The 57,094-nt window shown below is 62.6% G+C and carries 50 protein-coding genes and 1 tRNA gene (2 of these 51 only partly in view); 22 read left to right on the plus strand and 29 right to left on the minus strand.

Annotation, left to right across the window (positions count from 1 at the left end; all coding sequences use genetic code 11):
• Nucleotides 1-618, minus strand: the start of a protein-coding gene (gene bglX, locus I8746_RS17830; protein ID WP_221100901.1) for a beta-glucosidase BglX. The gene continues 1,674 nt to the left of window position 1, outside the view; 618 of the gene's 2,292 nt are visible here — the first part of the coding sequence; the start codon lies at nt 616-618; its stop codon lies beyond the left edge, outside the window.
• 186 nt (nt 619-804) lie between these two features.
• Here bglX and I8746_RS17835 point away from each other — a divergent pair, with 186 nt between their 5' ends.
• Both I8746_RS17835 and I8746_RS17840 read left to right on the plus strand, forming a co-directional pair.
• The gene (locus tag I8746_RS17835; protein ID WP_003251995.1) at nt 805-1,422 is read left to right on the plus strand and encodes a TPM domain-containing protein; all 618 of its coding nucleotides are present in this window, start codon (nt 805-807) and stop codon (nt 1,420-1,422) included.
• A 165-nt stretch (nt 1,423-1,587) separates the two neighbouring features.
• Nucleotides 1,588-2,802: an SAM-dependent methyltransferase gene (locus tag I8746_RS17840; RefSeq protein ID WP_014754346.1), complete on the plus strand. Its 1,215-nt coding sequence runs from the start codon at nt 1,588-1,590 to the stop codon at nt 2,800-2,802.
• A gap of 33 nt (nt 2,803-2,835) precedes the next feature.
• Here I8746_RS17840 and I8746_RS17845 read toward each other — a convergent pair whose 3' ends face one another.
• The 7 genes from I8746_RS17845 to I8746_RS17875 all read right to left on the minus strand — a co-directional run bounded on the left by I8746_RS17845 (nt 2,836) and on the right by I8746_RS17875 (nt 9,768).
• The gene (locus I8746_RS17845; RefSeq protein WP_012053619.1) at nt 2,836-3,846 is read right to left on the minus strand and encodes a DUF4917 family protein; all 1,011 of its coding nucleotides are present in this window, start codon (nt 3,844-3,846) and stop codon (nt 2,836-2,838) included.
• Nucleotides 3,847-4,048: 202 nt separating this feature from the next.
• Nucleotides 4,049-5,755, minus strand: coding sequence for a SulP family inorganic anion transporter (locus I8746_RS17850; protein WP_003252001.1), 1,707 nt, complete (start codon nt 5,753-5,755; stop codon nt 4,049-4,051).
• Nucleotides 5,756-5,965: 210 nt separating this feature from the next.
• Nucleotides 5,966-6,039, minus strand: a tRNA-Gly gene (locus I8746_RS17855).
• A gap of 111 nt (nt 6,040-6,150) precedes the next feature.
• A complete protein-coding gene (phaG, locus tag I8746_RS17860) occupies nt 6,151-7,038 on the minus strand; it encodes a (R)-3-hydroxydecanoyl-ACP:CoA transacylase (RefSeq protein ID WP_003252003.1) in 888 nt (295 codons plus the stop codon).
• Nucleotides 7,039-7,374: 336 nt separating this feature from the next.
• On the minus strand, nt 7,375-8,073 hold the full coding sequence (locus I8746_RS17865; RefSeq protein ID WP_221100902.1) for a pseudouridine synthase: 699 nt from the start codon (nt 8,071-8,073) through the stop codon (nt 7,375-7,377).
• Nucleotides 8,074-8,081: 8 nt separating this feature from the next.
• Entirely contained in the window at nt 8,082-8,294 is a 213-nt protein-coding gene (locus I8746_RS17870) for a cysteine-rich CWC family protein (protein WP_003252007.1), read from the minus strand.
• Complete coding sequence (locus tag I8746_RS17875) at nt 8,287-9,768, minus strand: diguanylate cyclase (protein ID WP_221100903.1); 1,482 nt, start codon at nt 9,766-9,768, stop codon at nt 8,287-8,289. The genes I8746_RS17870 and I8746_RS17875 overlap by 8 nt, the downstream gene beginning before the upstream one ends.
• A gap of 212 nt (nt 9,769-9,980) precedes the next feature.
• Here I8746_RS17875 and I8746_RS17880 point away from each other — a divergent pair, with 212 nt between their 5' ends.
• Entirely contained in the window at nt 9,981-10,430 is a 450-nt protein-coding gene (locus I8746_RS17880) for a hypothetical protein (RefSeq protein WP_014859154.1), read from the plus strand.
• Nucleotides 10,431-10,474: 44 nt separating this feature from the next.
• On the opposite strand, the gene I8746_RS17885 is transcribed toward I8746_RS17880, so the two are convergent.
• Nucleotides 10,475-11,581, minus strand: coding sequence for an enoyl-CoA hydratase/isomerase family protein (locus I8746_RS17885; protein WP_221100904.1), 1,107 nt, complete (start codon nt 11,579-11,581; stop codon nt 10,475-10,477).
• A 126-nt stretch (nt 11,582-11,707) separates the two neighbouring features.
• Between I8746_RS17885 and ung the strand changes: the two genes are divergently transcribed.
• A complete protein-coding gene (ung, locus tag I8746_RS17890; RefSeq protein ID WP_003252014.1) occupies nt 11,708-12,400 on the plus strand; it encodes a uracil-DNA glycosylase in 693 nt (230 codons plus the stop codon).
• Between the two features lie 26 nt (nt 12,401-12,426).
• On the opposite strand, the gene I8746_RS17895 is transcribed toward ung, so the two are convergent.
• From I8746_RS17895 to I8746_RS17920, 6 genes are all read right to left on the minus strand, one after another.
• Nucleotides 12,427-14,109, minus strand: a complete 1,683-nt coding sequence (locus I8746_RS17895) for a bifunctional metallophosphatase/5'-nucleotidase (protein ID WP_192907693.1) — start codon at nt 14,107-14,109, stop codon at nt 12,427-12,429.
• Between the two features lie 90 nt (nt 14,110-14,199).
• Complete coding sequence (locus tag I8746_RS17900; RefSeq protein WP_014754341.1) at nt 14,200-15,255, minus strand: AbrB family transcriptional regulator; 1,056 nt, start codon at nt 15,253-15,255, stop codon at nt 14,200-14,202.
• A complete protein-coding gene (locus I8746_RS17905; RefSeq protein WP_003252019.1) occupies nt 15,248-16,762 on the minus strand; it encodes a tripartite tricarboxylate transporter permease in 1,515 nt (504 codons plus the stop codon). Before I8746_RS17905 ends, I8746_RS17900 begins: the two co-directional genes overlap by 8 nt.
• Nucleotide 16,763: 1 nt before the next feature.
• The gene (locus tag I8746_RS17910) at nt 16,764-17,222 is read right to left on the minus strand and encodes a tripartite tricarboxylate transporter TctB family protein (RefSeq protein WP_017147937.1); all 459 of its coding nucleotides are present in this window, start codon (nt 17,220-17,222) and stop codon (nt 16,764-16,766) included.
• Between the two features lie 199 nt (nt 17,223-17,421).
• Nucleotides 17,422-18,402, minus strand: a complete 981-nt coding sequence (locus I8746_RS17915; RefSeq protein WP_003252023.1) for a tripartite tricarboxylate transporter substrate binding protein — start codon at nt 18,400-18,402, stop codon at nt 17,422-17,424.
• Between the two features lie 46 nt (nt 18,403-18,448).
• Complete coding sequence (locus I8746_RS17920; protein ID WP_003252026.1) at nt 18,449-19,738, minus strand: OprD family porin; 1,290 nt, start codon at nt 19,736-19,738, stop codon at nt 18,449-18,451.
• Nucleotides 19,739-19,938: 200 nt separating this feature from the next.
• On the opposite strand from I8746_RS17920, the gene I8746_RS17925 reads away from it, so the two are divergent.
• Entirely contained in the window at nt 19,939-20,610 is a 672-nt protein-coding gene (locus tag I8746_RS17925) for a response regulator (RefSeq protein WP_003252029.1), read from the plus strand.
• Nucleotides 20,603-21,982 carry a sensor histidine kinase gene (locus tag I8746_RS17930; RefSeq protein ID WP_012053609.1) on the plus strand — a complete coding sequence of 460 codons (1,380 nt, stop codon included), beginning with the start codon at nt 20,603-20,605 and terminating at the stop codon, nt 21,980-21,982. The genes I8746_RS17925 and I8746_RS17930 overlap by 8 nt, the downstream gene beginning before the upstream one ends.
• Nucleotides 21,983-22,047: 65 nt before the next feature.
• On the opposite strand, the gene I8746_RS17935 is transcribed toward I8746_RS17930, so the two are convergent.
• Together I8746_RS17935 and I8746_RS17940 are read right to left on the minus strand one after the other, a co-directional pair.
• Nucleotides 22,048-22,854 carry an HDOD domain-containing protein gene (locus tag I8746_RS17935; RefSeq protein WP_004575165.1) on the minus strand — a complete coding sequence of 269 codons (807 nt, stop codon included), beginning with the start codon at nt 22,852-22,854 and terminating at the stop codon, nt 22,048-22,050.
• A gap of 55 nt (nt 22,855-22,909) precedes the next feature.
• Nucleotides 22,910-23,851, minus strand: coding sequence for a folate-binding protein YgfZ (locus I8746_RS17940; protein WP_004575166.1), 942 nt, complete (start codon nt 23,849-23,851; stop codon nt 22,910-22,912).
• Nucleotides 23,852-23,984: 133 nt separating this feature from the next.
• Here I8746_RS17940 and I8746_RS17945 point away from each other — a divergent pair, with 133 nt between their 5' ends.
• Together I8746_RS17945 and I8746_RS17950 are read left to right on the plus strand one after the other, a co-directional pair.
• Nucleotides 23,985-24,239: a succinate dehydrogenase assembly factor 2 gene (locus I8746_RS17945; RefSeq protein WP_003252043.1), complete on the plus strand. Its 255-nt coding sequence runs from the start codon at nt 23,985-23,987 to the stop codon at nt 24,237-24,239.
• Nucleotides 24,223-24,681: a protein YgfX gene (locus I8746_RS17950; protein WP_221100905.1), complete on the plus strand. Its 459-nt coding sequence runs from the start codon at nt 24,223-24,225 to the stop codon at nt 24,679-24,681. Before I8746_RS17945 ends, I8746_RS17950 begins: the two co-directional genes overlap by 17 nt.
• A 118-nt stretch (nt 24,682-24,799) precedes the next feature.
• On the opposite strand, the gene nadB is transcribed toward I8746_RS17950, so the two are convergent.
• On the minus strand, nt 24,800-26,404 hold the full coding sequence (gene nadB, locus I8746_RS17955; RefSeq protein WP_221100906.1) for an L-aspartate oxidase: 1,605 nt from the start codon (nt 26,402-26,404) through the stop codon (nt 24,800-24,802).
• A 436-nt stretch (nt 26,405-26,840) separates the two neighbouring features.
• Here nadB and rpoE point away from each other — a divergent pair, with 436 nt between their 5' ends.
• From rpoE to pdxJ, 10 genes are all read left to right on the plus strand, one after another.
• Nucleotides 26,841-27,422 carry an RNA polymerase sigma factor RpoE gene (gene rpoE / locus I8746_RS17960; RefSeq protein WP_003252049.1) on the plus strand — a complete coding sequence of 194 codons (582 nt, stop codon included), beginning with the start codon at nt 26,841-26,843 and terminating at the stop codon, nt 27,420-27,422.
• 33 nt (nt 27,423-27,455) lie between these two features.
• Nucleotides 27,456-28,046: a sigma-E factor negative regulatory protein gene (locus I8746_RS17965; RefSeq protein ID WP_003252050.1), complete on the plus strand. Its 591-nt coding sequence runs from the start codon at nt 27,456-27,458 to the stop codon at nt 28,044-28,046.
• Nucleotides 28,047-28,058: 12 nt separating this feature from the next.
• Nucleotides 28,059-29,024, plus strand: coding sequence for a MucB/RseB C-terminal domain-containing protein (locus I8746_RS17970; RefSeq protein WP_121784021.1), 966 nt, complete (start codon nt 28,059-28,061; stop codon nt 29,022-29,024).
• A gap of 205 nt (nt 29,025-29,229) precedes the next feature.
• On the plus strand, nt 29,230-30,633 hold the full coding sequence (locus I8746_RS17975; protein ID WP_014859165.1) for a DegQ family serine endoprotease: 1,404 nt from the start codon (nt 29,230-29,232) through the stop codon (nt 30,631-30,633).
• A 179-nt stretch (nt 30,634-30,812) separates the two neighbouring features.
• A complete protein-coding gene (gene lepA, locus I8746_RS17980) occupies nt 30,813-32,612 on the plus strand; it encodes a translation elongation factor 4 (RefSeq protein ID WP_010952535.1) in 1,800 nt (599 codons plus the stop codon).
• A gap of 5 nt (nt 32,613-32,617) precedes the next feature.
• A complete protein-coding gene (gene lepB / locus I8746_RS17985) occupies nt 32,618-33,472 on the plus strand; it encodes a signal peptidase I (RefSeq protein WP_012053603.1) in 855 nt (284 codons plus the stop codon).
• A gap of 163 nt (nt 33,473-33,635) precedes the next feature.
• A complete protein-coding gene (rnc, locus tag I8746_RS17990; protein ID WP_003252059.1) occupies nt 33,636-34,325 on the plus strand; it encodes a ribonuclease III in 690 nt (229 codons plus the stop codon).
• Complete coding sequence (gene era / locus I8746_RS17995) at nt 34,318-35,220, plus strand: GTPase Era (RefSeq protein ID WP_003252061.1); 903 nt, start codon at nt 34,318-34,320, stop codon at nt 35,218-35,220. The genes rnc and era overlap by 8 nt, the downstream gene beginning before the upstream one ends.
• Before the next feature lie 169 nt (nt 35,221-35,389).
• Entirely contained in the window at nt 35,390-36,073 is a 684-nt protein-coding gene (gene recO, locus I8746_RS18000) for a DNA repair protein RecO (RefSeq protein WP_012053602.1), read from the plus strand.
• A gap of 61 nt (nt 36,074-36,134) precedes the next feature.
• Nucleotides 36,135-36,857 (plus strand): pyridoxine 5'-phosphate synthase, encoded by a 723-nt coding sequence (gene pdxJ, locus I8746_RS18005; protein WP_014754330.1) that lies wholly within the window; start codon nt 36,135-36,137, stop codon nt 36,855-36,857.
• Between the two features lie 125 nt (nt 36,858-36,982).
• Here the strand turns inward: pdxJ and I8746_RS18010 are convergent, their stop codons facing one another.
• Together I8746_RS18010 and I8746_RS18015 are read right to left on the minus strand one after the other, a co-directional pair.
• Nucleotides 36,983-38,365, minus strand: a complete 1,383-nt coding sequence (locus I8746_RS18010) for a heavy metal sensor histidine kinase (protein ID WP_014859169.1) — start codon at nt 38,363-38,365, stop codon at nt 36,983-36,985.
• A complete protein-coding gene (locus tag I8746_RS18015) occupies nt 38,362-39,036 on the minus strand; it encodes a heavy metal response regulator transcription factor (RefSeq protein ID WP_003252070.1) in 675 nt (224 codons plus the stop codon). The genes I8746_RS18010 and I8746_RS18015 overlap by 4 nt, the downstream gene beginning before the upstream one ends.
• A 309-nt stretch (nt 39,037-39,345) precedes the next feature.
• On the opposite strand from I8746_RS18015, the gene I8746_RS18020 reads away from it, so the two are divergent.
• Entirely contained in the window at nt 39,346-39,549 is a 204-nt protein-coding gene (locus tag I8746_RS18020) for a hypothetical protein (RefSeq protein WP_003252072.1), read from the plus strand.
• 69 nt (nt 39,550-39,618) lie between these two features.
• Here I8746_RS18020 and cmoB read toward each other — a convergent pair whose 3' ends face one another.
• The 4 genes from cmoB to lon form a co-directional block, all read right to left on the minus strand.
• Entirely contained in the window at nt 39,619-40,575 is a 957-nt protein-coding gene (cmoB, locus tag I8746_RS18025; protein ID WP_221100907.1) for a tRNA 5-methoxyuridine(34)/uridine 5-oxyacetic acid(34) synthase CmoB, read from the minus strand.
• The gene (cmoA, locus tag I8746_RS18030) at nt 40,572-41,315 is read right to left on the minus strand and encodes a carboxy-S-adenosyl-L-methionine synthase CmoA (protein ID WP_004575434.1); all 744 of its coding nucleotides are present in this window, start codon (nt 41,313-41,315) and stop codon (nt 40,572-40,574) included. The genes cmoB and cmoA overlap by 4 nt, the downstream gene beginning before the upstream one ends.
• Before the next feature lie 89 nt (nt 41,316-41,404).
• Nucleotides 41,405-41,797, minus strand: a complete 393-nt coding sequence (locus tag I8746_RS18035; RefSeq protein ID WP_047604460.1) for a protease inhibitor I42 family protein — start codon at nt 41,795-41,797, stop codon at nt 41,405-41,407.
• 151 nt (nt 41,798-41,948) lie between these two features.
• A complete protein-coding gene (gene lon / locus I8746_RS18040) occupies nt 41,949-44,366 on the minus strand; it encodes an endopeptidase La (RefSeq protein WP_221100908.1) in 2,418 nt (805 codons plus the stop codon).
• 194 nt (nt 44,367-44,560) lie between these two features.
• Between lon and I8746_RS27250 the strand changes: the two genes are divergently transcribed.
• A complete protein-coding gene (locus I8746_RS27250; protein WP_259674163.1) occupies nt 44,561-44,689 on the plus strand; it encodes a hypothetical protein in 129 nt (42 codons plus the stop codon).
• A gap of 203 nt (nt 44,690-44,892) precedes the next feature.
• Here I8746_RS27250 and I8746_RS18045 read toward each other — a convergent pair whose 3' ends face one another.
• The 3 genes from I8746_RS18045 to I8746_RS18055 all read right to left on the minus strand — a co-directional run bounded on the left by I8746_RS18045 (nt 44,893) and on the right by I8746_RS18055 (nt 51,010).
• The gene (locus tag I8746_RS18045; RefSeq protein WP_221100909.1) at nt 44,893-47,304 is read right to left on the minus strand and encodes a glucose/quinate/shikimate family membrane-bound PQQ-dependent dehydrogenase; all 2,412 of its coding nucleotides are present in this window, start codon (nt 47,302-47,304) and stop codon (nt 44,893-44,895) included.
• A 30-nt stretch (nt 47,305-47,334) separates the two neighbouring features.
• Nucleotides 47,335-48,669, minus strand: a complete 1,335-nt coding sequence (locus I8746_RS18050; RefSeq protein ID WP_221100910.1) for a carbohydrate porin — start codon at nt 48,667-48,669, stop codon at nt 47,335-47,337.
• A gap of 295 nt (nt 48,670-48,964) precedes the next feature.
• Nucleotides 48,965-51,010 carry a TonB-dependent receptor gene (locus tag I8746_RS18055; protein ID WP_221100911.1) on the minus strand — a complete coding sequence of 682 codons (2,046 nt, stop codon included), beginning with the start codon at nt 51,008-51,010 and terminating at the stop codon, nt 48,965-48,967.
• A 164-nt stretch (nt 51,011-51,174) separates the two neighbouring features.
• Here I8746_RS18055 and I8746_RS18060 point away from each other — a divergent pair, with 164 nt between their 5' ends.
• The gene (locus I8746_RS18060; RefSeq protein ID WP_003252112.1) at nt 51,175-51,396 is read left to right on the plus strand and encodes a VF530 family DNA-binding protein; all 222 of its coding nucleotides are present in this window, start codon (nt 51,175-51,177) and stop codon (nt 51,394-51,396) included.
• Between the two features lies 1 nt (nt 51,397).
• Nucleotides 51,398-52,033 (plus strand): Pr6Pr family membrane protein, encoded by a 636-nt coding sequence (locus I8746_RS18065; RefSeq protein ID WP_221100912.1) that lies wholly within the window; start codon nt 51,398-51,400, stop codon nt 52,031-52,033.
• Between the two features lie 163 nt (nt 52,034-52,196).
• Here I8746_RS18065 and I8746_RS18070 read toward each other — a convergent pair whose 3' ends face one another.
• Nucleotides 52,197-56,723 carry a hemagglutinin repeat-containing protein gene (locus I8746_RS18070; protein ID WP_221100913.1) on the minus strand — a complete coding sequence of 1,509 codons (4,527 nt, stop codon included), beginning with the start codon at nt 56,721-56,723 and terminating at the stop codon, nt 52,197-52,199.
• Nucleotides 56,724-56,750: 27 nt separating this feature from the next.
• Nucleotides 56,751-57,094: the final stretch of a ShlB/FhaC/HecB family hemolysin secretion/activation protein gene (locus I8746_RS18075; RefSeq protein WP_012053594.1), read on the minus strand. It continues 1,339 nt past the right edge of the window; the window shows 344 of its 1,683 coding nt (coding positions 1,340-1,683); its start codon lies off the right edge, out of view — the gene reads right to left on this strand; the stop codon is at nt 56,751-56,753.

Below are 57,094 nucleotides of genomic sequence, written 5' to 3' on the forward strand. Positions count from 1 at the left end.
GGCGAAATGTTTGACGATGGCCATGATGCTGTCGGGGTTGGCCGGGCTGCTGCCCTGGAACGAGCGCACCATTACCTGGCCGATTCTCGAGGTCAGGTAGGTGTCTTCGCCGAAACCTTCACTGGTGCGGCCCCAGCGCGGGTCACGGGCGATATCCACCATTGGCGCGAACGTCATGTCCAGGGCGTCGGCCGAGGCTTCGATCGCGGCGGTGCGGCCGACCTTGGCGACGGCCTCCATGTCCCAGGTAGCGGCCATGCCCAGGCCGATCGGGAAGATGGTGCGCTCGCCGTGGACGGTGTCGTAGGCGAAGAACATCGGGATCTTCAGGCGGCTGCGCATTGCCGCGTCCTGCATCGGCCGGTTTTCGGGGGCCGTGCGGGAGTTGAAGGTGCCACCGATACGGCCGGCGGCGATTTCCTCGCGGATCTTGTCGCGGGGCATTTCCGGGCCGATGCTGATCAGGCGCAACTGGCCGATTTTCTCGGCTTCGGTCATCTGGCTGATCAGATGCTCGATGAAGGCCTGCTTGTCCTGCAGGGGCGGGGCGGTGGGGGCGGCGAGGGCCGCCTGACTGGCAAGGCCCATGGCCAGGCCCAGCAAAGACAGTTTCATCATCAATTCCGTTTTGGGGCCTCTGCCGTATCCACGGTGATACGTGCGCGACCGAAGTTTTCAGGCGGCTATTGTTGTACGATTTGCAGGCAATTCTTCCAGCGGCGGATTATGCCTGAATATGTCGCCTGCGGATGAAGCCCCGAATGCCGGGATAACAACTATAAGAACGCTCAAGAGACCGACGGCATGACCCCCTTCGACGAATACCATCAGCGGCAGATTGCCGAAGCCATTGCCCGTGCCGAACGGCGTACCGATGCCGAACTGGTGACGGTGCTTGCCCGTCGTGCCGACGATTATGCGTATTGGCCGTTGTTGTGGGCCGCCGTGCTGGCACTGACCGTGCCCGGTCTGTTGCACTGGCTGCTGGCTTGGCCCAGCGTGCGTGGCGTGCTGATGGGCAACGTGCTGCTGTTCGTCGTTTTGTGCCTGCTGCTGCGCAACCCGCGCCTGGCCGATTGGCTGATCCCCCGTGCCTTGCGCCGCTGGCGTGCCGCGCGCCTGGCCCGCCAGCAGTTTCGCGAGCAGAACCTGCAGCGCACAGCAGGCGCCACGGGCGTGCTGATTTTCGTCAGCGAGGCGGAGCGGCATGTGGAGATCCTGGTCGACCGGGGTATCGAACACTGCCTGGATGCCGAAGCCCGCGCGGCCATCGGTGCCCGCTTGGCCGAGCAGGTGCGCCAGGGCCGCACCTTGCAGGGCTTTGTCGAGTGCATCGAAGCGTGTGGCGAGCTGCTTAGCCAGCACGTGCCGCCAACCCATGCCCGCAACGAGTTGCCCAACCGCTTGGTGATTCTCGACTGAAGGCGCGCCCAGCCTTGCTGGATTCCCTGTAGAAGCGGGCTTGCCCGCGAATCAGGCGACACGGTGTCTGCCACCGGCTTTGCCGGTGTTCGCGGGCAAGCCTGCTCCCACAGGGTGCCTGCGGCACGTTAGAATAGGCGTTCCGCTACCCAAGGCCCCCTTTTCATGTCCGCCAGTACTTCTGCCTCTTGCGCGCCGGATGCGCGCGCTCAGTTTCTCGACCTGCTGAACGCCGCCCTGCACGGCGAAACCCTGGTCAAGCTGGTGCTGGCGCGCCATGTCGGTGCCGACCAGACCTTGCAACGGATCATTGCCAAGCCGCTGCAGGTCAAGGGCCAGCCGTGCCTGTCGCTGGTCTACCGCCACCAGACCCGCGACATCACCCGCAACCTGCCGCTGGATCAGGCCCAGGTGCTGGTTGCCGAACTGCTGCCGGACAGCTTCCGCAATGCCCACCTGTTCGATGCTGACGGCGAAGTGCAGTTGACCTTCAGCAAGAAGGGCAAACCGATGCTCCAGCGCCACGGTGCCCAGGCACCGCGCGTGGCCGATGCGGGCAGCGGGCATGACCGCGAGAAGAAGCGTTATCTGGAGCTGTCGCGGCCGTTTCTGCGCGACCTCGGTGTGACCGACGCACAAGGCGCACTGATCCCGTCCATGTCACGCAAGTGGAAGCAGATCAACAAATTCATCGAGGTCTTCGATCACGCCCTGGCCAATGCACCGGTGTCGACGGAACAGGCGCTGCGGGTGGCCGACTTCGGTTCGGGCAAGGGCTACCTGACCTTTGCCATGCATGACTACCTGCGCAATAGTTTGGGCCGTGACGCACAGGTGACCGGCGTGGAGCTGCGCCAGGACATGGTCGACCTGTGCAACGCCGCGGCCGCACGCCTCGACCACCCGGGCCTGGAGTTCCAGTGTGGTGATGTACGCAGCGTGGTGCCTGAGGCCATCGAGGTGATGATCGCCTTGCATGCCTGTGACATCGCCACTGACTACGCCATCCACACCGGCATCCGCTGCAACGCCGCGATCATCATGTGCTCGCCGTGCTGCCACAAGCAGATCCGCCCGCAATTGCACAGCCCAGGGTTGCTGCAACCCATGCTGCAGTATGGCCTGCACCTGGGCCAGCAGGCCGAAATGCTGACCGACAGCCTGCGTGCGCTGTACCTGGAAGCCTGTGGCTATGAAACCAAGGTGTTCGAGTTCATCTCGCTGGAACACACCAACAAGAACAAGATGATTCTTGCGGTGAAACGGCGGCAGGCGGGGGATAATGGGGCGTTGCTGGAGAAGATTGCCCAGCTCAAGGCGTTCTATGGGGTGCAGGAGCATTGCCTGGAAACGTTGTTGCGCGCGGATGGGTTGCTCTGACGCCACCCACCGGTACGCCTGCCGGGCACCTTGTCAGCGCTGAGCAGAGGGCACTTCGATAGCCAATGCTGCCTGCCCCAACGGATGGGTGCTGGCATCGAAGAAATGCAGCGCCGTCCCCGGCAAATCCCCGAAACGATCTGCAAAATGCTGCTTCTGATTGATCACCGACGCCTCGCCCAGCGGCCGAATGGCAATGGATAGCTGTTGCGGACGGGCTTGGCGCACAGCGTCGAGCAGGTGCCGGTCACTGCTGTCCAGATGCTGCCCGAACAGGCATATCCCTTGGTTTTCCTGCGCCAGCTGCCCCAGGCACCAGCTCAGATAGTCCGAGTTGCGGATAGCGCGCAGTTTCTCGTCGCTGCGGTCTTCGTTGACGAACAGCGGTACTTCACCCGGGATATTCACGGCAAACCCATCGAGCAGTTCGGCGCTTTCAGCGCTGCGCTGGCGGGTGGTGCCGTCGGGCAGCTTGAGCAGGTGCAGGCCGCCATGCAGGTGCAGCACCCGGGTACCTTCGCTGCCGGTGCGTCGCACGTCGAAATAGCCTTGTTCGTCGAACAGTTCGGCGAAGCCATTCGGGGCGTGCTGCACGGCCCATGGCAGCAACAGGTCGTAGTTGCTGGTGTAGACGCTTCGATAGCCGCGCAGGGCCTGATTGAGGGTTGCCAGGGTGGCCGGTGGCATCAGCGGCCAGGGCAGATGCACCGTGCGCACGGCGTGAATCAACGCTTCCTTGATCGAGTAGTAGCGGTTCAGCGGCGCGGTGGAGTTGATGGCCAGTGCGGCATTGGTACGCACGGTGGTGTTGAGGGCGCTGAGCACCGGCTCGAACAGTTCCGTGCCCAAGGACTTGAACAGTGCCTGGTCACTGACCGCCAGGCCTTTCTTGCGGCCTGCGCGTTGCGCTTGCTCGAACAGCGAGAAGTAGCCGAACGGCTTCCATACTGCGCGGCTTGCGCCATTGCCCAGCAGCAGGGCGTCGCAGGGGTGGCGGGCGGCGAGTTCTGGCCAGGGGGTAAGGGTGGCATCAAGTGCGGGCATGCTGGATCCGTTGGGTGGTGCGGGGAACGGGGCGACTTTAGCATGTCATGCGAGGTATGCGAGGGTTGGTGTCAAGGCGAGGTTTTGTGTTGCCTGTGCTGGCCCTTTCGCGGGTGAACCCGCCCCTACAAGTCCATGTAGGAGCGGGTTTACCCGCGAAAGGGCCAGCACAGGCGTAGCACGTTGAACAGGATGAAAGCCGCTAACCCTGTTCGGTCACTTGCACACTGCGGTTTCGGTTGCGCCACACGCGGTACGCACGAATCCCCGCGCGTACCGAGCCGAATAGCAGTTTTTCTTCCATGTCCCGCGCCATCCCCGAGCGCACCAGCATGCGCAGGAAAGTGCCACGGGCGCGGGCGATGGCGAAGAGGATGCCTTGAGCCGCCAGGGTGTCACGCACTTCGCGCAGGGCGGCGATGCCGCTGACATCAATGCTGGTTACCGCTTCGGCATCGAACAGCACGGCTTTAGGCTGGTCCTGGCTTTGCACGGCTTCAAGCAGGCGCATCTTGAAGTAGTCGGCATTGAAGAACAGGATGGCGTCGTCGAAGCGGTACACCACCAGACCAGGCACGGTGCGGGCGTCTTTGAACTTGCGGATGTCCACCTGGCCTTCGGTGCCCGGCAGCCAGCCCAGTACGGCATCGGTGGGTTGGTAGATGCTGTAAAGCAGGCGCAGGATCGCCAGGGTCACGGCAAACACGATGCCGGGCAGCACGCCCAGGCCCAGTACGCCCGCCGTGGTCAGCAGGCACAGCCAGAACTCGAAGCGGCTTAGACGCCGGATATGCCCCAGCGATTTGATGTCGATCAGCCCCCAGCCAGCCATCAGCAGCACGGCGCCCAGCGCAGCCTGCGGGATCCAGGCCATGGGTGCGGTGAAGAACAGCAGGATCAGGGCGATCACCAGTGCCGCGATGATGCCCACCAGCTGGCTTTTGCCACCGACCATGTCGTTGACTGCAGTGCGCGAGTCGGCACCGCTGATGGCAAAGCCCTGGGAAACCCCGGCCGCCAGGTTGCTCACGCCCAGGGCGACGAATTCGTGGTTGGCGTTGATCGCATAGCCATGCCGGGCGGCAAAGCTGCGTGCGGTAAGCATGGCGCTGCAGAAGCTGACGGTGGCGATACCCAGGGCGTCGCGCAGCAGGCTCTTCATTTCCGCCAGGTTGCTGTGTGGCCAGGCCAGTTGCGGGATGCCTGCAGGTACCGGCCCAAGGACGGCAACGCCGAAGCGGTCGAGGCCGAACAGGCCAACCAGCAGCATGAACAGCGCCACTACCGTGAGGGCTGCGGGCAGACGCGGGTAGCGCCGTGGCAGCCAGATGAGCAGGCCCAGGGCGGCCAGGCCGATGATCAATGTGACCCAGTGAATTTCCCCCAGGCGCTGGAAGAAGTTGATCAGGCTGAGGATGAAACCGTCGCCCTCGATCTGGAAGCCCACCACCTTGGACAGCTGCCCGGCGATCAGGCTCAGGCCGATACCGTTGAGGTAGCCGATCAGGATCGGCCGCGAGAAGAAGCTGGCGATGAACCCGGCGCGCGCCAGGCCCGCGGCAATCAGCATCACGCCGACCAGCACGGTGACGATCACCGACAGTTCGACGATGCGCTGCGGGTCACCCAGGGCCAGCGGTGCCACGGCACCGGCGATCATCGCGCAGGTGGCGGCGTCGGGGCCGACCATCAGCTGGCGCGAGCTACCGATCAGCGCATAGACCATCATCGGTAGCACACAGGCGTACAGGCCATATTGCGGCGGCAGCCCGACGATCTGCGCATAGGCAATGGCAATGGGAATCTGGATCGCGGCTACCGACAGGCCCGCTTGCAGATCGGCGTGGAACCATTCACGGCGGTAGTGCAGCAGGTTGGCAAGGCCCGGTAACCAGCGGGAGAGAAACATGCGTTGTCCTTTCGAATGGTTTCACGAATCCATTGAGCCTACCCGCCACAAGCCGTTTCGCTTGCGCACGCAAAGGCCCGATGCGCATTGAAGCGGATCGGTGGGTAAATGGCCATGGGCCAGGTCAAGGCAGGGTGAAAAACGAAAAAAGGAGCCTTGGCTCCTTTTGACTGCGATGACGTTGCTGGAACGCCATGCGGGAATGCGATGTGGAGCGGGTAGAGGGAATCGAACCCTCAACTAAAGCTTGGGAAGCTTTCGTTTTGCCACTAAACTATACCCGCATCTGAGCTCGACTTTTTACCAGAACCTTCAGCGAATTAGAAGCCCAAGTTATAAAAAAGCTTGTCGGCGCCCCGTGGCCTGCGGGTATTTGCTACAAGGCGCCGAGCCGCTCAGATGGCAAATGCATGCTGCCCCTGTTGCACGGGTTGGTAACGTTGGCGGGGTTCACGCACGGTTGGCTTGAGGAACCCCAGCATGACACTGCGGGTGTTCTCGCAGGCGGTCTTGTTCTCCATGTCCAGGAAGTGGCCCGCATCGCGGATCACGCTGAACTGGCTTCTGCCCACATGCTTGCTGAACTGCCGCGCATCTTCGACCGTGGTGTACTCGTCGCGTTCGCCGTTGATGAACAACACCGGGATGTTGATATTGCGCGCGCCTTGCAGCGCACGTTCCAGGTCGTGCTCCAGCACCTGGTTGATGTGGAAGTGCATCTGTGCGTACTCGTGGCTGTCCAGGCTGCTCACATGGCGGTAGTTGAAGCGTTTGAACAGCGACGGCAAGTGCTTGCCGATGGTGTCATTGACCAGGTTGCCGACCTGATAACGGTCGCAGGCGGCCAGGTACTGGCAGCCACGGTCCAGATAGTCGCGCATCGGCTCGTTGATCACTGGCGAGAACGAACTCACCACTGCCTTCTTCACGTACCGCGGCTGGTGCGCCAGCGCCAGCAGCGTGCTTGCGCCACCCCACGAAAAAGACATCACGTGGTCTGCCTGGAAGTGCTCGATCAGCTCAAGGAGGATATGCGCCTCGGTCTCCTTGCTGATCAGCCGTTCCTGACGGTTGTGCGGCTTGGACTTGCCTGAATACGGCTGGTCGAACAGAACCACGTTGAACTGTGGGTGCAGGTTACGTACCGTCTGGGCGAACGAGGCCGTGGTGGCCAGCGAGCCGTTGATCAGGATGATCGTGTTTTCGGCCGCATCCGCGCGATAGAACTCCGTGTAAACCCGATACTGACCTTGGATATCAAGTACAGCGATTTCTGGCCTCATGTCATCGACTCCTGGCGCAAAAAGGGTATTCGCGTCACCTAGGGTGCACGTTCTTTATGACAGGTAGGCATTTGCCTGAAGATAAACCGGGGGCCCTGTGTCGATCCTTGGCACTTGCGTCGACGGTATTGTTTTTGGCGGGCAATTTGCCGTGCCCCAAGGCATCTAGGCTTTGGGTGGCCGGCAAAAAGTGTCATCGGCTGCAGGTGTGACTTGGTAGTCACATGCAGACTGACGATTTGGATTCAAGCAGTGGGTTGGGGATCGCGCAAGTGCCGTTCGGTAAGTAATGTGACTTTTGTCGCTGAGCGGTCGTGTGACGACAGGGGCTGTCTGTCACGCCTGGACAGTGGCTATCTCATTGCCCGTCAGTTCACGATACTCCCCCGGCGCCAACCCCGGATCCAGCCGGATCGCTCCCATGCTCTCCCGATGCAGCCCCACCACCTTGTTGTTGAAGTGCCCGAACATGCGTTTGACCTGGTGGTACCGCCCCTCGACGATTGCCAACCGGGCTCGGTGGGGGCCGAGGATCTCCAGCCGGGCTGGTTGGGTGGTGAGGTCTTCGAAGGCAAAATAGAAACCCTCGCGAAACTTGGCCACATAGTGCTCGCCAATCTCGTCCTCGGTGTCCACCAGATAATGCTTGGGCAGCTTGGTAGCAGGCTGGGTCAGGCGCCGTGACCACTGGCCATCGTTGGTCAGGATCATCAGGCCGGTGGTGTTGAAATCCAGGCGCCCGGCTATGTGCAGGTCATCTCGCAACGCCGTGGGCAGCAGGTCGAGAACGGTACGGTGTTGCGGATCGTGGGTGGCGCTTACGCAGCCAGTGGGCTTGTACAGCATCAGGTAGCGGGCCGGACGGCCGGCCTGCAGCAGTTGCTCGTCCAGCTCTACGCGGCTGAATTCACGCACGTCGGTCAGCGGGTCACTGGCGACCTTGCCGTCCACCCGCACGCGGCGTTGCGCCAGCATCAGGCGAACTTGCTGGCGGTTGTAGCTGGGCAGGTTGGCGAGGAAACGGTCAAGGCGCATGGCAACGATCAGTGGGCAGCGGATGGACGGAGCTGTTCTTCAACGGCGGCGCAGCGCGGGCACAGACAGGCCTTGTTACGCAGTTCATCGGGCAGGGCCTGAAGCACGGCCGGGTCGATGGTCACGCTGTAGCACCAACACGCCTGGGTGGCACGGCGTGGGTCGGCCAGGCTGCACTGGTTGAGGGCACCGCAAGCGGGGCAGTGTTGCTTGTCATTCATGGCGGGTTTCACTGCAGACGCGGTTGCGGCCAGCCTGCTTGGCACGATAAAGCGCGCGGTCGGCGCGGGTCAGCAGGGCGTGCAGGGTATCCCCCGGTTGCAGGCTGCTCAGGCCGATGCTGGTGGTCAGTCGCAGCGGCTGGTTGTCGTAACTGAAGGTCAGCTGTTCGGTGCGTCGCCGGATCTTTTCCGCCACCTCGACGGCCTGGCCGCCTTCAGCTTCGCGCAGCAGCACGATGAATTCCTCACCGCCCCAGCGGCACAGTATATCTGACTGACGCAGGCTGCCTTGCAGCACATTGGCGAATTGGCGTAGCACTTCGTCACCTGCCAGGTGGCCGTGGTTGTCGTTCAACGCCTTGAAGTGGTCCAGATCAATCAGCAAGGCCACCAGAGGGCTACTGTCGCGCCGGGCGTCTCGCAGCGCCTGGGCGGCGAGCAGGTCGAAGCTGCGCCGGTTGTGCAAGCCGGTGAGGCTGTCGAGCGTGGCCAAGGCTTCGGTGCTGGCCTGGTGGCGGCGGACCATGGCATGCACCAGTGCCAGCACCACCAGGGTGATCATCGTACAGATCGCCAGGTTCAGGTACAGCGCATGGCGAATGCGGTCGAGGACGCCGGTTTCGCGTTTGTCCACCAACAGGTACCAGTCCAGTTCGGGCAGGTGGCGAACGTTGAGAAAGTGGCTGTGGTTTTCGCTGTCATGGTACTCGTGGCTGCCTTCGCCCGGCACCCTCTGCTCGGCCAGCATGGCTTTCAGCTCAGGGTTGTCGCTGAGTGACTGGCCAACTTGCAAACCATGCGGGCCACCCTCGGAGCCGGTCAACAGCACCTTGCCTTTGGCATCGGTGAAGAGCACCGCGCGTTGGTAGCGGCGTTGGTACTGATCGATCAGCTTGACCACCGACGATACGCTCAGCCCTACGCCTGCCGCGCCGATGAAGCGCTGCTGGTAGTCGTGCACCTGGTAGTTGATGAACACGGTCAGGCTGTCCTGGTTGGCCATGTCCAGGTCGACGTTGATCTCATAAGGGGCCTTGAGTTCACGCAGACGGAAATACCAGGCATCACGCCAGGTGCCCGGTTCGACGTGCTTGAGCACGCCTTTGGCCTGGTAGTAGGTCCGCGTGCGATCGGACACGAAAAAGGACGTGAAGATGTCCTGCTTGCCCATGACCTCGCTCAGGTAGCGGGTCATGCGTTCGGTATCCTGCTCGCCGGACAGCACCCAGTCGCGCAGGAAGGTGTCCTGGGCCATCATCGAGGCGATCAGCACCGGGCGGATCAGGTCTTTCTGGATTTCCGAGTAGACAGTGTCGGAGGTCAGCGGCAATTCGGTATTGATGATGCCGTCGCGGATGGCGCTGCGCGAGGAGAAGTAGCTGAGCAGCGAGGTGGCCAGGAAGCCGCAGGCCAATAACACGAGCAGGGTAACGATCAGCGAGCGTTGCGAGAACAGAGCGGAACGTAAGGGCATGATCTTCCCGTGATGTGTGCCGAGCCGCTTATTCTAGTGAGATGGCCGACAAATGACTGCAAGTTTTTCAGGGTTATTTCAGCTGTATCAAGTTATTGCAGAAATGGCACTGCACCTGCGCGCCGCTGTCTTAGTCAATGTCGATTGACGCATCTCGTCTCGACGCTCGCCAGCGCCGCTGTTCGGGCACTCCAGCGGTCCAGGAGGCCGCCATGTCCTATCGAATCCTGTTGATCGCCCTGCTGGGGCTGATGACTTCGGCCTGCGCCCCGTACTATGAACGCGGGGGCTACTACCGTTCGGACTACTACTCCACCGACCGCTATGTGGCGCCGGGGTATTACCGCTATGACCGGTACTATGTAGCGCCTGCGCCGCGCTACTACTATCAGCCTGCTCCCCGTTACTACAATCGGTCGGCCCCTGTGCCCCATTACCGGCCCTATCCGCAGCCGAGGATGAACCAGTGGCATGGCAACCCGCGCTATGACTACGGCAATCGCCAGCGGCAAGACTACCGGCAGGACCGGGATCGCCATGACTATCGCAATGACAGCCAGCGTTACCGGCAGGGCGACCGGCACTCCAATCGGCAGGTTGACGACCGCGGGCGCTGGGACGGGCGGGGCGGGCAGGGGCGAGGAGGAAACTGGCAGCGCTAGCTGAGCGGAGGCGGGGGCTGAAAAGCAGCCCCCGCATCAGCAGACTAACCCACATCCGCCAATGGGTGCCGTCCTTCCCATGCCTTGGCAAAATGCGCCTCGACTACCGCCGCCGGCACTTGCGCCACATCAGGCCAGTGCCAGCGCGGCTGGTTGTCTTTGTCCAGCAGGCGAGCGCGCACGCCTTCACTGAATTCAGGGTGACGGCAACAGTTCAGGCTCATGCTGTATTCCATCTGGAACACTTGCGCCAACGACAGGTACCGCGCCCGGCGGATTTGCTCCCAGACCAGATGCGCCGTCAGCGGACAACCCTCATGCAGGCGTTGGCCGGCATCTGCCAGCAATGGGTCGTCATGCTGCTTGAGCCTTTCCAGCGCGCGCCAGGCTGAAGCCGCATCCGCCACGTCGAGTAACTGATCGATCACATGCCGTCGTGGCAGCCACTGGGCATCAGGCAGCTCGGCGCAGGCACGATGCTGCTCGGCCTTGAGCAAGCTGTTCAGTTGTATGGCGGTCTGCTCCTGCCAGTTGAGTTGCAGCAACTCTTCGATCAAGGCCTCTTGCTGGTGCTCGCCCAGAAAACGGTCAGCCAGGCCCAGGTCAAGGGCATCGCGGGCGTTGATCGGCGCGCCGGTCAGGCCGAAGAACAAACCCAGCTTGCCCGGCAGCCGGGCCAGGAACCAACTGGCGCCTACGTCAGGGTACAGGCCGATGCTGATTTCCGGCATGGCCAGCCGGCTGCTGGGTGTGACGATACGCACATTGGCGCCTTGCAGCAGCCCCATGCCGCCACCCAGCACATGCCCATGGCCCCAACAGAGTAACGGTTTGGGGTAGGTGTGCAGGGCAAAGTCCAGGCGGTATTCGGCGGCGAAGAAAGAGGCCGCCAGCGGTGGGACACTGCCGGGGTGGTCGCGGCAGGCTTGCACCAGCGCACGTACATCGCCGCCTGCGCAAAAGGCTTTTGCCCCGTTGCCGCGCAGCAGCACGCTGACGATACCCGGGTCGCGGGCCCAGGCATGCAGTTGTTCGCCCAGCACTTCGATCATCGGCAGGGTCAGGGCATTGAGCGCCTTGGGCGCATCCAGGGTGGCGATGCCGATGCGGGCGCCATCGACGCCGGTGAGTACCTCGCAGTGAATGGTCATGGACTACCTCTCGCAAGTCATCGCTCAAGTATGGCTTGCCTGGCCAATCATGCCGGTCGTCGGTCGGATCGTTTGACAAGCGCGAAGGGCTTACCTAGTGTCGCGCCATTGTTTATGGAAGGCCCCATGACTGACGACGATCGCATCAAACTCGAACCCAGCTGGAAGGCCGCATTGCGCGGTGAATTCGACCAGCCTTACATGCACCAGCTGCGCGAATTTCTGCGTGGCGAGTACGCTGCTGGCAAGGAAATCTACCCGCCAGGGCCGCTGATCTTCAATGCGCTCAATTCGACACCGCTGGACCAGGTGAAGGTGGTCATCCTCGGTCAGGACCCGTATCACGGGCCGGGGCAGGCCCATGGCTTGTGCTTCTCGGTGCAACCGGGCGTGGCCACGCCGCCGTCGCTGGTCAATATCTACAAGGAGCTGCAGCGCGACCTGAACATCCCGATCCCCAGCCACGGCTACCTCCAGAGCTGGGCAGAACAAGGCGTTCTGTTGCTCAACACGACCATGACAGTCGAGCGCGCCAATGCCGCGTCGCATGCCAAGAAAGGCTGGGAATTGTTTACCGACCGGATCATTCAAGTGGTCAGTGAGCAATGCCCGAACGTGGTATTCCTGCTATGGGGGGCGCACGCACAGAGCAAGCAGAAGCTGATCGACGGTACCAAGCACCTGGTACTGAAGTCGGTCCATCCTTCGCCGCTGTCGGCGTACCGCGGGTTCATCGGTTGCGGGCATTTCAGCCGTACCAACAGCTTCCTCGAACAGCGGGGACTCGGGCCCATCGACTGGGCACTGCCCCCGCTGTGAGAAACCGGGGTGGGGTACGCAATCGCTCAGGGCGTCATGCTGATGCGCGGCTCGCTGCGCTGGCCAATAGCAATACCCCGCTCATGGTTCTGGCGCACATACGCCACCAAGGCTTCCAGGTCGGAGATGCCGGTGTCCTGGCGTCGCCTTCCTTCTTTGAAAGTGGCCAAGCCACCGCCACCATCGGCCAGGAACAGGTTGCTGACGACGCGATAATGGGTCAACGGCTCAACGGGTTTGCCGTGAAGACGCACACTGCCCTCGACGACACGGCTGCCGACAGGCCGTGAACCATCCCACTCATAATGAAAACCCTTCGATACTTGCAGCGGATTGAAACTGCCCCTGTTCCATTGAAGGTTGAGCAGTTCGGTAATCTGCTTGCCTGTCAGTTCCTGAACCACCAACGGGTTATTGAACGGTTGTACGGCGAATAATTGTTCGTAGGTCAGGTCGCTATCGGCAGGCTGGATAAGATCACTGCGCAGCCCACCCAGGTTGAGAAAGGCAACTTGTGTCTGAAACGCCTGGGTCATGGCCAATTGGGCATCCGTGACCAGGTTCCCCAAGGTTGTTTCACCGGCGGCATTTTCTTTACGGTCAAGTTCTGCCGTCGAGATGCGTCCTATGGGTTCGAGCAATTTTTCCCCGGACCGCTGACGCACTTCCTCCAGCAAACTCGTCAACTTGGCATTCGGCAGGTAGTTCTGTGGGTCAGCAGGAATATTGCGGGCGGTGATGTTCGTGACGTGATGGGTGCCTGGCGTTACCTGCAACTTCAACTGAGTCAGGAAGTGGCCGTATTTGCCAGCCTGAGTGATGCTCAGGTCACCCACCTTGCATTGATAGCTGGCATGCGAGTGACCGCTGATGACAGCATCTACCGCGGGATCCAGCCGCTTCGCCACGTCGACGACCGCGCCACTCAGCTGGCTGCAATCCTGCGTGTCGAACGGCTCGACCGTATCCCCTCCCTGGTGCATGACCGCGATGATTGCATTGACGCCTTTGGCCTTGAGCTCCGGAATCACGTCATTGATGGCTTGCGCTTCATCTGTGGCTTTGAGCCCTGCGAATGCTCTGGCCGAGACCACTTTTTCCATGTTGCGTGGCACGGCACCGACGAACGCTATCTTGACCCCTTTCACCTCTTGAATGTGATAGGCCGGTAGCAAGCGCTCGCCCGTGGTGGTATCGATCAGGTTGGACGCTATGTAAGGGAAGCCACTTCCTGGATAATTGCCGCGAAACGTGCAGGCCTTTTCAGGGCGCGTTGACTCGCATCCTCCGTGGATCTGACGAAGAAACTCGGCCTTGCCTGCATCCAGTTCGTGGTTCCCGGATGCGCTGACAATCATGCCCATCGCGTTCAAGGCCTCAAGCACAGGCTCGTCAGCCCACAGCGCAGAAATGGCGGGGCTGCCCCCTATCAAGTCGCCAGCCCCGATGAACAGCAGATCGGGGTCCTGCGTTCGCAGTTCATCGAGCATGGCGCCGAGTGTGGCGATGCCGCCGTAGGTCAGGCGGGTAGCGCCTTGCGCGCCGGCGTAGTCCTGGGGGTTGGGTTCCAGGTAGCCGTGAAGATCATTGATAGCCACGACGTTGATCTGGACGGGGGCAGGTGACTCTGCGGCAAAGCTGCCTGCGCTGATGGCAAGGCATGCCCAGGCAATAGCCGAGCGATAGTTGCAAGAAAGACGGACTTTCATCATTACCTCTTGAATGCCGGGAAGTGTGGGTTTGCTGGCGATCAGGGCAGCAATCCGACTCTATTCACCCGGGCATTGGGCAAGTGGTAACTATCTATCTTCAGGGGGCTTGCAGCTTGAATACCTGTTGTCCCACAACCGGAAAAGCGGTTCTGCCAGAAACAACACCAAGATCAGGCGCATCACCTGCAGTGCCGTCACCAGCGGCACTGACAATTGCAACGTTTCGGCCGTGAGGCTCATTTCGGCGATCCCGCCAGGCATCATCCCCAGTGTCAGCGAACGCAAGTCCAGTGCAGTCATCATGCTCAGCACCCACGCGGCACTGCCGGCAATCGCCATGCACAACGCCGTGGCCATCAAGGTGCGCCCCAGGAACGACGGTGCGCGTCGGAAGAACGCGCGGTTGAAGTGGCAGGCCAGGCCGCTGCCGATGAGCCACTGGCCGATCTGGCTGGCGCCGTTGGGCAGGGCGATCTGCAGGTTGCCGGCCAGGCTGACCGTAGCCGCGACCAGCAATGGCCCGAACAGCCATGGGTTGGGCTGGCGCAAGCGCTGCCAGAGCAAGGCAACGGCAACGCCCAAGGGCGCAATCAACGCCAGCCAGCCCCAGCTCACGCTACCGGTGTGGTTCAGTGGTACCCCGTCACCCAGCAGAAACTTGAACAGCGCTGGCACGCACAGCACCACTGCCAGTACACGCAGGCTCTGCGCTGCCGCCACCTGGCTGAGCACCGCGCCATTGCGCGCCCCAAGGTTGACCATCTCTCCCGAACCGCCTGGCATGCTGGCAAAGAACGCGGTGGCGCGGTCTTCGCCGGTTCGCCGCAGCAGCCATACGCTGATCACGCTGGACAGGGTGGTGAACAACGCACCGAAGCAGATCAGCGCAAAATGACTGGCCACCTGCTCGATCACTGCAGGGGTGAAGTGCAGGCCAATACCGATGCCGATGATCCACTGCCCGCACTTGCGGCCGTTGGGGATTTCCGACAGCTGCCAACGCGTCAGGCAGCGCACCAGGATGATCGCCAGCAATGAACCGACCATCCATGGCAAAGGCCAGCCGACCTTGCTGGCGGCAAAACCGCCAGCAAGGCCGACCAGCCCGGTCGCGACGAACAATGGCAACGACCGATCAGGCATCGGCCAGGGCCCGGCGCTGCAGGCTGCGTTTGCGCCAGATGCGCAGCAGCGGCAGGGCGAGCATCAGCACTACCAGCGCCCAGACGCCCATGCTGATCGGGCTGGACCAGAGGATGCCCAGTTCACCGTTGGAGATCGACAGCGCCCGACGCAGGTTTTGCTCCATCAGCCCGCCGAGGATGAAGCCCAGCAGAATCGGCGACAGAGGGAAGTCCAGCTTGCGCAGGATGTAGCCCATGATGCCGATACCGACCATGAGGAACAGGTCGAAGGTGGTAGCATGCACGGCGTACACACCGATCGCGGTGATGATGGCGATCACCGGCACCAGCGCCCAGTTTGGCACGGCGAGGATGCGGGTGAAGATGCGGATCATCGGGATGTTGAGGATCACCAGCATGATGTTGGCGACGAACAGCGAGGCGATCAGGCCCCAGACAATATCTGGCTGCTGTTCGAACAGCAGTGGGCCAGGGGTGATGTTGTACAGGGTCAGGGCGCCGATCATCACAGCTGTGGTGCCAGAGCCCGGTACGCCCAGGGTCAGCATCGGGACCAGGGCGCCACAGCAGGACGCACCAATGGCCGTTTCCGGCGCTGCCAGGCCACGGGCATCGCCTTTGCCGAACTTGCCGCTTTCCCCGGCCATGCGTTTCTCGGTCATGTAGGCCACGGCGCTGGCCAGCGTTGCGCCGGCGCCGGGTAGAACACCCATGATGAAACCGAGCAGGCCGCAACGGATGTTGACCAGGAACACCGAGGCCGCTTCCTTGAAGTTGAACAGCATACGGCCGGTAGCCTTGACCGCCTGGTGGCCATGGTGGGTCTTTTCCAGCAGCAGGAGGATTTCGCTGATGGAGAACAGGCCCAGCACGAGCACCACGAACTGAATGCCGTCGGCCAGGTGCACGCTGTCACCGGTGAAGCGGTACACGCCGCTGTTGGCGTCGATGCCGACCGCCGACAGGAACAGGCCGATGAGAGCGGCAATGAAGGTTTTCAGTGGTTTGTCACCGGCCATGCCACCCAGCGCGACGATGGCGAACACCATCAGCACAAAATACTCCGCCGGGCCGAAGGCGATGGCCCATTTCGCCAGCAGCGGGGCGAACAGCACCATGCCGCAGGTGGCAATGAAGGCGCCGATGAACGAGCTCCAGGCCGACAGCGACAGCGCGACGCCTGCCAGTCCTTGGCGAGCCATCGGGTAGCCGTCCAGGGTTGTCATCACGGTCGAGGCTTCGCCCGGGATGTTCAGCAGGATCGAGCTGATACGCCCGCCATATTCGCAGCCCAGGTACACCGCCGCCAGCAGGATCAGCGCCGATTCCGGCGGCAGGCCGAGGGCAAAGGCGATGGGGATCAGCAGGGCCACGCCATTGATCGGGCCCAGGCCCGGCAGCAGGCCGACCACGGTGCCGATCAAGGTGCCGGAGAGGGCGGTGACCAGGTTGTAAGGGGACAGGGCAATGCCGAAGCCCTGGCCCAGGTAGCTCAAGGTATCCATGTCAGTTCTCCAGTACGCTCAGCAGGCCAAGGGGCAGTGGCACGTCCATCACACGGTCGAACAGCCAGTAGAGGAAAATGCTCATGCCGGCCACCACAATGGCGCTTTGCAGCCAGCGGCCACCGTACAGCCGAGCCATGGGCAGGCCGACCAGGATGGCGCTGAGGATGAAGCCGAGCGCTTCAAAAGTGGCGGCGAAGACGATCAGCAGGCCGACACAGGCGGTGATCTTGATCAGGGTCTCGCGGTCCAGCTCCGGTTCGTCATCCTTGCGCACGATGGGCGTTGGGCGGAACACCAGGTACAGCAGGCCCAGCCCCATCAGGCCGAGCACCAGCAGCGGGTAAGCGCGCGGGCCCACCGGTTCATAGGAGAATGCAGCCTGATAGGGCCAGGCCATCACGGCCAGGGCGGCACACACCGCCAGCAGGGCCAGGGCGAAAATGCGTTGAAGGATCATTGGGGAATCCTCGCTGGGATTGCTCAAGTGAAATGCACATCCTGTGGGCGCGGCCTTGCGTCGCGATCGGGCGCGAAGCGGCCGCTAAACCTGCCGATGCGATCAGTCCGAAGCATCGTATCGGCTTTGCCAGGGGCCGCTTCGCGGCCGATCGCGACACAAGGCCGCTCCCACAGGGGTGGTGGTGAGTCCGACAGGCTTACTGGATCAGGCCGAATTCCTTGGCCAGTGCCTTGTAGTCAGCCACTTGCTTCTTCACATAGCCGTCCAGCTCTTCGCCGGTCATGGCGAACGGGAACAGCTCGCGCTGGTCTCGCAGCTTGGCGAAGTCCTCGGAGGCCAGCATCTTGTCGAACGAGGCCTTCCACCAGGCGTAGTCCTCGTCGCTCACTTTTGGCCCCAGGTAGAAACCGCGCACCACCGGCCAGACGATGTCGTAGCCCTGCTCCTTGGCAGTAGGAATGTCTTTCATTTCCGGCTCGTCCAGGCGGTTTTCAGAGAACACCGCGAGGATGCGCATGTTGCCGCTCTGGATGTGCGGCATGGAGTCGGAAATGTCGGTAGAGCCGACCTGGATATGGCCGCCCAGCAATGCCGTGGCGATTTCGCCGCCGCCCTCCAGGGCCACGTAGCGCAGGTCGCGCGGGTTTATGCCTGCGGCCTTGGCGATCAACGCGGTCTGCATCCAGTCCTGGCTGCCGACGGTACCGCCGGAACCGATCACGACCTTGCTCGGGTCTTTCTTCAGCGCTGCGACCAGGTCATCAAGTGTCTTGTAGGGCGAGTCGCTTTTCACCGCGATGGCACCGTAGCTGGTGCCGACGGCAGCCAGCCATTTCACCGCGTTTTCGTCAAAACGGCCGAATTTGCCCTGGGCCAGGTTAAGCAGTGAGCCGCTGGACCAGGCCACCAGCGTGCCGGCGTCTGCCGGGCGCTGGGCGACCACGGCGTTGTACGCGACCGCGCCGACACCGCCGGGCATGTAGGTGACGCGCATCGGCTTGCTGAGGATTTTTTCTTGTACCAGTGCGCTTTGCACCAGCTTGCAGGTCAGGTCGAAGCCACCGCCAGGGGAGGCGGGTGCGATGCATTCGGGGCGTTTCGGTTCTGCAGCGAGGGCGTTGCCGGCCAACAGCAGGCAGCCGGTAGCGAGGACGAGGCGGCGCAGTGAAAAGGTCATCGTCGATCTCCGTGAGCGTTGTTGTTATTGGATTACCGCTATGGGGTTACCACAGCGCCACGCTGTAGCTGACCAACAGCCTCACTTCATCCGCGTCACGGGCGAAGTTGGAGCGGAAGGTGGCGTTGCGCAGGCGCACGGCGACGTTCTTCAACGGGCCGCTTTGTACCACGTACTTCAGTTCGGTGTTGCGTTCCCACTCTTTGCCTTCGCCACCGGCAGCACGGCTGACGTTGTCACCGCTGATGTAACGGGTCATGAAGGTCAGACCCGGTACGCCGAGCGCGGCGAAGTTGTAGTCGTAGCGCGCCTGCCAGGAGCGTTCGTCGGCACCGGCGAAGTCGTTGATCTGGACGAAGTTGACCAGGTACGGGTCGGCGCCATCTACATACGGGAAGGCACTTTCGCCAGACAGCTGCTGCCAGGCGGCGCTGACCTTGTGCCCGCCCAGGGCATAGCTGAGCATGCCGTTGACGGTGGTGTTGTCGATGTTGCCGGCCTTGGCTGCACCGGCGTCGTCGCTGATGGCAAGGCGCAGGTCGGCACCCAAGGTGCCCGGGCCCCATGGCTGGGTGGCGACCATGCCGATGAAGTGCTGGCGGTAAATATCGTCGAGCTGGGCGAAGTGGTAGCTGCCGGTGATGCGGTCGGTGAACTGGTAGTCGAGCCCGCCCAGGGCCAGGTTGTCAGCGCTGAAGCTGCCACCGAAGCGGCCGTTCTTGTTGTTCAGCGCCAGGTCTTCCCAGTTGGTGTCGTTGCGATCCTTGGCCTTGTCCAGGCGGCCACCGGTGAAGGTCAGGCCCTTGATCTCTTTGGAGGTGAGCAGGCCGCCCTCGAAGGTTTGCGGCAGGATACGCCCGTCGTTGGGCTGCAGGGTCGGCAATTCGGGGATCAGGGTGCCGATCTTGAGTTCAGTCTGGGAGATCTTCACCTTGCCGGTCAGGCCCAGCTTGGAGTATTCGTCGGCAGCCTTGCCGTCATCGTGGGTCGGCAGCAGGCCGCTGTCGGTACGGTCGGGGCTGGAGTCGAGCTTGATGCCGAGCATGCCCAATGCGTCCAGGCCAAAGCCTACGGTGCCATCGGTGTAGCCAGACTCGAAATTGAGGATGAAGCCCTGGGCCCATTCATCGCGCTTGGATTGCTGCGCGCTGGTGCCGTCGCGGAAGTCGCGGTTGAAGTACATGTTGCGGGTTTCGAAGGTGGCCGTGCTGTCTTCGAAGAAGGCGGCCTGGCTCATCGGGGCGACACCGGCAAGCGCGAGGGCGCTGGCGATGGCTGAGGGGCGTGCGGCAAAGGAACGGGTAGGCGCGAACGCCTGCGGCTGCAATGACAGCATCGTCGATGACTCCGTTTATTGTTCTTATTCGTTGCACCTTGCTGGTGCTTTTTTCGGCGCGAAGGGCGACCGTGGTGCGATGCTAGGCAACGAACCTTTCGCTAACCTTTCAGCGTGAAAGGTTTGTCACGAGGGGCTTCACAGGCGTGGTGACAGCGGTACACTCCGCGCCACCGCCCCACCCGAGCCGGGAGAATCCGATGCGTGTGCTACTGGTCGAAGACCACCTGCAACTGGCCGAAAGCGTGGCCCTGGCCTTGAAAAGCCATGGCCTGACCGTAGATGTGCTGCATGACGGCGTGGCTGCCGACTTGGCGCTGGCCAGTGAGGAATACGCCGTGGCCGTGCTGGATGTCGGCCTGCCGCGCATGGACGGCTTTGAGGTACTGGCGCGCTTGCGAGGCCGTGGCAAAACCTTGCCAGTGCTGATGCTGACTGCGCGCAGCGACGTCAAGGACCGGGTCCATGGCCTGAACCTGGGCGCCGACGATTATCTGGCCAAGCCGTTTGAGCTGACCGAGCTGGAAGCGCGGGTCAAGGCCTTGCTGCGCCGTAGTGTGCTCGGTGGCGAGCGACAGCAACGCTGTGGGCCGTTGGTGTATGACCTGGACACCCGGCGCTTCACCCTCGGTGATGACAACCTGACGCTGACCTCACGCGAGCAGAGTGTGCTGCAAGCGCTGATCGCCCGCCCGGGTCGGGTGATGAGCAAGGAGCAGCTGGCTGCCCAGGTGTTTGGCCTGGACGAAGAAGCCAGCCCTGACGCCATCGAAATCTACATTCACCGCCTGCGCAAGAAGCTCGACGGGCACCCCGTAGCCATCGTCACTTTCCGTGGTCTGGGTTATTTGCTTGAGCACCGCGATGCGTGACAACGGCAGCCTGCGCGGGCGCTTGCTGGGTAATTTGGCGCTGTTGCTGGTGGTGCTGATGCTGGCCAGCGGCCTTAGCGCCTACTGGAATGGCCGCGAGGCCGCCGACACCGCCTACGACCGCACCCTGCTGGCTTCGGCGAGAACCATCGCCGCGGGCCTGTCGCAGCGCGATGGTTCGTTGAGCGCGGATGTGCCTTACGTGGCGCTGGACACGTTCGCCTATGACAGTGCGGGGCGCATTTACTATCAGGTGCTGGATATCCAGCAAAGGCTGATTTCTGGCTACGAGAACCTGCCGCCACCGCCGCCTGGCACGCCGCGCACCGACGACTATCCGGCATTGGCACGGTTCTACAACGCCACTTACCTGGGCCAGGACGTTCGTGTGGTCAGCCTGCTGAAGCCGGTCAGCGAGCCGAACATGAACGGCATGGCAGAAATCCGCGTAGCCGAAACCGAGGAAGCGCGGGTGCGTATGGCCCGAGGGCTGATGGCCGATACCCTGCTGCGCCTGGGCATGCTGGCACTGGGGGCGTTGGTGATGGTGTGGTTTGCCGTGAGTGCCGCGTTGCGGCCGTTGGAGCGCCTGCGCACAGCGGTGGAGGAACGTCAGCCGGACGACTTGCGAGCGTTGCCGGTGGTACAGGTACAGCGCGAGCTGGGCCCGCTGGTGCGCGCCTTGAACCACTTTACCGAGCGCTTGCGCGGCCAGTTCGAGCGCCAGGCGCAGTTCATTGCCGACGCGGCCCACGAACTGCGAACGCCGCTGGCGGCGTTGAAGGCACGTGTCGAGCTGGGCTTGCGCTCGGCCGAGCCACAGGAGTGGCGGCAGACCTTGGAGTCTGCAGCCCAGGGCACCGACAGGCTGACCCACCTGGCCAACCAGCTACTGTCGTTGGCACGGGTCGAGAATGGCGCACGGGCCATTGCCGAGGGCGGTGCGCAGCGTCTGGATTTGAGCCAGCTGGCCCGCGAATTGGGCATGGCCATGGCGCCTTTGGCGCACAAGCGCGGGGTGGCGTTGGCGCTGGAGGCCGAGGCGCCGGTGTGGCTGAAGGGGGAGCCGACATTGCTCAACGAGTTGTTGAGCAACCTGGTGGACAATGCCTTGGCGCATACGCCAGCGGGTGGCAATGTGATTTTGCGGGTAATGGCGCCGGCGGTGCTGGAAGTGGAAGACGACGGGCCAGGTATTCCCGAGGCCGAGCGCGAACGGGTGTTCGAGCGTTTCTACCGGCGAAGTGCGCAGGGCAGTGGACTAGGGCTGGCGATCGTTGGCGAGATCTGTCGGGCGCACCTGGCGCAGGTGAGCCTGCATGATGGCGAGAAGGGCGGGTTGCGGGTGCGGGTGAGTTTTATTGCGGATTGAGGGTTTGCCTGTGTCGACCCTTTCGCGGGCTCACCTGCGAAAGGGCCCAGGCAGGCTGTTACAGCTCAGCGCAACATGCTCCGCGCCTCTAGCAGTTCATCGACCTCCAGCTCGGTGCCGAACGGCAGACCCAGATGGCGGTAAGCCGGCAGCGCAGCCAATGGCCGGTGGCGCCCGCGCTGACTGATGCAGCGGGCGATCTGCACGATGTCAATGTAATCGATCTTGTCAGTCTGGCGGTCCAGGTCATGAACCTGGCTCGGCAGGTTGACCAACTGCTCCGGAAACTCCCAGGCCTTGAGGATCTTGTCCCCCAGCACCGGCTGGAGTTGCTCGATCACGTAATGCAGGCAAACCGGGTCGGACAACAGTTCGTTGTGCTCTTCGGCATAGATGAGTACCGGCAGCGCGCCAATCTGGTTGACCAGCCCACCCAAGGTGGCCTGGTCAGGCTTCAGAGGTGTAAAGCGACGGCAGATTTCGTAGCTGATGCCCGCCACTTCCAGGCTACTGGCCCAGATATCGCGCAGTTTCTGCTCGACTGCCGGCGAGCGGGCATGGAAAATCTGCTCGATCACCAGGCCGATGGCCAGGTTGCAGCTGTAGTTGATGCCTAGCCGCGTGATGGCGGTATGCAGGTCGGTCACCTCGACCGCAGCACGCAGCAGTGGGCTGTTGACGACCTTGATCAGGCGCGCTGAAAGGGCCGCGTCGCGGCCGATCACCTTGCTCAGGGCCGCTACGCTGATCTCGTTGTCTTCCGCTGCTTCGCGGATGCTCAAGGCAACCTCGGGCAGGGTTGGCAGGACCAGGTCATCCTTTTCGATGGCGTCGAGCAATTGTGCTTGAACCAACTCGGCCAGCTTGTTCATGGGCATGTCTACCGCAGTGGTGGTGCGGCCCCGCCACAGGGGTGGGGCAGGCTGGTCAGCGCTGGATTTCCCGGTCGCGGTCCAGTTCGTAAGGCAGGGTCAGCACCTGCAGGCGCGGGCCTTCGAGGCTGCCCAGGTGCAGGTTGCCGTCTTCCACCGCCTCGGCGCTCAGCACTGCGAGCAGTTCGCAGCCGGCGCCGTTGCCGGCAGCAATGACCACTTCACCGACCGACGACCCATGGGTGGGCGAGAAGATCTCGGCGCCCGGGGCCGGAATGGCCTGCTGGTCCAGAGCCAGGCGGTACTGGCGGCGCTTGAGTTTGCCCAGGTACTGCATGCGGGCGACGATTTCCTGGCCGGTGTAGCAGCCTTTCTTGAAACTGACGCCGTCGACGGCCTGCAGGTTGATCATCTGCGGGATGAACAGTTCACGGGTCGGGCCCATGACCTGGCCGATACCTGCGCGAATCTGGCCCAGCAGCCAGTCGTTGAGCGTGCCTTCGGGCAGCGCTGCGGCGAGGGCCTGGCGTACAGGCTCGGCGTCAGCCGCCGGCACCCACAGCTCAACCCGGCCGGCGGACACGGCGATCGCGATCAGCCCGTCATGGCGCACGGTGCTACCAGCGGCTGCGGGCACGACAAGCCCCAGCGCCTGCAGCGCGGTGTCGCCATCTTGCAGGCCGAAGCGTGCCCATGCGGTGCTTTCGTCGGTCAGCGTGGCCTTGGAGAATACGGCGTACTTTTTCAGGTCGGCCAGTTGCGCGTCGAGCAGTTCGCTGGCCATGGCCAGCAAGTAGCCGTTGCCCTCGGGCACTATGCGGAAGCTCGACTGCATGCGCCCCTTGACCATGCAGCGGGCGCCGAGGCTGGCGTGTTCCTGGCTGAGGTAGTTGATGTTGCAGGTCAGCTGGCCTTGCAGGAACTTGCCTGCATCGGAGCCGCGGACGGCGAGGATGCCCTCGTGGGACAGGGGGCAGAAGAAAGCGGAATCGGCCATGGGTCATCGCGGTGGCTAAAGACTGGCGGCCATCATAGAACGCCGGTAACAAAATAGGTAGGTGACTAGACCAACGCCCGGTGTCGCTTCGCGCGCCTGGCTGTATACTGGCGGCCCATTCGAGGAGGGCCCCATGGTCGAACAAACTGAACTCAACCGGCTTTTCTGGCACAGCCGCCGCGGCATGCTGGAACTGGACGTACTGCTGGTGCCTTTCACCCAGGAAGTCTACCCCACCCTCAATGAGACCGACCGTGAACTGTACGTGCGTCTCTTGAGCTGCGAGGATCAGGACATGTTCGGCTGGTTCATGGAGCGCACCGAGTCCGAAGACCCGGAACTGCAGCGCATGGTCCGTATCATTCTGGACCGTGTCCAGCCCAAGTGAGTGCTTCGAGTGCCGCTGGCATGGCTCGCGCCTGCTGCTGGTGGCCTACCTGGCTTGTCAGGTACTGGCGTGGCTTGCCGTGTGGGCGAGCCCGCTGCCCGGGTGGCTGACCTTTTCGGTTGTCGCCGCCTGCACGGCCCACGCTGGCTGGGCCATCCCCCGACGTATCCTGTTGACCCATGAGCATGCGGTTGTCGGCCTGCGCCGTGATGCGCGGGGCTGGCAGGTGTTCAGCCGTGCCTGTGGGTGGCAGTCAGTGCGCTTGTGCCGGGACAGCGTGGCTTTGCCTGGGCTGGTGGTGTTGCGCTTTGAGCGGGCGGGGCGGTGGTTGGGGCAGAGCCAGTGCGTACCGCGGGATGCGCTGGGGCCGGATGAGCATCGGCGGTTGCGCGTGCGATTGAAGTTCAGCCGGCGGCGCTGGGCTGCGGTGAGCCGGACATAGATCAGGATCGGGTCAGTTTCTTCGCGGGCTCGCCCGCACCCACAGGTAATGCGCAATGCTGCAAGGCAGTTAACCCCCTGTGGGAGCGGGCGAGCCCGCGAAGGCCGCGACGCCGTTTTCAGAGCGGGCTGAGGATGGTGTCCTTGGCCTCGTCCAGCATCCCTGGATAATCCAGTGTGTAATGCAACCCTCGGCTTTCCTTGCGCTGCATGGCGGACAGGATCATCAATTCGGCCACTTGCGCCAGGTTGCGCAGCTCGATCAGGTCACGGCTGACCTTGTAGTTGCTGTAGAACTCGTCGATTTCATCCAGCAGCAGGCGAATGCGGTGCTGGGCCCGCTGCAGGCGCTTGCTGGTGCGCACGATGCCGACGTAGTCCCACATGAAGCGCCGCAGTTCGTCCCAGTTGTGCGCAATGATCACGTCCTCGTCCGAGTCGGTCACCTGGCTGGCGTCCCAGCCGGGCAGGGCCTTGGGCATGTCCACTTGCTCCAGGTGCGCCTGGATGTCGGCAGCGGCGGCGCGACCGTACACGAAACATTCCAACAGCGAGTTGCTGGCCATACGGTTGGCGCCGTGCAGGCCGGTGAAACTGGTTTCGCCGATGGCATACAAGCCAGGCACATCGGTGTGGCCGCAGTCGTCGACCATCACCCCGCCGCAGGTGTAATGCGCCGCAGGCACCACCGGGATAGGTTGACGGGTGATATCGATGCCAAAGGCCAGGCAGCGCTCGTACACGGTGGGGAAGTGGCTCTTGATGAAATCTGCGGGCTTGTGAGTGATGTCCAGGTATACGCAGTCCACGCCCAGGCGCTTCATCTCGTGGTCGATGGCGCGGGCCACGATGTCCCGCGGGGCCAGCTCTTCGCGTGGGTCGAAGCGTGGCATGAAACGTTCGCCGTTGGGCAGGCGCAGCATGGCGCCCTCGCCGCGCAGGGCTTCGGTGATCAGGAAACTCTTGGCCTGCGGGTGATACAGGCAGGTCGGGTGGAACTGGTTGAATTCCAGGTTCGCCACTCGGCAGCCGGCCCGCCAAGCCATGGCGATACCGTCGCCGCAGGCACCATCGGGGTTGCTGGTATAGAGGTAGACCTTGGCCGCACCGCCCGTGGCCAGCACGGTGAAGCGCGCGCCGAAAGTGTCCACCTCGCCGGTGTTGCGGTCGAGCACGTAGGCGCCCAGGCAGCGTTCGCCGGGCAGGCCCAGGCGGCGTTCAGTGATCAGGTCGACCGCCACCCGCTGTTCCAGCAGCTGGATGTTCGGGCGCTGGCGAGCCTGTTCCAGCAGCGTGGTGAAAATTGCCGCGCCGGTAGCGTCGGCGGCATGGATGATGCGCCGGTGGCTATGGCCCCCTTCACGGGTGAGGTGGAACTCGAAACCGCCATCGTCGACGCTGTAGTGCTCATCGCGGGTGAAGGGCACGCCTTGTTCGATCAGCCACTGGATCGCTTCGCGGCTGTGCTCGACGGTAAAGCGCACGGCGTCTTCATGGCACAGCCCGCCGCCGGCATTGAGGGTGTCCTCGACATGCGACTGCACAGTATCGGTATTGTCCAGTACTGCAGCGACGCCGCCCTGGGCCCAGAAGGTCGAGCCGTTGGACAGGTCGCCCTTGCTCAATACGGCAACGCGAAGGTGGCTGGGGAGGTTAAGTGCCAGGCTGAGACCGGCGGCACCGCTGCCGATCACCAGGACATCATGTTGGAATTGTTGGCTCATGTCGGGACACTAGTAATCTTTGGGAGGGGCACGGCACAATGGTCACGCGCGGATGGCATTGTGAAACTATCGTTAAACGTGGCCGGGATGCCTTTATAGCAGCCCCGGGTGGCCAATTTCCATGCCACTTGCCAGGTTGCGACGACCTTTGTGGGAACTTTCCGACATGGCCGGAAATCCTATGAAGGCTGCCCGTACGCCACAATTTGCCGCGGCGACGCAGGGCGGCAGGCCTTTCCGGGCTTTACCCCTGCGTATTTGAAACCTGATTATCGACGTAGCCGGCCGTGACCGCGCCGCGTCTTCCGTGCAAGCCGACCAAGGGCTGCAGGAAACTTGCTTGGAGGGGAGAACTTTTGCGCAAAGCCCGAGTCTATGTTTGCAAGCCTGAGCGATGGCTGATGCAACGCTCCTTCGAGTTCACTGAGGAGTGTTCATGCTAACCCAGGAAGAGGATCAGCAGCTTGTCGAGCGCGTTCAGCGCGGCGACAGGCGAGCTTTCGATCTGTTGGTGCTGAAGTATCAGCACAAGATTCTCGGGTTGATCGTGCGGTTTGTCCACGATACCCACGAGGCCCAGGATGTAGCACAGGAAGCCTTCATCAAGGCCTACCGTGCGCTTGGCAACTTCCGCGGCGACAGTGCGTTTTATACGTGGCTGTACCGCATCGCCATCAACACGGCGAAGAATTACCTGGTGTCCCGTGGAAGACGGCCGCCAGACAGTGATGTGAGCTCCGAGGATGCGGAGTTTTACGACGGCGATCATGGTCTCAAGGATCTCGAGTCCCCAGAGCGCTCGTTGTTGCGGGATGAAATCGAAGGCACTGTCCATCGCACCATCCAGCAACTGCCCGAAGACCTGCGTACGGCATTGACGCTACGCGAGTTCGACGGGCTGAGTTACGAAGACATTGCCAGTGTCATGCAATGTCCGGTGGGTACCGTGCGCTCTCGAATCTTCCGCGCTCGGGAGGCCATAGATAAAGCCCTGCAGCCGTTGTTGCAGGAAACCTGAGACAGCGGCGACAGCGCCAAGAGAGGAACCGCCATGAGTCGTGAAGCTTTGCAGGAATCGCTGTCCGCGGTGATGGATAACGAAGCGGATGAATTGGAACTGCGTCGGGTGTTGAACGCCGTCGACGACGCCGAAACCCGTGCCACCTGGTCGCGTTACCAGGTTGCCCGAGCAGCCATGCACAAGGAGCTGCTGCTGCCTAACCTGGATATCGCCTCGGCGGTGTCCGCGGCGCTGGCCGACGAAGCCGTGCCAGCCAAGGTCAAGAAAGGCCCTTGGCGCAGCATTGGTCGCCTGGCGGTTGCCGCCTCGGTTACCGTGGCAGTGCTGGCGGGTGTGCGTATGTACAACCAGGACGAGATCACGGGTGCAGAGCTTGCTGCCCAGCAGCCTGTCCAGCAGGGCCTGAGTGTGCCACAAGCGCAAGGCCCGGCCGTCTTGGCAGGCTATAGTGAGAGCAGTGAGCAACCGACCGGGCCGATGGCCAATGGCGTGCTGCAGAACCAGGCCGGCTGGGATCAGCGTCTGCCAGGTTACCTGCGCCAGCATGCCCAGGAATCTGCGCTCAAGGGCACTGAAACCGCATTGCCGTATGCCCGCGCCGCCAGCCTGGAAAACCGTTAAGTAAGGAGGATCATGCGCGCGCTACCTCTCCTGTCGCTGCTGATTGGCAGCTGCATGACGGTGCCAGCATTGGCGGCCAATTCTTCGCCTGAGGCGAGTGAGTGGTTGAACAAGCTGGCACAGGCCGAGCAAAAACAGAGCTATCAAGGGTCGTTCGTCTACGAACGCAACGGCAGTTTCTCCTCCCACGACATCTGGCACAGGGTCGACGACGGCAAGGTCAGCGAGCGGCTGTTGCAGCTTGATGGCGCCGCCCAGGAAATCGTGCGCGTGGATGGCAAGGTGGAGTGCGTCAGCGGGGCCTTGGCCAGCGGTGTCACGGCGCCGCCGGATACCGCACCGCGTGTGCTTGATCCGCTGAAACTGATGGGCTGGTACGATTTGAGTGTGGCAGGCAAGTCACGGGTCGCCGGGCGCGATGCCGTGATCATTACGCTCTCGCCACGCGACCAGCATCGCTATGCATTCGAATTGCATCTGGACCGTCACTCGGGTTTGCCGCTGCGTTCGTTGATGCTCAACGACAAGGGGCAGTTGCTGGAACGCTTCCAGATGACCCGTCTCGATACCGATGATGTCCCCAGCGACGCAGACCTGCGCCCAGGTGCTGGCTGCAAGCCGGTGCAACATGTGGCGGCCGGCAGCAATGATACCGTCGCGGGTTGGCGTTCGGACTGGCTGCCACCCGGTTTCGAGCTGGTCAACAGCTCGGTACGCCGTGATCCCAAGCGCAACAGTTCGGTCAGCAGCTTGATGTATGACGACGGCCTGGCGCGTTTTTCGGTGTTCATCGAGCAAGTGAGCGATGATGGCGGCACCGACATGCGCACCCAGTTAGGCCCGACCTCGGCAGTCTCGCGTCGCCTGAATACACCCAAGGGCAAGGTGATGGTGACCGTGGTTGGCGAAATTCCGCTGGGTACGGCAGAGCGCGTTGCCCTGTCGATGCGCCCCCAGGATGCCCAGGCGCGCCAGTAATGGCGCGCTTTTGCGTGCCGAGCCAAGGTGGGCGGGTATACGGCTGAAATGAAATTAAAGCATTGTCATTTGCAATCCATCGGCAAATTTTCTATAGGTCAGGCTTTGAAGAGCCTGGCCTTTCTGCGTTGTGCAGGGGTCTTTCCAAACTACCGCTCGTTGTGACGGGAGTCGTATGTCAATACCACGCTTGAAATCCTACCTAATGATGTTCGCTGCTGTGCTGATGCTCGGCCAAGTCCTCACCGCCCAGGCCGAGGAAGCCCTGCCGGACTTCACCACCTTGGTGGAGCAGGCTTCGCCGGCGGTGGTCAACATCAGTACCAAGCAGAAGCTGCCTGACCGCCGAATCGCCGCAGGCCAGATGCCGGACCTGGAAGGCCTGCCGCCGATGTTCCGCGAGTTCTTCGAGCGCAACATGCCCCAGCAGCCGCGCTCGCCGCGCGGCGACCGCCAGCGCGAGGCGCAGTCGCTGGGCTCGGGTTTCATCATCTCCAGTGATGGCTACGTGCTCACCAATAACCATGTGGTGGCCGATGCCGACGAGATCATCGTCCGCCTGTCGGACCGTAGCGAGCTGCAGGCCAAGCTGGTGGGTACCGACCCGCGTACTGACGTGGCGCTGCTGAAGGTCGATGGCAAGAATTTGCCAACGGTGAAACTGGGTGACTCCGAGAAGCTCAAGGTGGGCGAGTGGGTACTGGCCATCGGTTCGCCGTTCGGCTTCGACCATTCGGTGACCAAAGGTATCGTCAGCGCCAAGGGCCGGACCCTGCCCAATGACACCTACGTACCGTTCATCCAGACCGACGTGGCCATCAACCCGGGTAACTCCGGCGGCCCCCTGTTCAACATGAAAGGCGAAGTGGTGGGTATCAACTCGCAGATCTTCACCCGTTCTGGCGGTTTCATGGGGCTGTCGTTCGCCATCCCGATTGACGTGGCGATTGATGTCTCCAACCAGCTGAAGAAAGACGGCAAGGTCAGCCGCGGCTGGCTGGGCGTAGTGATTCAGGAGGTCAACAAGGACCTGGCTGAATCGTTCGGCCTGGACAAACCGGCGGGCGCCCTGGTGGCCCAGGTGCTGGAAAACGGCCCGGCAGCCAAAGGCGGCCTGCAGGTGGGCGACGTGATCCTCAGCATGAACGGCCAGCCAATCGTCATGTCGGCCGATCTGCCGCACCTGGTTGGCGGCCTCAAGGATGGCGAGAAGGCCAAGCTGGAAATCATCCGCAATGGCAAGCGCCAGAACCTGGACATCAGCGTCGGCGCGCTGCCGGATGACGACGTTGAGATTGGCGCTGGCACCGAAGGCGGCGCCGAGCGCAGCAGCAACCGCCTGGGTGTATCGGTCGCCGACCTGACCGCCGAGCAGAAAAAGTCCCTGGAGCTCAAAGGTGGCGTGGTCATCAAGGAAGTGCAGGATGGCCCGGCAGCCATGATCGGCTTGCGCCCGGGTGATGTCATCAGCCATCTGAACAACCAGGCTATCGGTTCGGCGAAGGAATTCACCGAAATCGCCAAGGAACTGCCGAAGAACCGATCTGTGTCGATGCGCGTGCTGCGTCAGGGCCGCGCCAGCTTCATCACCTTCAAGCTTGCTGAATAAGCGGTTTCGCAAGGCGAAAGGGCAGCTTCGGCTGCCCTTTTCATGAATCTTCACAATTGCCGGAATGATTGCTGTGTACAGTCGGACAGAGGAATCTCCCATAACCCAGCAGCTTAAGGTACAATTCCCGGCTATTTTTCGGCGGGCGTCCGGCTCGCAGCCTTTTCGAGTGTTGACCCGTGAGTGATTTGAGTCATATCCGCAATTTCTCCATCATCGCCCACATCGACCATGGCAAGTCGACGCTGGCTGACCGTTTCATCCAGATGTGCGGTGGCCTGTCGGCGCGCGAGATGGAAGCCCAGGTGCTCGATTCCATGGACCTGGAGCGTGAGCGCGGTATCACCATCAAGGCCCACAGCGTCACCCTTCACTACAAGGCGCAGGACGGCAAGACCTACCAGCTGAACTTCATCGATACCCCCGGCCACGTCGACTTCACCTACGAAGTTTCGCGTTCGCTGGCGGCCTGTGAAGGGGCACTGCTGGTGGTTGACGCCGGTCAGGGCGTGGAGGCCCAGTCCGTAGCCAACTGCTACACCGCCATCGAGCAGGGCCTGGAGGTCATGCCGGTCCTGAACAAGATGGACCTGCCCCAGGCCGACCCGGACCGCGTCAAGGACGAGATCGAGAAGATCATCGGTATCGATGCCACCGACGCCGTGGCCTGCAGCGCCAAGAGCGGTATGGGCGTTGACGAGGTGCTCGAGCGCCTGGTGCACACCATCCCCGCGCCAGAAGGTGAGATCGATGCACCGCTGCAAGCGCTGATCATCGACTCCTGGTTCGACAATTACCTGGGTGTGGTCTCGCTGGTGCGTGTGCGCCAGGGCCGCGTCAAGAAAGGCGACAAGATCCTGGTCAAGTCCACCGGCAAGGTGCACCTGGTCGACAGCGTCGGTGTCTTCACCCCGAAGCACACCCAGACCGCTGATCTGAAAGCCGGCGAAGTAGGCTTCATCATCGCCAGCATCAAGGACATCCACGGTGCCCCGGTTGGCGACACCCTGACCCTGTCCTCGACCCCTGAGGTCGAGGTGTTGCCAGGCTTCAAGAAAATTCAGCCGCAGGTCTACGCCGGCCTGTTCCCGGTCAGCTCCGACGACTTCGAGGATTTCCGCGACGCTCTGCAGAAGCTGACCCTGAACGACTCCTCGCTGCAGTACATGCCGGAAAGCTCCGACGCGCTGGGCTTTGGCTTCCGTTGCGGTTTCCTGGGCATGTTGCACATGGAGATCATCCAGGAGCGCCTGGAGCGCGAATACGACCTGGACCTGATCACCACCGCACCCAGCGTGATCTATGAGCTGGAGTTGAAAACCGGCGAAACCATCGTCGTCGACAACCCGTCCAAGCTGCCGGACGTCTCGGCTGTAGCCGACTTCCGCGAGCCGATCGTCACCGCGACCATCCTGGTTCCGCAGGAGCACCTGGGCAACGTCATCACCCTGTGCATCGAGAAGCGTGGCGTACAGCGCGACATGCAGTTCCTCGGCAGTCAGGTGCAGGTGCGTTACGACATGCCGATGAACGAAGTGGTGCTCGACTTCTTCGACCGCCTCAAATCCACCAGCCGCGGCTATGCTTCGCTGGATTATCATTTCGATCGCTACCAGTCGGCCAACCTGGTCAAGCTGGACGTACTGATCAATGGCGACAAGGTCGATGCCCTGGCATTGATCGTGCACCGCGACAACGCGGCCTACAAAGGCCGTGCGTTGACCGAGAAGATGAAGGAACTGATCCCTCGGCAGATGTTCGACGTAGCGATCCAGGCAGCCATTGGCGGCCAGATCATTGCGCGGACAACCGTCAAGGCGCTCAGAAAGAACGTACTGGCCAAGTGCTACGGCGGTGACGTCAGCCGTAAGAAGAAGCTGCTGGAGAAGCAGAAGGCCGGTAAGAAACGCATGAAACAGGTGGGCAATGTGGAAATTCCACAAGAAGCCTTCCTCGCCGTGCTCAGGTTGGATAGCTAGGTCCTATGTCGCTAAATTTCCCGCTGTTGCTAGTCATCGCCGTCTTCATCTGCGGTCTGCTGGGCTTGATCGACCTGCTGTTCCTGGCCCCGCGCCGGCGTGCGGCAATCGCCAACTATCAGGGCAGCGTCAGCCAGCCTGAGATGGCGGTGGTCGAACGGCTGAACAAGGAGCCGTTGCTGGTCGAGTACGGCAAGTCGTTCTTCCCGGTGCTGTTCATCGTGCTGGTGCTGCGTTCGTTCCTGGTCGAGCCGTTCCAGATTCCTTCGGGATCGATGAAACCGACCCTGGAAGTGGGCGACTTCATCCTGGTGAACAAGTTCTCGTACGGCATTCGCCTGCCGGTGATCGACAAGAAGGTCATCGAGATCGGTGACCCGCAACGCGGGGATGTGATGGTGTTCCGCTACCCGAGCGACCCGAATGTCAACTACATCAAGCGTGTGGTTGGCCTGCCGGGCGACGTGGTCCGCTACACCAACGACAAGCGGCTGTTCGTCAACGGCCAGCCCGTTGCCGAACAACTGGTGGGCAGCGAGCCGGGTACCCTGGGCAGTGCTCAGCTGTACAAGGAAAAGCTCGGCGCGGCCGAACACCTGATCCGCAAGGAAATGAGCCGTTATCGCATGCCGCCGGACCAGCAGTGGACCGTGCCTGCGGGCCATTACTTCATGATGGGCGACAACCGCGACAACTCCAACGATAGCCGTTTCTGGGATGACCCGAACATTCCCAAGGAACTGCACGGCATGGTTCCGGACCGGAACATTGTCGGCAAGGCCTTCGCGGTGTGGATGAGCTGGCCAGAGCCCAAACTCAGCCACTTGCCCAACCTGTCGCGGGTTGGCCTGATCCATTGATACCCATCGGCGCTGTCCAGCAGACAGCGCCGAATGCATTTCTGACATAGGCTGTGTTCTCAGGGATCGGGAGATTCGCCACACACCAATCGGCGGACCACAGCCAAACAGTCTTTCAGGATGTTGATTTGAACAACGCGTTGAACAACGATCGGGTGGCCGCATGAGTGCTTCCCTTGCCGGTCTGGAGCGAAAGCTCGGTTACACCTTCAAGAACCAGGACCAGATGCTCCTGGCACTGACCCATCGCAGTTACGCCGGGCGCAACAATGAGCGCCTGGAGTTCCTCGGTGACGCCATTCTCAACTTCGTTGCCGGCGAAGCGCTGTTCGAGCGTTTTCCGCAGGCCCGCGAAGGCCAGTTGTCGCGGCTGCGTGCGCGGTTGGTCAAGGGAGAGACCCTGGCCCGTCTGGCCCGTGGTTTTGATCTGGGCGATTACCTGCGCCTGGGTTCCGGAGAACTCAAGAGCGGCGGCTTTCGCCGCGAGTCGATCCTGGCCGACGCCCTGGAGGCACTGATTGGTGCCATCTACCTGGACGCTGACATGGACACCGCCCGGGAGCGCATCCTGGCCTGGCTGGCCGATGAGTTTGAAGGCCTGACACTGGTCGACACCAATAAAGATCCGAAAACCCGCCTGCAAGAGTTCCTGCAGTCGCGCAGCTGTGAGCTGCCGCGTTACGAAGTCGTGGATATCCAGGGTGAACCACACTGCCGGACCTTCTTCGTCGAATGCGAAGTGGTACTGCTGAACAACAAGAGCCGTGGTCAAGGCGTTAGCCGGCGTATTGCCGAGCAAGTCGCCGCCGCGTCTGCACTGATCGCCCTGGGCGTGGAGAATGGCAATGACTGATAGTAACCCGACCCGCTGCGGCTACGTAGCCATTGTTGGCCGTCCCAACGTCGGCAAGTCGACCCTGCTCAACCACATCCTGGGCCAGAAGCTGGCGATTACTTCGCGAAAGCCGCAGACCACCCGCCACAACATGCTCGGCATCAAGACCGAAGGTGATGTGCAGGCCATCTACGTCGATACCCCCGGTATGCACAAGGCCAACGACAAGGCCCTGAACCGTTACATGAACCGCAATGCCTCGGCGGCCCTCAAGGACGTCGACGTGGTGATCTTCGTGGTCGACCGTACCAAGTGGACCGACGAGGACCAACTGGTGCTGGAGCGCGTGCAATATGTGACCGGCCCGCTGATCATCGCGGTCAACAAGACCGACCGTATGGAAGAGAAAGCCGAGCTGATCCCGCACCTGCAGTGGCTGCAAGAGCAGCTGCCGAACGCCGAGGTGATGCCGATTTCCGCACAGCAGGGGCACAATCTCGAGGCGCTGGAAGCACAGATCGCCAAGCACCTGCCCGAGAACGATCATTTCTTCCCCGAAGACCAGATCACCGACCGTAGCAGCCGCTTCCTGGCCGCCGAACTGGTGCGCGAGAAGATCATGCGCCAGTTGGGTGCGGAGTTGCCGTACCAGATCACCGTGGAGATCGAAGAATTCAAGCAGCAGGGCCATGTGCTGCACATTCACGCGTTGATCCTGGTTGAACGCGATGGCCAGAAAAAAATCATCATTGGTGACAAGGGTGAGCGCATCAAGCGCATCGGTTCCGAGGCGCGCAAGGACATGGAAGTGCTGTTCGATTCCAAGGTCATGCTCAACCTGTGGGTCAAGGTAAAGGGCGGCTGGTCCGACGACGAGCGCGCCCTGCGTTCGCTGGGCTACGGCGACCTGTAAGCCGCGCGCTGGTCCCTGTAGGGGCGGCCTCGTGTTGCGATAGGGCCGCGCAGCAGCCCCGGCGATTTATGCTGCAAAGCTAAAAATCTGGGGCCGCTTTGCGGCCCTTTTCGCGACACAAGGCCGCTCCCACAAGGGCCAGTGCAACCCTCGGCGCGAGTGATTTTTAATGGAACAACCTGTCGGCCAGCCAGCCTATGTGCTGCACAGCCGTGCCTATAAGGAAACCAGCGCGCTGGTGGACTTTTTCACCCCGCAGGGCCGCATGCGCGCCGTGCTACGTCGCGCGCGGGGTAAGGGCGGTAGCCTGGTGCGGCCGTTCGTCCTCCTGGAGCTAGAGCTGCGGGGGCGCGGCGAGCTGAAGAATGTCGGCCGCATGGACAGCAGCGGCATCGCCGCCTGGCTGCATGGCGATGCGCTGTTCAGCGGTTTGTACCTGAATGAGTTGCTGATGCGGCTGCTGCCCGCCGAAGCACCGTTTCCGGCCATTTTCGAACACTACACCCTGACCTTGCAGGCCCTGGCTGAAGGCCGCCCGCTGGAACCTCTGCTGCGTTCGTTCGAATGGCGGCTGCTTGATGAGCTCGGGTATGCGTTTTCATTGAGCCAAGACGTCAACGACCAGCCGATCGCCGCCGACGGCCTGTATCGCCTGCGCGTGGATGCCGGCCTGGAGCGGGTCGAGCTGTTGCAGCCCGGCCTGTTTCGCGGGATCGAGTTGCTGGCCCTGGCTGAAGCCGATTGGGACGCACCTGGCGCCTTGCTCGCTGCAAAGCGGCTGATGCGCCAGGCACTGGCAGTTCACCTGGGGGCAAAACCGCTGGTCAGCCGGGAACTGTTTCGCAAGCGCTGATCAGGACGTATGCTGTTGGGCTCAATCTTCAGGAGAGCCTTTCGTGACTCACAGTAACCGCATGCTTCTTGGCGTAAACATCGACCACGTGGCGACCCTGCGCCAGGCCCGTGGCACGCGCTACCCTGACCCGGTCAAGGCTGCCCTGGACGCCGAGGAAGCAGGCGCCGATGGCATCACCGTGCACCTGCGTGAAGACCGCCGGCACATCCAGGAGCGTGACGTTGTGCTGCTCAAGGATGTGCTGCAGACCCGCATGAACTTCGAGATGGGCGTCACCGAAGAGATGATGGCCTTTGCCGAGAAGATTCGCCCGGCGCACATCTGCCTTGTACCCGAAACCCGTCAGGAGCTGACCACTGAAGGTGGCCTGGATGTGGCAGGGCAGGAAGCGCGGATCAAGGCTGCAGTCGAACGGCTGGCGCGTACCGGTGCCGAGGTGTCGCTGTTCATCGACGCCGACGAACGGCAGATCGAGGCCTCGCATCGGGTTGGCGCACCGGCCATCGAGCTTCACACCGGCCGTTATGCCGATGCCGAAACCCCCACCGAAGTGGCTGAAGAGCTCCAGCGGATCGTCGAGGGTGTGGCGGTTGGCGTGGGGCATGGGCTGATCGTCAATGCGGGTCACGGGCTGCACTACCACAACGTCGAGGCGGTGGCGGCGATCAAGGGTATCAATGAGCTGAACATTGGCCATGCATTGGTGGCGCATGCCTTGTTTGTCGGCTTCAAGGCTGCTGTGGCCGAGATGAAGGCGCTGATCGTGGCGGCTTCGCGCTGATTGTTGGTCGCCTGTACCGGCCTCTTCGCGGGCTTGCCCGCTCCCACAGGTACCCACAGGCCTTGAGGTTGTGCAGCCCCTGTGGGAGCGGGCAAGCCCGCGAAGAGGCCAGCACAGGCGGCCGATCACTCGGCAGGAAACACCAGGGTAAACCGGGTAGGCCCCAGGGGGCAGCTGCTGACCTCGACCCGCCCGCCATGCAACTGCATGATCGACTTCACGATCGCCAACCCCAACCCGGTCCCGCCCTCCAGCCGCGAACGCCCCGAACCTACCCGGTAAAACCGCTCGAACAAGCGCGACTGGTGCTCTGCAGGCACACCCGGCCCCTGGTTCTCCACGGATAGCCTGACTTCGCTGCCCGAGCGTTCGATGCGCAGAGCCACGGGTTTACCCTCGGGACTGTGCCGTATGGCGTTGCTCAACAGGTTCGACAGTGCCCGCTGAAACATCAGCCGGTCTCCCAGCGCAGTCCCCCAGCCCTGAACACGTAGCTCAATTTCTTTCAGCTCGGCACTGTAGGCAAACAGCTCGACAACCCGCGCTGCCTCGTCGGACAGCGCCAAGGGTTTCAACGCAACCTGCGTATGCGGCTGGCTGACCTGGGCAAGAAACAGCATGTCGTTGATGATGCGGTTGAGCCGGGTCAGTTCTTCGATGCTGTCTTCAAGCACTTCCCGATAGTTGGCGTTGTCCCGCTCACGGGCCAGTGTCACCTGCGCCTTGCCCATCAGGTTGCTCAACGGTGTGCGCAGTTCATGGGCCAGGTCGTCAGAGAACTGCGACAGCTGCCTGACACCTTGGTCGAGTCGATCGAGCATCACGTTGATACTGCCGGCCAGGTCTGCCAGTTCCTGCGGCAGGGCGGTAGCGGGCAGGCGATGCTGCAGGTCCTGGGCCGACACCTGCCCGGCAATGCGCCGGAAGTGCCGCAATGGTTTCAGGCCGCGCTGCATCAGCCACCATGCCCCCGCACCAATCAAAACCAGTAGCAGTGGCAAGGCGAGCAACGTCGAGTGCAGGTAGGCTTGCAGCAGGGCGTTGTCGTCGGCGCGGTTGAGCGACATCATCACCTTGACAGGGGTGTTGTCGCGCAGGCGCATCAACCGGGTAACGGTGAGGATCTGGTTACCGCCGCTGTCACGCCAGGCGTGAAAGGCCAGGCGCGCATCGGTGTGCAGTTCACCGACCCGCGATTCCAGGGCCGGGCCGAGGCTGAGCAGGTGGGGGTGGCGGCCGTCGAGAGCCAGCACACTGAGGCTTAGGTTGTCATGCCCCATCACCAGGTCCAGCAGTGGATGGGCGCGGCTGCCCAGGTCCTCGCTGCGCAGGTCGACACGCAGGTTGTGCTCGACCTGAAGCATCTTGCGCGCCAAATCCTTGCGCGCGCGGCTGTCCAGTTCGTGATCCAGGGCAAACACGGCCAGGCAGGCCAGCAGCAGCACCAGTGCGGCGCCCATCAATGTCACGCTCAGGCCCAGGCGTAACGACAGGCTGGCATTTTTCAAAGGCGAGCCTCAAGTACGTAGCCCACACCACGCAGGGTATGGATCAGCTTGTTGTCGAACGGGTCGTCGATCTTCGCCCGCAGGCGTCGGATCGAGACCTCGACCACGTTGGTGTCGCAGTCGAAGTTCATGTCCCACACCAGCGAGATGATTTGCGTGCGCGACAACACTTCGCCAGTCTGGCGCATTAGCAGGTGCAGCAGGGCAAACTCCTTGGCGGTCAGGTCGATGCGCTGCCCGGCGCGGTAGGCGCGGTGGCGGCCGGGGTCCAGTTCCAGGTCAGCGACGCGCAGGGTGCTGGGCTGCAGTTGCTGGTCGTTGCGGCGTAGCAGGCTGCGGATGCGCGCCAGTAGCTCAGGGAACTCAAAGGGCTTGAGCAGGTAGTCATCCGCGCCCAGGTCCAGGCCTTTTACCCGGTCGGCCAAGCGACCGTGGGCGGTCAGCATCATGATGCGCGTGGCCGATTCGGCACGTAGCCGCTGCAGCACGGTCCAGCCATCGATTTCGGGCAGGTTGACGTCGAGGATGACCAGGTCATAGGCCTGTTGGCGTGCCAGGTGCAGGCCGTCGGTGCCTGTGTGGGCGCAGTCGACCACGTAACCGTTCTCGCGAAGGCCCTGTTGCAGGTAGTCGGCGGTACGCAGCTCGTCCTCGATGATCAGTAGGCGCATGGGGGGCTCGGTGTGTTGAAAGGGGGCGATTCTTGACCCTGTAGTGACATCAGGGTCAAGCGCTCCAATGTTACGGCATGAAAAAAGGCCTGCGGTGCAGATAACGGATTTGTAATTCAGCTGTTATCTGGCTGTCTGTTCGGGCCTCTTCGCGGGTAAGCCGCGCCTGTAGGAACGGGTTTACCCGCGAAGAGGCCCGAACAGTCCACACAAGGCCACATTGCAGGACTGTAATCCCCGCCTCACCTTGCCGTTAGCCAGCCCTCGCTAGGATGGCCGTGTCTGATCGGTTATTACGAGGCAAACACGATGAACCTGACCAAATACCTGCTGTTGGCCACCCTTGCCCTGGGCAGCGCCAGTGTTTATGCCGAGGGCGGTGCGGAGCGCTCCAAGCAGTTCTGGCAAGCCTTCCGCGAAGACCAGCAGCGTCTGCATGGCGACAAGCAACAGGCTGTTGCCGAGCGCGAGCGCAAGGCGCAAGAGAAGGCGCGTGAGGTGGCCAAGGATTGAGGTAACGACACCTGCGCCGCGACGGCTCCTCGCCGCAGGTGTATTCAGGCGCCCCTGCGGGCGCCTTTTTTATTTGCGCGCCAGCAGGGTGGCGCGGCGTGGGGCAGGCAGGCCTTCGACGGTCTTGCTGTGGTCGTTCGGGTCGAGGAAGTCGCTCAGCGACTGGTAGCGCATCCAATCGGTGCTGCGCTGCTCCTCGACGCTGGTCACGCTCACGTCGACGCAGCGCACATCGCTGAAGCCGGCACGGCGCAACCAGTGGGCCAACGCCGGTACCGACGGCAGGTACCAGACGTTGCGCATCTGTGCATAGCGGTCCTCAGGCACCAGCACCTGGTTTTCGTCGCCCTCGATAACCAGCGTTTCCAGCACCAGCTCGCCACCTTTGACCAGGCAGTCCTTGAGCGCCAGCAGGTGCTCGATGGGCGAGCGGCGGTGATAGAACACGCCCATGGAAAACACGGTATCGAAACCTTCAAGGTTGGCGGGCAGGTCTTCCAGGGCGAACGGCAGGTGCCAGGCCGGTAACTCCGGCAGGTATTGCTGCACGGCCTGGAACTGGCAGAAGAACAGCCAGTTGGGGTCGACCCCAACCACCATGTCGGCGCCGGCGCCGAGCATGCGCCATTGGTAGTAGCCATTGCCACAGCCCACGTCGAGTACGCGCTTGCCTTTGAGGTCCAGGTGCGGGCCGACCCGCGACCACTTCCAGTCCGAACGCCATTCGGTGTCAACGTGCACGCCAAACAGGTCGAATGGCCCCTTGCGCCAGGGCGACAGGCCCATCAGTGCCTGGCGCATCTGCGCGCGGGTGGCGTCGTCGCAGTCGCAATCCAGACGCAACCCGTTGACCAGGTCGACTTCACTGGGTTGCAGGGCGGGCAGGGCTTCCAGCGCCCCGCGCCAGCGGTCGAGGTCACCGTGACCCTTTTCCAGCTTGGCGTCGAGTTGCGCTTGCAGGCCTTGCGACCAGGAAGCCAGGGGCGTGCCCGCCAGGCGGCGGACGAGGGGAGACAGATCGATCATGGCAGGGCTATCAACGAGGCGAAGTTAAGGCATTGGAACCAAGGCACCACTTTCGAGAAGCCGGCTGCGCGCAGGCGTTCCTGGTGGGTTTCGAGTGTATCGGGCTTCATCACGTTTTCGATGGCACTGCGCTTCTGGGCGATCTCCAGTTCGCTGTAGCCATTGGCCCGTTTGAAATCCAGGTGCAGTTCATTGAGCAGGTCCTGCGCTTGCTCATCGGCGAAGCGCAGCTTCTCCGACAGAATCAGCGCGCCCCCGGGCAGCAGCGCCTGGCGGATTCGCCCGAGCAGTTCAAGGCGCTGGTCAGGGGCAATGAACTGCAGGGTGAAGTTCATCGCCACTACCGAGGCCGGCTCGAAGGGCAGGGCAAGGATATCGGCCTCCAGCACGTGCACCGGCAGCAACTCCTGGAACATCGAATCTTGTGCAGTGAGGTACTGCCGGCAGCGCTCGACCATGGCAGCGGAGTTATCCACCGCGATTACCCTGCAGCCGTCGCTGCGCACATGGCGACGCAGCGACTGGGTAACGGCGCCCAGCGATGCGCCCAGATCGTACAGTGCGGTGCCTGGCTGGGCGAACCGGGCGGCCAGAACCCCGAGGTTCTCGACAATGGTTGGGTAACCGGGCACCGAGCGCTTGATCATGTCCGGGAACACACGTACGACGTCTTCGTTGAAGACGAAGTCGGGCACCTGCTCCAGGGGTTGGGAGAAAAGGCGGTCGGGTTGTTTGCTCACGGCGAATCCAGGCGGCTGGTGATAGGCAGGGGGCGCATTCTAGCCAAACCGCAGCCGGGATGCATGGTTGGCTGACCAGCGCTGTGCGTTCAATTGACCCGAATGGCGCAATCGAAGGTCTGCACCGGGCGCACTTCCGGGGCCCAGGGTTGCTGGTAGACCAATACCAGGTTCCCTTCGCCGGCAGCGCGGGCCTGGAAGCGCCAGGTCGACATGCCCGAGCTGCCGACGATACCGGTGTCTTCAGGCGCGCTGTAAACCTCGGGGCCAAGGCTTTGCAATACGTTGGGCGCCGGGTTCTGTAACAGCCAGCGGTAGCCGGTGGTGGGGTTGCTGGGCAGGGTAAGCGTGAGGACCTGACCGACCTGCAGGCGCTTTGGGCATTCGCTTTCGGCGTCCAGGTCAACAGGCTGCGAGGGTGTTTGAGCGCAGGCAGAAAGCAGGGCGAAGCTCAGGGGAACGAGCAGACGAGGAGAGGTCATGGTGGCTCCGAAGGCTGGCGATGGCCTGAGGATAACCGATGATCGAGGACATTTGTGTTGCCTGTGCCGGCCCTTTCGCGAGTAAGCCCGCGCCTGCAGGGATAGCGTACCCGTGCAGGCGCGGGCTTGCCCGCGAAGAGGCCGGAACAGGCTAGAACAGCACTTTCGCCACGTCGGCAAAGCGCTTGGCGAAATGCACTGTCAGGCCTTCGCGCAGGTAGTCCGGCAGTTCTTCGAAGTCGCCGCGGTTGGGCTCCGGCAGGATCAGTTCGAAAATCTTCTGCCGCCGCGCCGCAATCACCTTCTCGCGCACGCCGCCAATCGGCAGTACCTGACCGGTGAGGGTCAGCTCGCCCGTCATGGCGACACCCTTTTTGGCAGGCTGGTCGCGGGCCAGTGAAAGCAACGCGCTGGCCATTGTGATGCCGGCACTGGGGCCGTCTTTGGGCGTGGCGCCTTCGGGTACGTGCAGGTGGATGAACGCTTCGTTGAAGAAACCTGGATCCCCGCCAAATTGCTTGAGGTTGGAGCTGATGTAGCTGTAGGCAATTTCGGCAGACTCCTTCATCACGTCACCCAGTTTGCCCGTCAGCTTGAAGCCGCGGTTGTGGGTGTGGATGCGGGTCGCCTCGATCGGCAGCGTGGTGCCGCCCATGCTGGTCCAGGCCAGGCCGGTGATAACGCCTTTGCCAGCCAGTACCTGCTCGCAGCGGAACACCGGTATGCCGAGTGCGGTCTCCAGGTCTTTGGTGCCGATCTTAAGTTTGGCGTCGGGGTTTTCCAGCAGCTTGACCACAGCCTTGCGCACCAGTTTGCCCAGTTGCTTCTCCAGCTGGCGCACACCGGCCTCGCGGGCATAACCGTCGATCACCAGGCGCAGGGCGCTGTCGCTGATGCTGAGGCTGGTCTTGGAAACGCCGGCCTTTTCCAGCTGCTTGGGCCACAGGTGGCGCTTGGCGATGGTCATTTTTTCTTCGGTGATATAGCCGGACAGGCGGATCACTTCCATGCGGTCGAGCAACGGCCCGGGTATCGAATCGAGGGTGTTGGCAGTGCACACGAACAGCACCTTGGACAAGTCCAGGCGCAGGTCGAGGTAGTGGTCGAGGAAGTCGACGTTTTGCTCGGGGTCGAGGGTTTCCAGCAACGCTGATGCCGGGTCACCCTGATAGCTCTGGCCCATCTTGTCGATTTCGTCGAGCATGATCACCGGGTTCATCACTTCGACGTCTTTCAGGGCCTGCACCAGCTTGCCGGGCTGGGCACCGATGTAGGTGCGGCGGTGGCCCTTGATCTCGGCTTCGTCACGCATGCCGCCGACGCTGAAGCGATAGAATGGCCGGCCGAGCGATTCGGCGATGGACTTGCCGATGCTGGTCTTGCCCACACCGGGCGGGCCCACCAACAGCACGATCGAGCCGCTGATCTCGCCTTTCCAGGCGCCCACGGCGAGGAACTCGAGGATGCGCTCCTTGATGTCGTCGAGGCCAGCGTGGTACTGGTCGAGGACTTTGCGCGCATGTTTGAGGTCGAGCTTGTCTTTGCCGTACACGCCCCACGGCAGGGCGGTGGCCCATTCCAGATAGTTGCGGGTGACGGCGTATTCGGGCGAGCCGGTTTCCAGGATGGCCAGTTTGCCCATCTCTTCATCGATGCGCTTGCGTGCCTGGGGCGGCAGGGTCTTGCCTTCCAGGCGCTGTTCGAACTGTTCGAGGTCGGCGCTGCGGTCGTCCTTGGTCAGCCCCAGCTCCTGCTGGATGACCTTGAGTTGTTCCTTGAGGAAGAACTCGCGCTGGTGCTCGCCGATCTGCCGGTTGACCTCGGCCGAAATTTCGTTCTGCAAGCGTGCGACTTCCACCTCTTTGCGCAGCATTGGCAGTACCTTTTCCATGCGTTTGAGCATGGGCACGCAGTCGAGCACTTCCTGCAACTGGTTGCCGGTGGCCGAGGTGAGCGCGGCGGCGAAGTCGGTGAGCGGCGAGGGGTCGTTGGGGCTGAAGCGGTTGAGGTAGTTCTTCAGCTCTTCGCTGTACAGCGGGTTCAGCGGCAGCAGCTCCTTGATCGCGTTGATCAGTGCCATACCGTAGGCTTTGACCTCGTCGGTCGGCTCAGCGGGCTGGCGCGGGTATTCGACTTCGACCAGGTAGGGCGGGCGGTGGTGCTTGAGCCAGTTGCGGATGCGCACCCGGGACAGGCCCTGGGCGACAAACTGCAATTTGCCGTTTTCGCGGCTGGCATGGTGCACCTTGACCAGCGTGCCGTACTGCGGCAGTGCCGAGGTGTCGAAGTGGCGGTGGTCTTCTGGCGGGGTGTCCATGAAGAACAGCGCCAGGCAGTGGTCCGGTGACTTGGCCACCAGGTCGAGCGTTTCGGCCCAGGGTTCTTCATTGACGATGACCGGCAGTACCTGGGCCGGGAAGAACGGGCGGTTGTGGATCGGGATGACGTAGACCTTGTCCGGCAGCTGCTGGCCGGGCAGGGCGAGGGCGTGGCCGGTTTCGGCCTGGAGGGTGTGTTCGACTTCGCTGTGTTCGTCCGGGTGTTCCGGGAAATCCTGCTGGTCGCTCATGGGGCACCTGCGTGAATGACTATGGTGCTTAGATGGGGCGGGAGGGGATGGGTTTCAATGGTATGGGAGTGGCCTTGTGTCGCGATTGGGCTGCGCAGCAGCCCCAGCATCCATCCAGCATTCTAGAGCGTTGGGGCCGCTGCGCGAGCCAATCGCGACACAAGGCTCCACAAGGACTGCGCCAGGCTTTAGATGTGTACGGCGACTTTCAGGGCTTCCAGCGCCGGCTCGACCTTGATGCCCAGCGCTGCACCCAGCTCCATTACCCAGGGTTGATGGGCGGGTTTGCGGTGATGATGTTTCTCGACACTGGGCTGGGCTGAGGCTGAACACTGGCCTGTGGGGGCCTTGTGTCGCGAAAGGGCCGCGAAGCGGCCCCGGCATTATTTGCATCGACGCTGAAACCCCGGGGCTGCTGTGCAGCCCTTTCGCGACGCAAGGCCGCTCCCACACGGATCGCGCCAGCTTTCAGAAATTGAGCAAGACAGTTGCTCCCACAGGGTTGAGCCTGCGGGAGCGGTGTCGCTTACTCAGCTAATTTGTAAGCGATGATGTAATCGCCCATCTTGGTGCCCAGTGAGCCATGGCCGCCGGCAGTCACCAGCACGTACTGCTTGCCGTCCTTGCCGGTGTAGCTCATCGGCGTAGCCTGGCCACCCGCTGGCAGGCGTGCCTTCCACAATTCCTTGCCGTTGTTCACGTCATAGGCGCGCAGGTACTGGTCGAGCGTGCCGCTGAGGAAACCGACGCCACCGGCGGTGACGATCGAGCCACCCATGCTTGGCACGCCAACCGGCAGGCCGATCGGCACAGGAGTGCTGTCCCGGGTGGTGCCGTTCTTGTGTTTCCACACCACCTTGTTGGTGAACAGGTCGATGGCGGCGACGTAGCCCCAGGCGGGTGCCTGGCACGGTACGCCGAGCGGCGACATGAACGGGTGCATGGTCACTGCATACGGTGCACCGGTGTTCGGCTGCACGCCGCTGGTCTCGCTTTCGCGCTTGCTGCCTTCGGCAACCTGCTCACGCGGGACCATCTTCGACACGAACGCCATGTAGTTGGGCGAAGTGAACAGCAGCTGGCGCACCGGGTCGACCGACACGCTGCCCCAGTTGAATACACCGACGTTGCCGGGGTAGACCAACGAACCTTGTTCGGATGGCGGGGTGTACTGGCCTTCGTAGCGCAGTTCGCGGAACTGGATGCGGCACAGCATCTGGTCGAAAGGCGTGGCGCCCCACATGGCCTGTTCGGTCAGCTCTGGGCCGAGCAGGTTGAGGTCGGAACGAGCCTGGGTTGGCGAGGTGTGGTCGCCTTCCACTGCGCCTTGTGGGGTGGGGATCTCGCGGATCGGCACGATTGGCGTACCGTCGCGGCGGTCGAGCACGTACAGGCTGCCTTGCTTGGTCGGTACGATGATCGCCGGTTTCACGCCATCGTCGGTTTTCAGGTGTACCAGGGTCGGCTGGCTGCCGACGTCCATGTCCCACAGGTCGTGATGGGTGAACTGATAGTTCCAGCGTGCCTTGCCGGTGGCCAGGTCAAGGGCGACCACGCCGGCACTGTACTTCTCGGCGCCCGGGGTGCGGTCGGCGCCCCACTGGTCCGGGGTCTGGTTGCCCAGCGGCAGGTAGATCATGCCAAGGTCTTCGTCGACGCTGGCGATTGACCACATGTTGGCCGAGTTGCGGCTGTACATTTTGCCGGCAGCCAATGGCTTGGTGTCGTCCGGGTTGTTGCTGTCCCAGTTCCACACCAGGTGACCGTCGTGCACGTCGTAGGCGCGGATCACCCCGGACGGCTCATTGGTCGACTCGTTGTCGGTGACGTGGCCACCGATGATCACCAGGTCACGGGTAATGGCAGCAGGCGAGGTGGAGTAATAGCCGCCGGCGGTGAACGGGCCAATGCCGGTGGTGAGGTCGATCACGCCCTGGTTGGCGAAGCCTTCGCAGACCTTGCCGTTGTCGGCGTTGATGGCGATCAGGCGGGCATCTGCAGTCGGCAGGTAGAGGCGACGTGGGCAGGCTTGGGCCACCGCCTGGCCTGCGTCGGTAATTTTCGGCGCCGGGCTGCCGTCGCGGCTGACGTAGCGGTTTTCGTCATAGTACGAGACGCCACGGCACGTCATGTGGGCAAAGCCTTTGAAGGTGCCGGTCGGGCTCTTGACCTGCGGGTCGTAGCGCCAGATTTCCGCGCCAGTGTCCGGGTCCAGCGCCAGCAGGCGGCTGTGCGCGGTGCAGGCGTACAGCATGCCGTTGACCTTCAGCGGGGTGTTCTGGTTGGTCAGCTCCACCGGGTCGTTTTCGGTCGGCAGATCACCGGTGCGAATGCGCCAGGCCTCTTCCAGGCGGTAGGCGTTCTGCGGGGTGATCTGGTGCAGCGGCGAGTAGCGGTCACCATGCTCGGTACGGCCGTAAGCCTGCCATTCGCCGTCGGGCATGGCCGGTGCGGCACTGGCCATTTCGCTGCTGTCGCGGCCCAGTTCGCCGAACACTTCACCGGGATGGGTGAACTGGCTGCCCAGCGCGCAAGCGCCCGAAGCGACCACTGCCAGGCCGAGCAGTGCAGTATTGGCTTTGTTGGCCGGGCCGATCAGCGGGCGACGTGCCCACGGAAGCAGCAGCACCACGCCGATGGCGAACCAGATGGCCAGACGGGGCACCAGTTGCCACCAGTCCAGGCCCACTTCGAGCAGGGCCCAAACGGTGCTGCCCAGCAGCACCAGGCCATACAGGCCCAGGGCGATCTGGCGTTGGGCCAGCAGCAGGATGCCCGAAAGGGCAAAGCCGATACCGGCGATCAGGTAGTACAGCGATCCGCCCAGCTGGCTCAGCTTGATACCGCCGGCCAGCAGGGCCAGGCCCATCAGCAACAGCAGCGCGCCAATCAGGCGCGGTAGCCAGCGGCTTCCTTGGTTCGCACCTTCAGTGCTCATCGTAGGTTCTCCGTCAGGTCAAAAAAGGGGTTAGAAACTGCTCTGGATCTTCAGGCCGCCGATCAGGGCGCCATCCACCTGCGACACTCCGCCCGGGTGGCGGATGTACTGCAGGTTGGGGCGTACCGTGAGCCAGTCGGCCAAATGGATGCCGTAGTACAGCTCGGCGCTGTACTCGGTGTCCTGCACGGGCAGGAAGCCTGGGTTGTCGTAGTCGTAGAGGCCGGCGGCCTGGTTGGCCAGGCGGGCGTTCTTGCGATAGGCAGGGTTGACGTGCACGCGGGCCAGGGCGAAACCGATGTCGTCCTTGGCGCGGGCATCGAAGGGCCCTTTGAATACCAGTCCTGCCTGCACATAGTTGTCGATGGCATTGGTCTTCTTGTCATGCACGGTGGCGTTGGTGAACACGCTCAAGCCGCGTGACTGGTCGGACGCCAGCGAGGTGACCTGCTGCTGGGCGCCAATCCACAAGCCGTGCTTGCTCGAGCTGCTGCGGTAGGCGGCGCCGCTGATGGCGGCCGGCTGACCGTTGCTGTCCTTGAGAACATCTTGTGCCTTGGCATTACTGTAGTAGTAGCCGGCACGATATTCCCCTTTCAAGCCTTGGATACGTGGGGTCCATACCAGTTCGAACGGCATTACCGCACCTTGGGTGCCGCTGCCGCTGAGCTTGAAACCATTGCCAGATTCAAGGTTGGAAGGGTTCTGCTCGAAGACGCCGACCTGTGCGTACAGCTCAGGGGTAAGGTTGTAGCGCACGCGCAGGGCCCACTGGCTGACTGGCCAGTTGTACCAGATGCCACCTACCCAGTTGCCCACCTGCGAGCCGCAGAAGGCCAGGTTCTGGAAGTCGCAAGGGAAGCTGTTGAAGTCCTCGCCTTCACCGAAGCGGCCGAATTTCACATCCAGCGCACCGTCGAAGTACTTCTGCTTGATCCACATCTGCGTCAACCGCCAGGTTTCGCCGCGGCCCCAGACTTCCTGGGCGGAGGTGAAGCCGCCGACACGCGGGTCGTTGATGCGGTCGTTGCTGATGTTGTCGCCGTGACGCTCGGTGACGGTCAGCTGGAGTTCGGTGTCGTGCCAGCCGAGGATCTTGTCCAGGTCCAGGTGGCTGCCAAAGGTGAACTGGTCGCTGTAGCGCGCGGTGCGGTCGTGGTCGTAGCCGCCGTGCAGGTTGCTGCCCATCTCGCCGGTGTAGCCAAGGGTAAATTCGTAGCCCTTTTCCAGCAGTTCGCTGCGGCTTCCACCCCAGTCGCCGAGCATCCACGGGGAATCGCTGGCGAACATTTCGCTGGCGCTGGCGGGGGTTGCCAAGGCACTAAGGGCGAGGCCGATGTAACAGGTTTTAGGCAGTTGGAACATGAGATAGCGCTATCTTTTGATTATTGAAAAAACGGCAAGCGCATCGAAGGGCGAGCCCCTCAATGGATATGGCGACAAGGTTGTTCGATGAAGCGTTTCAGCTTGCGGCGGGGAGGATATAGGGGAAGTTGTAAGAAAAAAAGACAAATTGTCGCAGAGGATTGTTGTTGAACGGGCAACAGTCGTCATTAATCGAGGCAGGTGTAGGAGCGGGTTCACCCGCGAATGCGCCGGTTGACCTACCATCGTCTTCGCGGGTGAACCCGTTCCTACATCGATCTTCGTCGCTTGTGGTTCAGAAGGTGGTACGCAACCCGACTTCCACACTGCGCCCCGGCGCCGGTGCGATATCGCGCAGGATCGAACTGGCGTAGCGCACGGTCTGGTCGGTGAGGTTTTCGCCGCGTACAAACGCCAGCCACTGGCTCTGGCCAATGTCGAAGCGGTAGCCAACGCTGGCCCCCAAGGTGGTGTAGCCATCGGTGCCGGTTTCGTTGGCGGGTTTGCGGTGCTGCGACGCAGCGTGCTGCACGTCTACTCGCGCCTGCCAGCGGTCCAGTTCCCAGACCAGGCCGCTGTTCAGGCGCAGCGGGGCGATGCGGGGCAGTGGCTCGCCGCTGTCCAGGTTCTTGGCCCGGGTGTAGTCACCGGACAACTCCAGCGCAAAGCTGCCGTAACGGTTCTCGGCCAACTGCCAGCGGTCCTGGGCCTCGATGCCGTAGAAGCGCGCCCGCACGCCTTGGTACTGGTATTCCGGGAAGCCGTCGTCATGATCGTGGTCGTGGTCATCCTCGTCATGGTCGTGATCATGCCCGCCCTCACGCAGGTTGCCGGTGCCGATCAGGCCGATGTAGTTGCGAAAGTGGCTGTAGAACACCCCAACACTGCCCTTGTGGGTGCCGTTGTCGAAGCGCAGCGCCAGGTCGGCGGAAATCGCCTTTTCCTTGTTCAGGCTGGCATCACCGACTTCAAAGGCACCGGTGGCCACGTGGGCGCCGTTGGCATACAACTCGTAGAAGGTCGGGGCGCGCTCGGTGTAGCCGAGGCTGGCCGCCAGCGACCAGACCGGGTCGAGCTGGTACACCGCGCCTGAAGACAGGCTGAAGGCGTTGAAGCTGCTGGCGCTGTCGGCGTCGACGAAGTTCTCGTTGCCTTTGGCGTCCGGGTCTACGCGGGTGTGCTCCATGCGCGCGCCCAGGCTCAGGTTCAGGCGTTCGGTGGCTTGCCACTGCTCCAGCATGAACAGCGCCAGGCTGTCGGTATCGGTGTGCGGGACGAAGGCTTCCTCGCCCAGGGCGGAGAATTCGTTGCGGCTGACCTGGGCACCGATCACCCCTTCAATCGGCCCGAGCGGCTGGTGACGGGCTTCGATGCGGGCTTCGTAGCCCTTGTTCTTGAAGGTGGTATGGACCTCGCCTTCCTCGATTTCGCTGTGTTCGTAGTCGGTGTAGCCGGCATCTACCTTGACCGAGCTGAACGGGCCGTCGAGGTCGCGCAGTTCGGAGGCGAAGGCGTAGTGATCCTGCTTCATGTCCAGGCGCACGCCGGACTCGGCCACCGAGCCGTAGTTGCTGTCGTAGCGGCTGTACGACAGGCCGGCGTAGCCGTGGTCCCAGTGGTAGGCACCACCGATTGCGCCGCCGTCCTGGCGACCGTCGCTGTTTTCCAGGCGGTGTTTGCTGCCGGGCTCGTCGGTATCGCGCACCTTGGCGCTGCGTGCGTAGCCCGGGATGCGCAGGTCGTTGAACTGGCGGCTGTTGGCGTCCAGGTGCAGGGCGAAGGCGCCGTCGCCGGCCTCCAGCTTGCCGGCGCTGCTGCGGGTGGTGTCGGCGCCGCCGTAACGCAGTTCGCCGGCACCGTGGATGCCCTCGATCGGCGAGTCCGGGATGCGGTTGTCGAAGGTGTTGACCACGCCGCCGATGGCGTTACCGCCATACAGCAAGGCGGCCGGGCCACGGACGATTTCGACACGGTCGACCGTCACCGGGTCCAGGGGCACGGCGTGGTCGTAGGACAGCGACGAGGCATCCAGGGCGCCGACGCCGTTGCGCAGAATGCGGATGCGGTCGCCGTCCAGGCCGCGAATGACCGGTCGGCTGGCGCCAGGGCCGAACCAGGTAGAGGCGACACCGGGCTGCTTGTTCAGGGTTTCACCGAGGCTGCCGTGCTGCTGTTGCAGCAGGTTGTCGCCTTCGAGCACGGTGCTGGGCGCCGCCAGTTGGCGGTTGCCCAGCGGGTTGGCGGTGATGACCTGGGGTTCGAGCTCTACGGCCTGGCTGGGCGATGAGGCCAGCCAGAGCGCAACGGCGAGAGGAGAGAGGCGAAGCGGTGAGTACAGCATGGGGATGGGGCGTTCCTTGGCAGAGGCTTTTATAGTGTTACAACATAACATAACTATTTCAGCACATAGGTTTTGCCCATGGCCAGCGATTTTTCTGTCGCCATGACTGATCCCACCCGCCACTACACTCGTGTAAGGTGCGCATCTTTCCTACGGAGCACAGCATGAGCACGGCCCAACACAACGCGCTGCACGGCAAGACCCTTGAACAGATCCTCACCGAGCTGGTGGCGCACTACCAATGGCAGGGCCTGGCCGAGCGCATAGACGTGCGCTGTTTCAAGAGCAACCCGACCATCAAGTCGAGCCTGACTTTTCTGCGCAAAACGCCATGGGCGCGGGAGAAGGTCGAGCAGCTGTACGTGAAGCTGCAGCGTCAGGCCTGACATGTCGCGTCGCCCTTGGCTGACCGGCATGGCTGTGCTTGGCTGGTTCGGCCTGGCCGTGCAGGTGAACCTGGTACTGCTGGCGCGTTGGCAGGAACAGGCCAGCCTGATTGGCGGCCTGATCAATGTGTTTGGCTATTTCACCGTGCTGACCAATACCCTGGTGGCAACGGTGCTCAGCTATGCCGCATTCGGCCGGGAAGGCCGTGGCAAACGCTTTTTCCTGTCGCCCTCGGTAAGCTCTGCAGTGGCCGCCAGTATCGTGCTGGTGGCGCTGGCCTACAGCGTGCTGCTGCGTCATTTGTGGCAACCACAGGGTTGGCAATGGCTGGCGGACGAGTTGCTGCACGACGTGATGCCGGTGCTGTATGTCTTGTACTGGTGGAGCGAGGTGCCCAAGGGCAGTTTGCGGCTATGGCATTTGCTGGTGTGGGCGGTGTACCCGGCGGTCTACTTTGGTTATGCGTTGTGGCGGGGGAGCGAGATTGGCGTGTATGCCTATCCGTTCATCGATGTGGCCAGCCTGGGATATGGGCAGGTAATGCTCAACGCCCTTGGGGCGCTGGCGGGTTTCTGGGGGATAGGGCTGGTGTTGCTTGGGCTGGATCGGTGGCGGGGGCTGCACAGGTTGGCTTGACCTGTACCGGCCTCTTCGCGGGCAAGCCCGCTCCCACAGAGCAATCACACGCCCAGGGGGCTGTGGTATTCGCTGTGGAAGCGGGGGACACGCGGTGCCTGGGTATCAGCAGCAGGGCACAAGATTTCTGATGCCCCCAAATGGCCAGGGCCGCGATTGCGTCTTAGTGCTTCTTCCCTTGCATGCTCGAAGCCCATTGCTCGCTGCGACTATGCCCACTGGTTCTCAACACACCCAGGTCCAGCGCATTTTCCCCATCCGCCGCCATTTTGCTTTTGGCTATCTCGGCGATTGCCGTGCCCAGATCCACCGGTGAGTTGGACGCATCGAGCGACAGGTCTCGGCGATAGTCATTGCCGCTTAGCGTTTCCTGGGTGACCGAGTTGGCGTCGAGCCTCACGTCGCCTTTGGCCGACTGCAAGCGTGCCCCTACCAGATGAGCGTTGCCACCGACCTGCAGGTCGATGCCGTCGCTGCTTTTAAGCGTGGTCTGACGCGTCACGTTGTCGCGCTGTGCATGCGACACGTCGAGGCTGACGGTCGGCGAGAACCCTGGGTCTGCCTTGCTCAGGGCAGAACCTGCCGTTTTCTCGACCTTGCCTCCCAGCGGCCCTGCCACCGATTTGGCCGCGTTGACATAGCCCTGCGGGTTTTTCTCCTGGCTCAGCCTGACATCGCCCTTCACGCTCAGGGTGTTGACGTTGTCCTTGAGGCTGGCGATGCGCAGGTCACCGTCGATTGTGCCGCCAATATGCTTTGCATCCAGGGTGGCACTCTCGATGCGGGTATCGCCGCGGCTTTGCAGGTCGATGCGCTCGGCGCGCAGGTCACTGGTATTCCAGGTGAGGTTGTCGCGCTTGTCGAGCTCTACCTTGAGCCGGCCATGCAGGCCGCGGGTGTCCAACGCGCCCTTGGCCATGTTGAAACCGGCGCCGGCCGAGATGTCGAGGTTGTCGCGTCGCTCCTGGCTGGAAGAGGCTTCAAGCAGCATGCCGCCATTCGAGGCGTCGAGGGTGATCTGTTCGGCCGAGGCCTGCAGGCCTTGCAGGTGCAGGGCGATGTCCTCGCGGGCGCTGCTGGTCAGGGTCAGTGTGCCGTTGCTGGCAAACTGGGCATCGACCGCCTGACGTGCATGTTCGTCCTGCTTGCCGTGGCTGAAGTGGCCGCCTATGGCTCCCCCCTGGGTCTGGCCAGCCTTGGCCGCCAGCTCCATGCCGCCACCCAGGTTGGCGCCTGTGGCCTGCTGGGTGTTGCTGGCCGCCTTGACCTGCAACTGGCCACCGCTTTGCACCCGTATGTCGCCGGCCTTGGCCTCGCGGTTGCCAATGCGGGTGCCTTCGAGCAACAGGTCGCCGGCGCTGGTCAGTTGAACTTCGCCCTTGGCGTCGATTTGTGCCACTTGTGCCTTGCTCTGCGTGCTCAGCTTCTGGCCATGGTCCAGATAGCCCCGGCCATCGACGCCGGTGCTGCCCGGGCGGTTGCCGACTTTGGCCCAGGCATTGCCATCGAGCTGGCGTGACTGCTGTTCGGCCTGGTCGGTCGCCTGGGGTAGGGCCAACGACCCTGCACTGTGCATGACCACGCTGCCTTCACCGCCATCGATGCGGGCCCCTTCGTAGCGGCCATCGCTGCCCAGCTGTACCTGGATACCCTGTTGCCCGTAAAGGCTGCCGGGCACGGCGGTGCTGGCGATATCCTTTTTATCCAGCGAGCCTCCTTTGCCGGCGGCGCGTACATTCAAGTCCTCGCCGGTGCTGGTGTCCAGGCGCGCGTCGCCACCATAGGCCAGGCGTTGAACGGTGGTTTCCTGGGTATTTTCGGCGGCGCTCACCTGGTGCTGCTGCGCCTCGATTTTCAGCGAGCCGGCATTGGCCCGCCAGGCTGTGCCCTGGTCGGCCAGTGTGTCAGCCTTGACCTCGACCTTTGCTGCGGACAACTCGCTGACCTGAGCAATGCCACGGCGCTGGTTTTCCAGGCGCTTGAGGTGTTCAACCGTCATGTCGGCACCCACGCTGGGCGGTGCCATGGCGTCTTCGGGCGAGGCTTGCTGGAAGCGCGCGGCTTCCTCACCCAGCACCAGGCGTTCGATAGGGCGGGTCAGGTCGCGGTATTCGATACTGGCGCCCAGGCTACCCGACCAGTCGTCACGGCTTTGTTCATGTTCATGGGTATCCTGCACTGCACGGTTGTCGATGCGTTCGGCGGTCACCTGCAGGGTGTTGCCGGCCTCAACGTGCACGGCCTCGGTGAGCAGTGCATCACTGCGCAATTTCAGATCGCCGCTGGCCTGCAACTCGCTGCGCTGCACCTTGCTTTCGCGTTCGGCTTGCACCTCGCGGTTGTGATGGCCTTCGAACAAACTGCCCAGGCGGTCGATGCCACCGGTTACCGTCAGCCCGCCACCACTTTCGGTGGTGCTGGTGACTACGTCACGGTCGTTGCGGGTCGCCCCCAGTGTCACTTCCCGCGCCTGCACATCGAGGTCGCCGGCAGTGGCCTGGACCTTGCTGCCGTTGACCTGCAGGTGCGCGCTGCTGCTCATGCCCACCGAGGCACCCTTGAGCTCACTGGCAACCTGGCTGGTCGCGCGCTGCTTGCTGGTGGTGGTCACGACCTCATACGCCACGCCAGCCGCGTATTGGCGAGACTCGGGCTTGCCATCCTCGGCTTCCTGGGTCTGTCTGGCGCTGGCCGTGAAACCCCGTTGTTGGTCGCGGGTTTCGCGTTCATCGACCGATTGCGCACTGCCAATCAGCAGGTCGCCTTTGGCCTCGACTTGCAGATGCTTGCCAGCGGCAACCTTGGCGCCCTGGATGCGCATCTCTTCGGCGCTGGCCAGGCGCAGGTTGCTGGTCGAGCTGACGTCGCTGACCAGTACCTGCTGTTTGCGGTCCGTGCTTTCGTGCGTGCTGCCGATCAGGCCGAACAGCTTACTGTCACTGGTGCGCTGGGTGGAGGTCGTGCTGCCATGGTCCGCCGCGATGGCCAGCGAACCGTTCTCGCTGTAGAGCACCGCGTCCTTTTTACCGAACACGGTACTGCCTTTGATGGCGACCTGGTCGGCTCTGACTGTGAGCTCGCCATCGCTGGTTATGGTGCTGCCCGCGACGACCTGGCCCTCGGTGTCGTTACCTTTTCGATCGCCAAAGAATGTACCGGATACCAGGTCGCCTCGGTAATCGCGTTGGGTACCGTGTTCCTGCAAGGTGGTGGTACCGATGTCGGCCTGTTTTGCCTGGATAGCCAGATCGCCGCGGCTGTGCAGGCTGCTGCCCTGCACGTTGAGGTTGTCGCTTGCCTTTATCGACATGTGCCCGGCGCTCAGGGTACTGCCCTTTGCGGTTTCCTTGAGCTGGTCGCTATCGCTGTCACCGCGCCATAAATCCTTGCGATGACGCACCTGCTGTTCGGTGCGTTTGCTGTCGATGCCGGCGAGGATGTCCAGGCCGGCACCGCTGTCGACCATCAGCTCGCTACCGGCGTCCACCTTCGCTGCGGTCATGCGCATGTCGTCGCCGGACTGCAACAGCACGCTGTCAGTGCCCAGCAATTGACTGCCCTGTTGCTGCTGGTGGGTGGTGGTGGTTTTGCTGTTGTAGGTTTCGCGGGTGACGAACCAGAACTTCTTGTTCCAGCTGTCACTGTCGTGCTTGATGTGCTCGATTGTCTTGGCGTCCAGTGTGAGTTTCTTGCCCGCCCTTGCTTCGATTCGCGGGGCCTGGCCGTCGACCGTTTCAAGCATCAGGTCATCGGCAGCGGTGAGTTTCAGCACGCCGCGCTCGCTGCGCAGCTCGGTCGGGCGGTCGCCACTGCCACTGACATGCAGGCCCCCGGCCGAGCTGATGTCGACCCCCTCGGCGCCCAGAATCTGCGAGGCCCCCACACGCACACCCGCGCCTTCGGCGGTACTTACCACACGGATACGCCCGGCGCGCATGGCGCCGAACAGGCTGGCATCAATGCTCGACGAGGGGCTGGGCAGGTGTTCGACCACCTCGCCGCTGCGGCTGTCGATACGGTTGCGACCGACGGTGATGTCGAGCGTTTCGCTGGCCATGAGCAGGCCTTTGCTGTCCACGCGTGGTGCGATCAGTTCGAGTGCGCCACCGGCATTGCCCTGGCCATGCTCCAGTACCTGCAGGGTGCCACTGGCCGTGAGCGTATCGAGGTACCTGAGCTGTTGCTCCTCGAATTGCGGGGTGCCCACCACGAAGCCTGCGCGGGTGGTGTTGATGAAACTGCCGCCATTGAGGGTGATGCCATTGGGGTTGGCCAGTATGTAGTCGGCCGGGCGCCCGAAGATTTCCTGCGGCCCCTCGATCAGCGAGGCGTTGCGGCTGACCACTTCGTTAAGAATGGTCGAGGCGGCCTGGCCTTGAAATTGCGGGTTGGCCGCCAGGGCACCGGCCAGTTGCGACTGCCCGGCTGCGGTGGCGTTGTTCAGCACCAGGCCAGGGGTGGCCACGTTGTAGTCGATGAACTGGTTGTGTGACAGCCCCTTGGCGTTGGGCGGCACGATGTCGATCACCGGCACCCCGTGGCCATTGTGGATGACCGGGGTCCCCCCGGGGCCGCTGGCTGCTTCCAGCCCGGTCTGAGCCAGTGCGGCGCTGGGCCCGAGCACGGCGAGGAAGATTGCCCAGCGCAAGGTATCCGGGCGAACAGGCGGTAACTGCGAGAGTGTTTGCATTTTCTCGTTCTCTTTGTTGTGGGTGAATCAGATGTTCAGGGTCCAGTCCAGCACCCAGAAGCCGGGCTCCAGCAGCGGGCGGGGCAGGTCACTGGTGTACAAGGCGCGTTGGTAGTCCAGGCGCAGGCGGCTGCCGGGCAGGCTCAGTTCCAACCCTGCGGCGGCCCCGGCCAGGCGCTGTGACGGTTTGCCTTCGGCGGTGCGAACCCAGCCCTGGTCCAGGCCGATGTAGGGGCGTATCTCGAAGGGGTGGGCCCAGGTCAGTGGCAGCGCTTGGCTGAACGTATTGCGCCAGACGGCGCTGCTGGCACCGGAGTAAGTGTGCAGACGAAAGCCGCGGACAGCCGAATCGTCGCTGACCAGCAGTTGTT

This window comes from Pseudomonas sp. USTB-Z (genome assembly GCF_019691255.1).
Classification (GTDB): domain Bacteria; phylum Pseudomonadota; class Gammaproteobacteria; order Pseudomonadales; family Pseudomonadaceae; genus Aquipseudomonas; species Aquipseudomonas alloputida.

Coding starts and splice junctions, on each gene's coding strand:
- I8746_RS17835 (WP_003251995.1), top strand. CDS start 805: ATGACCCCCTTCGACGAATACCATCAGCGGCAGATTGCCGAAGCCATT.
- I8746_RS17840 (WP_014754346.1), top strand. CDS start 1,588: ATGTCCGCCAGTACTTCTGCCTCTTGCGCGCCGGATGCGCGCGCTCAG.
- I8746_RS17845 (WP_012053619.1), bottom strand. CDS start 3,846: ATGCCCGCACTTGATGCCACCCTTACCCCCTGGCCAGAACTCGCCGCC.
- I8746_RS17850 (WP_003252001.1), bottom strand. CDS start 5,755: ATGTTTCTCTCCCGCTGGTTACCGGGCCTTGCCAACCTGCTGCACTAC.
- phaG (WP_003252003.1), bottom strand. CDS start 7,038: ATGAGGCCAGAAATCGCTGTACTTGATATCCAAGGTCAGTATCGGGTT.
- I8746_RS17865 (WP_221100902.1), bottom strand. CDS start 8,073: ATGCGCCTTGACCGTTTCCTCGCCAACCTGCCCAGCTACAACCGCCAG.
- I8746_RS17870 (WP_003252007.1), bottom strand. CDS start 8,294: ATGAATGACAAGCAACACTGCCCCGCTTGCGGTGCCCTCAACCAGTGC.
- I8746_RS17875 (WP_221100903.1), bottom strand. CDS start 9,768: ATGCCCTTACGTTCCGCTCTGTTCTCGCAACGCTCGCTGATCGTTACC.
- I8746_RS17880 (WP_014859154.1), top strand. CDS start 9,981: ATGTCCTATCGAATCCTGTTGATCGCCCTGCTGGGGCTGATGACTTCG.
- I8746_RS17885 (WP_221100904.1), bottom strand. CDS start 11,581: ATGACCATTCACTGCGAGGTACTCACCGGCGTCGATGGCGCCCGCATC.
- ung (WP_003252014.1), top strand. CDS start 11,708: ATGACTGACGACGATCGCATCAAACTCGAACCCAGCTGGAAGGCCGCA.
- I8746_RS17895 (WP_192907693.1), bottom strand. CDS start 14,109: ATGAAAGTCCGTCTTTCTTGCAACTATCGCTCGGCTATTGCCTGGGCA.
- I8746_RS17900 (WP_014754341.1), bottom strand. CDS start 15,255: ATGCCTGATCGGTCGTTGCCATTGTTCGTCGCGACCGGGCTGGTCGGC.
- I8746_RS17905 (WP_003252019.1), bottom strand. CDS start 16,762: ATGGATACCTTGAGCTACCTGGGCCAGGGCTTCGGCATTGCCCTGTCC.
- I8746_RS17910 (WP_017147937.1), bottom strand. CDS start 17,222: ATGATCCTTCAACGCATTTTCGCCCTGGCCCTGCTGGCGGTGTGTGCC.
- I8746_RS17915 (WP_003252023.1), bottom strand. CDS start 18,402: ATGACCTTTTCACTGCGCCGCCTCGTCCTCGCTACCGGCTGCCTGCTG.
- I8746_RS17920 (WP_003252026.1), bottom strand. CDS start 19,738: ATGCTGTCATTGCAGCCGCAGGCGTTCGCGCCTACCCGTTCCTTTGCC.
- I8746_RS17925 (WP_003252029.1), top strand. CDS start 19,939: ATGCGTGTGCTACTGGTCGAAGACCACCTGCAACTGGCCGAAAGCGTG.
- I8746_RS17930 (WP_012053609.1), top strand. CDS start 20,603: ATGCGTGACAACGGCAGCCTGCGCGGGCGCTTGCTGGGTAATTTGGCG.
- I8746_RS17935 (WP_004575165.1), bottom strand. CDS start 22,854: ATGAACAAGCTGGCCGAGTTGGTTCAAGCACAATTGCTCGACGCCATC.
- I8746_RS17940 (WP_004575166.1), bottom strand. CDS start 23,851: ATGGCCGATTCCGCTTTCTTCTGCCCCCTGTCCCACGAGGGCATCCTC.
- I8746_RS17945 (WP_003252043.1), top strand. CDS start 23,985: ATGGTCGAACAAACTGAACTCAACCGGCTTTTCTGGCACAGCCGCCGC.
- nadB (WP_221100906.1), bottom strand. CDS start 26,404: ATGAGCCAACAATTCCAACATGATGTCCTGGTGATCGGCAGCGGTGCC.
- rpoE (WP_003252049.1), top strand. CDS start 26,841: ATGCTAACCCAGGAAGAGGATCAGCAGCTTGTCGAGCGCGTTCAGCGC.
- I8746_RS17965 (WP_003252050.1), top strand. CDS start 27,456: ATGAGTCGTGAAGCTTTGCAGGAATCGCTGTCCGCGGTGATGGATAAC.
- I8746_RS17970 (WP_121784021.1), top strand. CDS start 28,059: ATGCGCGCGCTACCTCTCCTGTCGCTGCTGATTGGCAGCTGCATGACG.
- I8746_RS17975 (WP_014859165.1), top strand. CDS start 29,230: ATGATGTTCGCTGCTGTGCTGATGCTCGGCCAAGTCCTCACCGCCCAG.
- lepB (WP_012053603.1), top strand. CDS start 32,618: ATGTCGCTAAATTTCCCGCTGTTGCTAGTCATCGCCGTCTTCATCTGC.
- rnc (WP_003252059.1), top strand. CDS start 33,636: ATGAGTGCTTCCCTTGCCGGTCTGGAGCGAAAGCTCGGTTACACCTTC.
- era (WP_003252061.1), top strand. CDS start 34,318: ATGACTGATAGTAACCCGACCCGCTGCGGCTACGTAGCCATTGTTGGC.
- recO (WP_012053602.1), top strand. CDS start 35,390: ATGGAACAACCTGTCGGCCAGCCAGCCTATGTGCTGCACAGCCGTGCC.
- pdxJ (WP_014754330.1), top strand. CDS start 36,135: ATGCTTCTTGGCGTAAACATCGACCACGTGGCGACCCTGCGCCAGGCC.
- I8746_RS18015 (WP_003252070.1), bottom strand. CDS start 39,036: ATGCGCCTACTGATCATCGAGGACGAGCTGCGTACCGCCGACTACCTG.
- I8746_RS18020 (WP_003252072.1), top strand. CDS start 39,346: ATGAACCTGACCAAATACCTGCTGTTGGCCACCCTTGCCCTGGGCAGC.
- cmoB (WP_221100907.1), bottom strand. CDS start 40,575: ATGATCGATCTGTCTCCCCTCGTCCGCCGCCTGGCGGGCACGCCCCTG.
- I8746_RS18035 (WP_047604460.1), bottom strand. CDS start 41,797: ATGACCTCTCCTCGTCTGCTCGTTCCCCTGAGCTTCGCCCTGCTTTCT.
- lon (WP_221100908.1), bottom strand. CDS start 44,366: ATGAGCGACCAGCAGGATTTCCCGGAACACCCGGACGAACACAGCGAA.
- I8746_RS18045 (WP_221100909.1), bottom strand. CDS start 47,304: ATGAGCACTGAAGGTGCGAACCAAGGAAGCCGCTGGCTACCGCGCCTG.
- I8746_RS18050 (WP_221100910.1), bottom strand. CDS start 48,669: ATGTTCCAACTGCCTAAAACCTGTTACATCGGCCTCGCCCTTAGTGCC.
- I8746_RS18055 (WP_221100911.1), bottom strand. CDS start 51,010: ATGCTGTACTCACCGCTTCGCCTCTCTCCTCTCGCCGTTGCGCTCTGG.
- I8746_RS18060 (WP_003252112.1), top strand. CDS start 51,175: ATGAGCACGGCCCAACACAACGCGCTGCACGGCAAGACCCTTGAACAG.
- I8746_RS18065 (WP_221100912.1), top strand. CDS start 51,398: ATGTCGCGTCGCCCTTGGCTGACCGGCATGGCTGTGCTTGGCTGGTTC.
- I8746_RS18070 (WP_221100913.1), bottom strand. CDS start 56,723: ATGCAAACACTCTCGCAGTTACCGCCTGTTCGCCCGGATACCTTGCGC.